Origin of the sequence: Caballeronia sp. LjRoot29 (assembly GCF_964252755.1) — a bacterium.
Classification (GTDB): domain Bacteria; phylum Pseudomonadota; class Gammaproteobacteria; order Burkholderiales; family Burkholderiaceae; genus Caballeronia.
In genome coordinates, this window is record NZ_CAXUPU020000031.1 from 56305 (window position 1) to 99073 (window position 42769).

43 protein-coding genes (1 of these 43 cut by a window edge) are annotated in these 42769 nt (G+C 59.4%); 14 read left to right on the forward strand and 29 right to left on the reverse strand.

Annotated features, from left to right (window positions below):
• Together leuC and ACSQ83_RS27225 are read right to left on the reverse strand one after the other, a co-directional pair.
• Nucleotides 1-669: the beginning of a 3-isopropylmalate dehydratase large subunit gene (gene leuC, locus ACSQ83_RS27220; protein ID WP_436230309.1), read on the reverse strand. Its footprint begins 759 nt before the window's first position; the window shows 669 of its 1428 coding nt (coding positions 1-669); its start codon is at nucleotides 667-669; its stop codon lies off the left edge, out of view.
• Between the two features lie 47 nt (nucleotides 670-716).
• The gene (locus ACSQ83_RS27225) at nucleotides 717-1190 is read right to left on the reverse strand and encodes an MFS transporter (protein ID WP_436230310.1); all 474 of its coding nucleotides are present in this window, start codon (nucleotides 1188-1190) and stop codon (nucleotides 717-719) included.
• Between the two features lie 7 nt (nucleotides 1191-1197).
• Between ACSQ83_RS27225 and ACSQ83_RS27230 the strand changes: the two genes are divergently transcribed.
• On the forward strand, nucleotides 1198-1461 hold the full coding sequence (locus ACSQ83_RS27230) for a hypothetical protein (protein ID WP_436230311.1): 264 nt from the start codon (nucleotides 1198-1200) through the stop codon (nucleotides 1459-1461).
• A gap of 40 nt (nucleotides 1462-1501) precedes the next feature.
• Here the strand turns inward: ACSQ83_RS27230 and ACSQ83_RS27235 are convergent, their stop codons facing one another.
• A complete protein-coding gene (locus ACSQ83_RS27235) occupies nucleotides 1502-2230 on the reverse strand; it encodes a FadR/GntR family transcriptional regulator (protein ID WP_436230312.1) in 729 nt (242 codons plus the stop codon).
• 411 nt (nucleotides 2231-2641) lie between these two features.
• Here ACSQ83_RS27235 and ACSQ83_RS27240 point away from each other — a divergent pair, with 411 nt between their 5' ends.
• The 4 genes from ACSQ83_RS27240 to ACSQ83_RS27255 all read left to right on the forward strand — a co-directional run bounded on the left by ACSQ83_RS27240 (nucleotide 2642) and on the right by ACSQ83_RS27255 (nucleotide 7476).
• A complete protein-coding gene (locus ACSQ83_RS27240) occupies nucleotides 2642-3769 on the forward strand; it encodes a sugar ABC transporter substrate-binding protein (protein WP_414967768.1) in 1128 nt (375 codons plus the stop codon).
• Nucleotides 3770-3953: 184 nt separating this feature from the next.
• Nucleotides 3954-5516: a sugar ABC transporter ATP-binding protein gene (locus tag ACSQ83_RS27245; RefSeq protein ID WP_436230313.1), complete on the forward strand. Its 1563-nt coding sequence runs from the start codon at nucleotides 3954-3956 to the stop codon at nucleotides 5514-5516.
• Entirely contained in the window at nucleotides 5513-6493 is a 981-nt protein-coding gene (locus ACSQ83_RS27250) for an ABC transporter permease (RefSeq protein ID WP_414952589.1), read from the forward strand. The genes ACSQ83_RS27245 and ACSQ83_RS27250 overlap by 4 nt, the downstream gene beginning before the upstream one ends.
• A complete protein-coding gene (locus ACSQ83_RS27255; protein ID WP_414952588.1) occupies nucleotides 6490-7476 on the forward strand; it encodes an ABC transporter permease in 987 nt (328 codons plus the stop codon). The genes ACSQ83_RS27250 and ACSQ83_RS27255 overlap by 4 nt, the downstream gene beginning before the upstream one ends.
• Nucleotides 7477-7485: 9 nt before the next feature.
• On the opposite strand, the gene ACSQ83_RS27260 is transcribed toward ACSQ83_RS27255, so the two are convergent.
• The 7 genes from ACSQ83_RS27260 to ACSQ83_RS27290 form a co-directional block, all read right to left on the reverse strand.
• Nucleotides 7486-8532 (reverse strand): ABC transporter substrate-binding protein, encoded by a 1047-nt coding sequence (locus tag ACSQ83_RS27260; protein WP_436230314.1) that lies wholly within the window; start codon nucleotides 8530-8532, stop codon nucleotides 7486-7488.
• Nucleotides 8533-8588: 56 nt separating this feature from the next.
• On the reverse strand, nucleotides 8589-9326 hold the full coding sequence (locus ACSQ83_RS27265) for an ABC transporter ATP-binding protein (protein WP_213766913.1): 738 nt from the start codon (nucleotides 9324-9326) through the stop codon (nucleotides 8589-8591).
• Nucleotides 9319-10158 (reverse strand): ABC transporter permease, encoded by an 840-nt coding sequence (locus ACSQ83_RS27270; protein WP_436230315.1) that lies wholly within the window; start codon nucleotides 10156-10158, stop codon nucleotides 9319-9321. Before ACSQ83_RS27270 ends, ACSQ83_RS27265 begins: the two co-directional genes overlap by 8 nt.
• A gap of 70 nt (nucleotides 10159-10228) precedes the next feature.
• Nucleotides 10229-11587: an LLM class flavin-dependent oxidoreductase gene (locus tag ACSQ83_RS27275; protein ID WP_436230316.1), complete on the reverse strand. Its 1359-nt coding sequence runs from the start codon at nucleotides 11585-11587 to the stop codon at nucleotides 10229-10231.
• A gap of 12 nt (nucleotides 11588-11599) precedes the next feature.
• Nucleotides 11600-13270: a rhodanese-like domain-containing protein gene (locus ACSQ83_RS27280; protein ID WP_436230317.1), complete on the reverse strand. Its 1671-nt coding sequence runs from the start codon at nucleotides 13268-13270 to the stop codon at nucleotides 11600-11602.
• 43 nt (nucleotides 13271-13313) lie between these two features.
• Complete coding sequence (locus tag ACSQ83_RS27285; protein ID WP_436230318.1) at nucleotides 13314-14531, reverse strand: acyl-CoA dehydrogenase; 1218 nt, start codon at nucleotides 14529-14531, stop codon at nucleotides 13314-13316.
• Nucleotides 14532-14568: 37 nt separating this feature from the next.
• On the reverse strand, nucleotides 14569-15726 hold the full coding sequence (locus ACSQ83_RS27290) for an LLM class flavin-dependent oxidoreductase (protein WP_436230319.1): 1158 nt from the start codon (nucleotides 15724-15726) through the stop codon (nucleotides 14569-14571).
• Nucleotides 15727-16116: 390 nt separating this feature from the next.
• On the opposite strand from ACSQ83_RS27290, the gene ACSQ83_RS27295 reads away from it, so the two are divergent.
• Complete coding sequence (locus ACSQ83_RS27295) at nucleotides 16117-16932, forward strand: IclR family transcriptional regulator (protein WP_436230320.1); 816 nt, start codon at nucleotides 16117-16119, stop codon at nucleotides 16930-16932.
• A 26-nt stretch (nucleotides 16933-16958) separates the two neighbouring features.
• Here the strand turns inward: ACSQ83_RS27295 and catC are convergent, their stop codons facing one another.
• The 3 genes from catC to ACSQ83_RS27310 form a co-directional block, all read right to left on the reverse strand.
• Nucleotides 16959-17237, reverse strand: coding sequence for a muconolactone Delta-isomerase (gene catC, locus ACSQ83_RS27300; RefSeq protein ID WP_414967759.1), 279 nt, complete (start codon nucleotides 17235-17237; stop codon nucleotides 16959-16961).
• 90 nt (nucleotides 17238-17327) lie between these two features.
• Nucleotides 17328-18455, reverse strand: a complete 1128-nt coding sequence (locus ACSQ83_RS27305) for a muconate/chloromuconate family cycloisomerase (RefSeq protein ID WP_414952579.1) — start codon at nucleotides 18453-18455, stop codon at nucleotides 17328-17330.
• A gap of 105 nt (nucleotides 18456-18560) precedes the next feature.
• Entirely contained in the window at nucleotides 18561-19484 is a 924-nt protein-coding gene (locus tag ACSQ83_RS27310; RefSeq protein ID WP_436230321.1) for a LysR family transcriptional regulator, read from the reverse strand.
• 176 nt (nucleotides 19485-19660) lie between these two features.
• On the opposite strand from ACSQ83_RS27310, the gene catA reads away from it, so the two are divergent.
• The 5 genes from catA (at nucleotide 19661) to benD (ending at nucleotide 24378) form a co-directional block, all read left to right on the forward strand.
• On the forward strand, nucleotides 19661-20593 hold the full coding sequence (catA, locus tag ACSQ83_RS27315; RefSeq protein ID WP_436230322.1) for a catechol 1,2-dioxygenase: 933 nt from the start codon (nucleotides 19661-19663) through the stop codon (nucleotides 20591-20593).
• Nucleotides 20594-20699: 106 nt separating this feature from the next.
• Nucleotides 20700-22058 carry a Rieske 2Fe-2S domain-containing protein gene (locus ACSQ83_RS27320; RefSeq protein WP_414952576.1) on the forward strand — a complete coding sequence of 453 codons (1359 nt, stop codon included), beginning with the start codon at nucleotides 20700-20702 and terminating at the stop codon, nucleotides 22056-22058.
• A complete protein-coding gene (benB, locus tag ACSQ83_RS27325) occupies nucleotides 22055-22543 on the forward strand; it encodes a benzoate 1,2-dioxygenase small subunit (protein WP_414967756.1) in 489 nt (162 codons plus the stop codon). Before ACSQ83_RS27320 ends, benB begins: the two co-directional genes overlap by 4 nt.
• Nucleotides 22544-22582: 39 nt before the next feature.
• A complete protein-coding gene (gene benC, locus ACSQ83_RS27330) occupies nucleotides 22583-23605 on the forward strand; it encodes a benzoate 1,2-dioxygenase electron transfer component BenC (RefSeq protein ID WP_414967755.1) in 1023 nt (340 codons plus the stop codon).
• Complete coding sequence (gene benD, locus ACSQ83_RS27335) at nucleotides 23602-24378, forward strand: benzoate diol dehydrogenase BenD (protein WP_436230323.1); 777 nt, start codon at nucleotides 23602-23604, stop codon at nucleotides 24376-24378. The genes benC and benD overlap by 4 nt, the downstream gene beginning before the upstream one ends.
• A 149-nt stretch (nucleotides 24379-24527) precedes the next feature.
• Here benD and ACSQ83_RS27340 read toward each other — a convergent pair whose 3' ends face one another.
• The 14 genes from ACSQ83_RS27340 to ACSQ83_RS27405 all read right to left on the reverse strand — a co-directional run bounded on the left by ACSQ83_RS27340 (nucleotide 24528) and on the right by ACSQ83_RS27405 (nucleotide 37554).
• On the reverse strand, nucleotides 24528-25145 hold the full coding sequence (locus tag ACSQ83_RS27340) for a hypothetical protein (protein WP_436230324.1): 618 nt from the start codon (nucleotides 25143-25145) through the stop codon (nucleotides 24528-24530).
• A gap of 205 nt (nucleotides 25146-25350) precedes the next feature.
• Complete coding sequence (locus tag ACSQ83_RS27345) at nucleotides 25351-25863, reverse strand: hypothetical protein (RefSeq protein WP_414952571.1); 513 nt, start codon at nucleotides 25861-25863, stop codon at nucleotides 25351-25353.
• A 157-nt stretch (nucleotides 25864-26020) separates the two neighbouring features.
• Nucleotides 26021-26785, reverse strand: coding sequence for a hypothetical protein (locus tag ACSQ83_RS27350; protein ID WP_414952570.1), 765 nt, complete (start codon nucleotides 26783-26785; stop codon nucleotides 26021-26023).
• Nucleotides 26786-28817: 2032 nt separating this feature from the next.
• Entirely contained in the window at nucleotides 28818-29600 is a 783-nt protein-coding gene (locus ACSQ83_RS27355) for a hydroxypyruvate isomerase family protein (RefSeq protein WP_436230325.1), read from the reverse strand.
• Nucleotides 29601-29629: 29 nt separating this feature from the next.
• Nucleotides 29630-30382 carry an amino acid ABC transporter ATP-binding protein gene (locus ACSQ83_RS27360; protein WP_436230326.1) on the reverse strand — a complete coding sequence of 251 codons (753 nt, stop codon included), beginning with the start codon at nucleotides 30380-30382 and terminating at the stop codon, nucleotides 29630-29632.
• 14 nt (nucleotides 30383-30396) lie between these two features.
• Nucleotides 30397-31044 carry an amino acid ABC transporter permease gene (locus ACSQ83_RS27365; protein ID WP_436230327.1) on the reverse strand — a complete coding sequence of 216 codons (648 nt, stop codon included), beginning with the start codon at nucleotides 31042-31044 and terminating at the stop codon, nucleotides 30397-30399.
• A gap of 6 nt (nucleotides 31045-31050) precedes the next feature.
• Nucleotides 31051-31734, reverse strand: coding sequence for an amino acid ABC transporter permease (locus ACSQ83_RS27370; protein ID WP_414952566.1), 684 nt, complete (start codon nucleotides 31732-31734; stop codon nucleotides 31051-31053).
• A 54-nt stretch (nucleotides 31735-31788) separates the two neighbouring features.
• Nucleotides 31789-32502 (reverse strand): substrate-binding domain-containing protein, encoded by a 714-nt coding sequence (locus ACSQ83_RS27375; RefSeq protein WP_436230328.1) that lies wholly within the window; start codon nucleotides 32500-32502, stop codon nucleotides 31789-31791.
• 210 nt (nucleotides 32503-32712) lie between these two features.
• Nucleotides 32713-33558, reverse strand: a complete 846-nt coding sequence (locus ACSQ83_RS27380; protein ID WP_436230329.1) for a GntR family transcriptional regulator — start codon at nucleotides 33556-33558, stop codon at nucleotides 32713-32715.
• Between the two features lie 281 nt (nucleotides 33559-33839).
• Entirely contained in the window at nucleotides 33840-34271 is a 432-nt protein-coding gene (locus ACSQ83_RS27385; RefSeq protein WP_414967752.1) for a RidA family protein, read from the reverse strand.
• Nucleotides 34272-34322: 51 nt separating this feature from the next.
• A complete protein-coding gene (locus tag ACSQ83_RS27390) occupies nucleotides 34323-35129 on the reverse strand; it encodes a transporter substrate-binding domain-containing protein (protein ID WP_436230330.1) in 807 nt (268 codons plus the stop codon).
• A 360-nt stretch (nucleotides 35130-35489) separates the two neighbouring features.
• The gene (locus ACSQ83_RS27395) at nucleotides 35490-36164 is read right to left on the reverse strand and encodes an aspartate/glutamate racemase family protein (protein ID WP_414954522.1); all 675 of its coding nucleotides are present in this window, start codon (nucleotides 36162-36164) and stop codon (nucleotides 35490-35492) included.
• Nucleotides 36165-36166: 2 nt separating this feature from the next.
• Nucleotides 36167-37093: a glutamate cyclase domain-containing protein gene (locus tag ACSQ83_RS27400; protein ID WP_436230331.1), complete on the reverse strand. Its 927-nt coding sequence runs from the start codon at nucleotides 37091-37093 to the stop codon at nucleotides 36167-36169.
• A gap of 128 nt (nucleotides 37094-37221) precedes the next feature.
• On the reverse strand, nucleotides 37222-37554 hold the full coding sequence (locus ACSQ83_RS27405; RefSeq protein WP_414954520.1) for a LysR family transcriptional regulator: 333 nt from the start codon (nucleotides 37552-37554) through the stop codon (nucleotides 37222-37224).
• Nucleotides 37555-38037: 483 nt separating this feature from the next.
• On the opposite strand from ACSQ83_RS27405, the gene ACSQ83_RS27410 reads away from it, so the two are divergent.
• Nucleotides 38038-40044 (forward strand): thiamine pyrophosphate-dependent enzyme, encoded by a 2007-nt coding sequence (locus ACSQ83_RS27410; protein ID WP_436230332.1) that lies wholly within the window; start codon nucleotides 38038-38040, stop codon nucleotides 40042-40044.
• A gap of 346 nt (nucleotides 40045-40390) precedes the next feature.
• Nucleotides 40391-40624, forward strand: coding sequence for a hypothetical protein (locus ACSQ83_RS27415; RefSeq protein ID WP_414954518.1), 234 nt, complete (start codon nucleotides 40391-40393; stop codon nucleotides 40622-40624).
• An 85-nt stretch (nucleotides 40625-40709) separates the two neighbouring features.
• Here ACSQ83_RS27415 and ACSQ83_RS27420 read toward each other — a convergent pair whose 3' ends face one another.
• Nucleotides 40710-41054, reverse strand: coding sequence for a DoxX family protein (locus ACSQ83_RS27420; protein ID WP_436230333.1), 345 nt, complete (start codon nucleotides 41052-41054; stop codon nucleotides 40710-40712).
• A 2-nt stretch (nucleotides 41055-41056) separates the two neighbouring features.
• Nucleotides 41057-41980 carry an NAD-dependent epimerase/dehydratase family protein gene (locus tag ACSQ83_RS27425; RefSeq protein WP_436230334.1) on the reverse strand — a complete coding sequence of 308 codons (924 nt, stop codon included), beginning with the start codon at nucleotides 41978-41980 and terminating at the stop codon, nucleotides 41057-41059.
• 130 nt (nucleotides 41981-42110) lie between these two features.
• On the opposite strand from ACSQ83_RS27425, the gene ACSQ83_RS27430 reads away from it, so the two are divergent.
• Nucleotides 42111-42716, forward strand: a complete 606-nt coding sequence (locus tag ACSQ83_RS27430; protein ID WP_414954515.1) for a TetR/AcrR family transcriptional regulator — start codon at nucleotides 42111-42113, stop codon at nucleotides 42714-42716.
• Nucleotides 42717-42769 lie beyond the last annotated feature (53 nt).

The following is a 42769-nucleotide window of genomic DNA, read 5'->3' on the forward strand; positions in this document are numbered from 1 at the left end:
CGACATATTGCAGAGTGTCATGCGCCCTTCCATTGACAAGTCGCGCACGGCCGCGCCGCCGTACTCGATCGCATGGCCCGTCGCGCCGGCCGTGCCAATACGACCAATCACCGCGAGCGCGAGATCTTTCGCGCTGCAGCCTGCTGGTAGACGACCCTCGATTGTCACGCGCAGATTCTTGCTGCGCCGGACCAGCAGCGTTTGTGTACTGAGGACGTGCTGTATCTCCGAAGTCCCTATTCCAAACGCGAGTGCGCCGAGCGCGCCATGGGTGCTGGTATGCGGATCACCACACACGATCGTCATGCCCGGCAAGGTGATGCCCAATTCGGGCCCAACGACATGGACGATGCCCTGTCGTTCGTTATCCATACCAAGATGCACGATCTCATTCGCCGCGCAGTTCGCGCGCAATGCATCAACCTGGATTCGCGAAATTTCGTCGGTGATGCCTTCGTCGCGGCGGGTGGTTGGCACGTTGTGATCGGCGACCGCGAAGTTCCCTCGCGGACGCCACACCATGCGCCGTTCAAGTCGCAACGACTCGAATGCCTGCGGGCTTGTCACCTCGTTGATCAGATGCCGGTCGATGTAAAGCAGGCACATGCCGTCCGCCTGCGCGCGGATCGTGTGGGCCTCGAAGATCTTGTCGTAGAGAGTACGGCCCATCAACTTCCCTTCTGGGTCAATTAGAAAAAGCCGTTACCGGCAGGCGCTCACGATGGCTTGACTAAGTGCTCGACCCGTTCGGACGAAGCGGCACCCGCGGCGTGATCAGCGCCGAACCGGGCGCGATACAACGTTGCCAGCACGGCCGAAAAAACCGCGACGATGACGAACGGAACCGCTGCCGCGTAGAACAGGTCCGATACCGGCAGATGCATGGAGAGCAGCATTCCCCCGATGACCGGCCCCGACACCGACCCGATCTTGCCGATCGAAATTGCACTTCCGACACCCGCTGAACGAAACGACGTGGGATAGATCATCCCGGCCACCGCATAGAGTCCGTACTGCGCGCCGACCACGCAGAAGCCCGTGAAAAACACGGCGACAGTGAGCCATGTCTCCGACATCCCCGTGCCCAGCAGCGCGACAATCGGGCAGCCGATGGCCGGCAGCGCGATCACGGCCAACACGCCATGACGATCGACATAGCGGCAAAGACTGATCGAGGCGACGCTTGCCAAGGAAGAGGTGACCTCTGGAAAGCGCATCGTGGTCGCTCATATGCAGACTGCCATCGCCATGGCGCACGCGGGGCTCGGCGTCGCCGTCATGCCCTCGTTCTGCGAACATATTTGTCAGCACTATCAAGTGCGCGTCGACCAGATGCATCCCGCCGTCGAGTTCTCGTTCTATCGCATCACGCGCGCCGGCCGCGGTGAGCTCGTCGTACTCGATCAATTCAGCGATATGTTCGCTCAAGCCGCGCAAAAACGCCCCGTCGGTCTCGCTTGAAAGCTTAACCAGGCCAGAATTTCGAATAGCCAAAGCTGAGCTAACGCCAGGCCTTCGTGAATTCGCCGATCACGCGCGCGAGATGCGACTGCATCGCCGAGCGCGCAGCGGCCGAGTCGCGTGCCACGATGGCTGAAAAGATGCGCTGGTGGTCTTCCTGTGAAGCCGACCGCAACGCCGGCGTATGAAAGTGCTCCTCAATCTTTTTCCACAACGGGTCGGCCCGGGAGTTGTCCCACATCGCGCTCACCACGAGCCAGAGCATTTCGTTCCCCGTCGCCCGCGCAATCGCCAGATGGAACTCGCGGTCAGCAGCCTCATTCGCGGCCTTGTCATCCATGTTTTCGCGCATTGCGCGCAACGCAGCGAAGAGCAGGTCGAGGTCAGAATCCTTGCGTTCGGTCGCAGCGAGCGCCGCGATTCCGCTTTCGATCACGCCCCGCGCGCGCAGCGTCTCGATCGGGCCTGGCCCGCGCAGCAGTTCGAACGTGACCGAGCGCGCCTCGGGCGCTTCGGCCACATAGATGCCCGACCCTACACGCACCTCGACCACGCCTTGCATTTCCAACGCGATGATCGCCTCCCTCACCAGCGTGCGGCTTACGCCGAAACGCTCGGCTAAAGTTCGCTCGGAAGGCAGTCGGGCACGGGGCCCGACGTCGCCAGCCGTGATCAGTTCGTATATCTGTTTCGCCAGCCCGACATAGGTACGGTCGGCCGCGTCCGCATCGGCGGCCCGGCCGGTTGACGTGTGCGAAAGATCGGCCATCCAGGATTCTCGAAATCGTTGAAGCCGCCCGGCGGCGGTTGAAGTTCGCGGAAATGGTACACCAATTTTGCGCAGCACCGCGCCTGCTTGCCGCAGGACTGTATTCGCCCATCAAGCAAGGGAATGGCGGGGTTTCAGCCCTATCGCGCAGTGCCCCTTTCTCACTGGTAAACCACTATCGCGGGCGGATTGGTATGCCAGTACTGTCAGGCCGGGAGGCGTCCGCGTATGCCCCCTGTTTCGCTTCGAAGGGGCATCTTTGAAGGGGCCAAGCCGCTGGTTCGGCAAGTCCGATTCGGTCCCGCTGCAGCATCCGCAAGATTGCCTGCGTTACGCACGCCGAGCCGGTCAGTCACGTCAAGCAATGTGCGCCGGCAACCGGTAAGTTCAATCCAAAAAACAGGAGACAACATGCTTTCAGGAATCCAGGTGCTTCGAGCGGCGGCGACCGCGACATTGGCGCTGTGTGCAAGCACGGCTTTCGCGCAGGCATCGATCGTTTCCGGGCCGCCCAGCGATCCCACGTGCATGGTCCCATGGAAGAGCGACACGAAATTCGTTAAGTATCCGAAGAAAAGCGGGCCCTACCGCATCGCGCTCGTGAATGGCTATATCGCGAACACCTGGCGGATCCAGATGATCAAGACCGCCAAGGCCTATACGGCGCAACCGGCCGTCGCCGCCAAGCTCAAGGAATTCAAGGTTGTCTCAACGGGCGAGGACGTCCCGGCGCAGATCTCGGCGGTCAACAATTTCATCGATGCCGGCTATGACGCGATCATCGTTGACGCGCAGAATCCCGCTTCATTCGGACCCGCGATCCGCCGCGCGAAGAAAGCGGGCGTCGTGCTGATCGCGTTCGACAACACGCTAGACAGCGAAGATGCGATCAACGTCGATGTCGACCAGTACGGGCTCGGCGTGCTGTGGGCCAAGTGGCTCGCTGGCCACTTGCCGAACGGAGGCAAGGTGCTCGAGATCCGCGGGGTAGCGGGCACGTCGGTCGACACTGACCGGCACAATGGTTTCCAGAATACGTTGAACGCGACCGGCAAGAAGTGGGACAACGTCCAGGTTTATGGCAAGTGGGACGACGGGGTCGCGCAGAAGGCCGTCGCCGACGCGATTGCCGTGCAGGGCCATTTCGATGGAATGTCGGCGCAGGGTGGCGACACGGGTGTCGTGCGCGCGATGATCGACGCGAAACATCCTTTCGTGCCGTTCGGTGGCGAAACGGAGAACGGCTTTCGCAAGCTCTGTGCACAGTATGGGAGCCAGGGCCTGAAATGCACGTCAGCGGGCAGCGGACCCGGGCAGGTGGCCGTGGCGATCAAGACGGCGCTCGCTGCGCTGGACGGCCAGACAATCCCGGTCGCGATCAAGCTGCCGCTCGACGTCACCGACGATTCGCAGCTTAAGGCGGGCGTCAACTATTTCCCGAGTGAGTCCGACAACTTCTTTGTCGGCAACTCGTTTCCGACGTGCGGCATCAATTTCTCCGCGCAGGAAATCATGAAGCAGGACCAGGGCAATCAGTGATCGGGTTGACCGGCGGCGTAATGGTAGTTGCATGGGACCGGAGCAGGCGCTGAAGCGCTAACTCCGATCGAACGCAACTGCATGGGATCGGAGCAGGCGCTGAAGCGCTAACTCCGATCGAACGCAACTGCATGGGATCGGAGTAGGCGCTGAAGCGCTAACTCCGATCGACAGGAGACGAAGCATGCGGCAGGGCGAAGAGCAGTCGTTCTTTCAGATGTCCGGCGTGTCGAAGAGCTACGGCGGCGCCATCGCGCTGGATCATGCGGAACTGACAGTGCGCAGCGGTCGCATCCACGCGATCCTCGGCGAGAACGGCGCGGGAAAGTCCACGCTGCTGAAGGTGATGTCCGGCGTCGTGCAGCCGGATGAGGGAACGATGCACCTCGATGGTCATCAAGTCTCGTTCGCGTCGCCCGCCGAAGCGAACGCGGCCGGCATCGTCTGCGTGTATCAGGAGCTGTCGCTGATCCCTGACTTGAGCGTGGCGGACAACATCTTTGCTTCGAACCCACCGCGACGCTTCGGCATGATCGACCGCCGGGCCCAGCGCCGCCAGGCCGAAGCCGCGCTTGCACGAGCAGGCGCGGGCGACATCAATCCGCTAGCAAAAGTCCGGGACTTGCCGCTGTCGCGCCAGCAGATGGTCGAGCTCGCGAAGGGGCTTGCGCGCGAGCCGCGCATCCTGATCCTCGACGAGGCTACGTCCGCGTTGACCGCGGCCGACGTGGCGCGCGTCATCGAGGTGCTCAAACGCCTGCGCGAAGAGGGGCTCGCGCTGCTCTTCATCTCGCACCGGATGCACGAGGTGAAAGCGCTCGCGGACGAATGCACGGTCTACCGCAATGGTCGTCATGTGATGAGCTTCGATGCGGGCACGCGCTCCGACAACGAGGTTGTCGAAATGATGATCGGCCGCAAGTACCAGCACGTATTCCCGGACAAACCCGCAGACAAGCCCGAGCGCCGCCTCGCCGCTCAGCCGGTTCTCGCCTGCCGTGATCTCGCCTGGAACGACACGCTGCAGGGCATCAGCTTTTCGTTGAAGCCCGGTGAAATCCTCGGACTAGGCGGCCTCGACGGGCAAGGCCAACGCGAACTGCTCCTCGCGTTGTTCGGCGTGTTGCGCGGTTGCGCGGGGAAGATCGAGATCAACGGCAAGGCCGTGTCGATCGCGAGCCCCGTGGTCGCACGCGCCAACGAAATCGGTATGGCGCTGATTCCGGAGGACCGCAAGACCGAAGGCCTGATGCTGCCGATGTCGGTGCGCGAGAACCTGTCGTTTGCCGCGCTCGATCGCATGTCCACCGCAGGCGTGATCGATCGCGACCGCCAGCAATCGTTTGTCGACCGGATGATGGAACTCCTCGCAATCAAGTCGTTCAGCGTCGACGCGCCCGTGAGTTCGCTCTCGGGCGGCAACCAGCAGAAGGTGGTCATTGCGAAGTGGCTGATCCGCCAGCCGAGAATCCTGCTCCTCAGCGACCCGACGCGCGGCATCGACGTCGGCACCAAGCAGGAGATCTATCAGTTGCTCAGGCGCCTCGCGGACAAAGGCGCCGCGATCGTTTTCTATTCCACCGACTATGACGAGCTGATCGGCTGCTGCGACCGCGTGCTCGTGCTGTATGAAGGCCGGATCAAGAAGGAACTTGCCGGGCCGGAGATTACCGAGCAAAACCTGATTGCAAGTGCACTGGATCTGCCCGTCGGACAGGTCTCTCCTTCCCTGGGAGTCACGCTATGAGCGGGCTGCGTTACTGGTACGCTGAAAATCGCGGGACGACGTTCGCGTTCGGTCTGTTCGTCCTGATGTTCGCGATCTACCTCTGCAACTATCCGTCGACCTTGTCGGCGAACGTGTTCCAGACGGCAGCGAACAAGGCGGTTCTGCTCGCGCTGGTATCGATGGGCCAGGCGCTCGTCGTGCTGACAGCCGGCATCGACCTGTCGATCGGCATGACGCTCGTGCTGACGAATTGCGTTGGATCGTGGATCGTGACGGGCGACGCGCTGCATAGCACGCTCGGCATCGTTGGCGTGCTCGCGACCGGCGCACTGTGCGGCGCGCTCAACGGCATCATCATCATTTACGGCCGCCTTCAACCGATCGTGACGACGATCGCGACGGGCGCTGTCTATTACGGCTTGGCGCTGCTGCTGCGCCCGGTTCCCGGCGGATCGATCAACGAGGACCTGGCCGACGCGCTGACCGGCAAGGTCGCGGGCGGCGTGCCGGCCAGCTTGCTGATCCTGCTCGCGACTGTGGTAATCGTCTGGATTCCTTTCAAACGTTCGGTGGTCGGGCGCGCGGCGTACGCGACCGGCTCGTCTGAACCCGCAGCGTTCCTGTCCGGCATGCCAATCCGCCGCGCGAAGTTCGCGAGCTATACGCTGGCCGGCCTGCTCGCCGCGATTGGCGGCCTCTTTCTAACGTTCTTTACCGACACCGGCGAGGCGAGCCTCGGCAGCGCCAACTCGTATACGCTGTTTTCGATTGCCGCCGTGGTCATCGGCGGCGTGTCGCTGCTCGGCGGCAAGGGCAGCGCGATCGGCGCAATCTTCGGCGCATTTGCGTTCCGTTCTATTGGCGACTTGCTGTTCGTGTTCAACGTCGACGCACTGTGGCAGCCGCTGTTCCAGGGCGTGATTCTTCTGCTCGCTGTTTCGATCGGCGCGTGCGGGTTGTTCAGGGTCCGCAACCGTCTGGAGTGGTTCCAATGAGCGACGTTTCCGGAACCAGCCGGACCACGTTCGTGTCGCGGCTCAAGCGCAAGATCGACCCGCCGATCGTTATCGCGTTCGGGTGCATCGTCGCGCTGCTGCTCGTGGGCGGGATGTTTTCGCGCAACTTCATGTCGCCGGAGTACATCCTGCTGCAGCTCAAGGTCGGCGCGTTCCTCGGCATCATCGCGACCGGCCTGATGATGGTGATCCTGCTCGGACACATCGACTTGTCGCTGCCGTGGACGATCACAGTCGGCGCGATGATGGCGTGCGCCGTCGCGGGGCACGGCCAACTCGGCTACGTCCTCGCGATTCCGGTCGGGATCGGTTGCGGCGTGCTGATCGGCATCGTCAACGGTATCCTCGTCGCACTCCTGCGCATTCCTTCGATGATCGCCACGCTCGCAACCAATGCGGTCGCGCAGGGCATCATGATCGTCTACACGGGAGGATCGTCGCCGCAGGACTCCGCGCCACTCGTGATGCGATGGCTCGCCTCGGGCTGGCTCGTACCGGGCGTACCGAATGCCGTCGCGCTGTGGGTGCTGATCGGCGGCGCCACGATGTTCCTGCTGGCGCGCACGACCTTCGGCCGCACGCTGTACGCGATCGGCAACACAGAGCGCGCGGCGTATCTTTCCGGCATCAATACGCGGCTCGTGACGGTGGCCGCGTTCGCAGTGTGCAGCGGATTCGCGGCGCTCGGCGGCGTGTTACTCGCGGGTTATGCGTCGAAAGCGGCGCAGTCGATGGGCGATGCCTACCTGTTGCCGGCGATCGCTGCAGTCGTGCTCGGCGGCACGTCGATTCTGGGCGGCCGGGGTTCGTACCTCGGTACAGTTGCCGGCGCGATCCTCATCACGCTGCTGCAGTCGATCCTCTCGGTTGCGCAGATGCCGGAGGCGGGGCGCCAGATTATCTATGGCGTGGTGATCGCGGCGATGCTGCTGCTGTATGGGCGCAGCAAGCGCGAGGCGTAGAAAGAACAATCAATCCTTGGATTTGATCGGCCAGACCGCCTTCTGCGCGGCGTTGAATTGCGGATCGTATTCGACATCGACCCTGACCTTCTTCTTGATTGCGTGGCCGTCGTACAGGATGTCGGCGATCTTCTGCTCTTGAGCGATCAGACCTTTGTCGAACTTGACGAAGCTGCCGCTGCGCACTTGATATTCGAACGCCGCGCGCTCGTCGGAGATTTTCAGCGTGTCCTTCAGAATGCCAATCACCTCGTCGCGGTGCGCGTCATGCCACGCCCAATAACCCGAAAGACGCGAGAAAAAATCCTGAAGCGCAGCCGTCTTCGCCGGATCCTTCAGCACCGCCGACGTCGTGGTCCATACGTTGAGCGCCGGGATCTGCGTGTCGCGGTCGCGCAGCAGAATAGTGCCCGCGCCCGACTTGATGGTCGGCAGTACGGGACCGAGCGCGCCTGAATACACGTCGACTTCGCCCGCATTGAAGCCTGCCGCGGACGTCGCGCCATCGGCGAACTTGATGGCATCGATGTCCTTATCCGTCACGCCGGCCTTGACCAGCGTCGCGAGGTATTGCGAATGGTTGTAGCCGCCATAGTTGTAGCCGACCTTGTGACCTTTGATCTCCTGCACGTTCTTGATGTTCGCGCTCGAACGAACCGCCGTGATGACCGGCGGATAATCCTTCGAATAGGCGTTGCGCCACGCGGCGACAATATGCAGCGGAGTCGAATCCTGCGTCCAGTCGGTGCGCGCGTTGGCCTGTTCGATCGTGAGCGACGTGTCGCCCATATGCCCCAGGTCGATGCGGTTTGCATACAGCGCGGACAGATTGGCGGCGGGTCCAGTCAGCAGTACCCATTCGATCTGGTATGGCGTCCCGTTGACCACGCCGGACTTGCGGATCATCGCGGGGAACGCCGGGTCTTGATACGCAATCACGAGCTTGGTGCTTTTCAAGTCCGGCGCATTCTGGGCGCCGGCCGTGCCGGAAAGCGTCAGCGCGGTAACGGCGAAGAGACCCGTCAGGCCGGCGAGCAAAGATTTCATCAGCGACATAAATACCTTGGTTGAGCTGTGGAAAATGAGCTATGGAGAAAATCGATTGAAAAACGTCACGAGAGACTGAGCGAAAACTGTCTGAGCAGGTCGCGTTTAAGTGAATTGAACTCTGGCGATGTCACGTCGCGCTCGCGCGCCAGATCGACGTGCGTCTCGTGACAGATCCGCCCTTTCGACAGGATCACGATGCGGTCGGCAAGCAGCAGCGCCTCATCAAGATCGTGCGTGACGATCACAACGCCGAAGCGGTATTTCGCCCATAGCTTCAGCACGAGACTCTGGATGCTGCGGCGGGTGAACGCGTCGAGCGCGCTGAACGGTTCGTCAAGCAGCATGAGATCGGGACGGCGATACAGCGCCCGCGCAACCGCCACGCGCTGCGCCTGTCCGCCCGAAAGACTCACGGGCCAGCTTTCCAGCTTGTCTTCGAGGCCGACGTCCTGCAGCGCGGTGAGCGCCCGTTCGCGAGCATCGGGCTTGAGCGAATCGTCGAGAAGGACGTTCTTCCATACGCGCAGCGCCTGAATCAGACGCGGCTCCTGAAACACAACCGACGTGTTGCCCGTCACTTCGGTCCTGCCGCCCGACGCCGATTCGAGCCCGGCGAGCAGGCGCAGCACCGTGGTCTTGCCCGTACCCGACGGCCCGACCAGCGCGACGACCTCCCCTTTTCGAACGGTGATATCGACGTTATCGAGCACCGTGTTCTCACCATAGCGCTTGCGCACGCCGGACAGTCTCGCAACGACGGGCGCGGCCTCATGCTCCGTTTGATAAGCGAGTTCAGACATGAGCCGCCCTCCAGACCAGAACCTTGCGTTCAATGAAACGCAGCAATGCATCCACGCCGATCCCGAGAACCGCGTAGACCAGAATGCCCGCGATGATGATGTCCGTGCGCTGGAATTGATTCGCGTTATTCAGGATGTAGCCAATGCCCGCGTTCGCGTTGATCTGTTCGGCCGCGACCAGCGCCAGCAGCGCAATGGCTGCCGAATAGCGCACGCCCACGAGAATGCCGGGTAACGCCGTCGGCAGGATGATGAGCCGGATCTGATGCGCGCGCGACAGGCGAAACGTGCGCCCGAGCTCCAGCAACTTCGGGTCGATGCCGCGTATGGCGTGATAAGTGCTGAGATACATCGGCGAGATGGCCGCGCCCACGATCAGCGCGATCTTGGACACTTCGCCAATGCCGAACCACACCACGAAAATAGGGACGAGCGCGATGAAGGGAATAGTCCGAACCATCTGCAGGACGGTATCGAAGCCGCGTTCGGCGGACTTGCTCAGACCCGCCGCCACGCCGAGCAGCAAGCCCGCACCGCCACCGATCAGCAAACCCACGGCCGCTCGCGCCAGCGATATCTTCAACGCATCCTGGAGATCGCCGGACTGCCACAACTCGCGATAAGCCGCGAGCACCGACGCGGGCGCAGGCAGCACGAACTCGCTGGCCAGTCCCAGGGACGAAACGAGTTGCCACACGACGATCAACAGCACCGGTACGACGGCCCGCAAGAGCGGCTCGCGCAATATCACGTGACGCGGCGCCGGCGCCAACGCCGGTGGAGCAATATCCGGTGCGGCAGTCGCCTTCAAAGTGGATTCTCTGCTAGACATAAGCACCTTTGAAATGAAATAAAGGAAATGAGTGACGGATACGAAGACGAGGCATGGCGCTCAATAGCGTTCACGAGAGCGCTTCGGGCGTGTGCTCGACCAGGCGTGCATCGGGATCGGCGTAGCGGCTTGCCGGACGTGCAAGCCCATAGTGTTCGCGCAAGGTGGTGCCTTCGTAATCGCGGCGGAAGATGCCCTTGCGCTGCAATAGCGGCACCACGTGATCCACAAACGCCGCGAGCCCTGAAGGGAACACGTCCGCGTTGAGGTTGAAGCCGTCGGCGGCACGGCCGGTGAACCAGCGTTCAATATCGTCGGCGATCGTCTCGGGCGTGCCCACGATCATCCGATGCGCGCCGGGATTACGGTCCAGCAGATCGCGCACCGTCAGGTTGTCGCTGCGTGCGAGCAGGACGGTCGCGCGGATGAATCCGTTGGAGACATCGGCGCGGTTGCCTTTGTCGATTAATGCGTAGGGCAACGGTGCGTCCAGTTGCAGATCGTCAATGTCGATACCCAGCGCGCGCGCGAACTTGGCTAGCTCGGCGCGGCGATCGAGCAACGCGTCCATGTCGGCCTTGCGCCGGCGCGCTTCGGCCAGCGTCCCGCCAATGACGGGATACAGCCCCGGCAGCACGAGCAGATGATCGGCATGACGTCCCTGTGCCACGGCACGCGCCTTGACGTCGCCATAAAATTCCTGCGCACTCTCGAACGTGGTCTGCGCGGTAAAGACCGCATCGGCGTAACGGGCGGCGAGCGCGACGCCTGCCTCCGATCCGCCAGCCTGCACGAGCACGGGCCGTCCCTGCGGACTGCGCGGAAGATTAAGCGGCCCGCGCACTTGAAAGTGATGGCCCGCGTGTTCGATTGCATGCACGCGAGCCGGATCGGCGTAGCGTCCGCTCGCGCGGTCGGCGATCAGCGCGTCGTCTTCCCAGCTATCCCACAGCTTCAGCACGACATCGACGAATTCCTCGGCGCGCGCATAACGCGCCGCTTTGTCCAGCGCGCCCGACATGCTGAAGTTCGCCGCCGCGTTCGGGTCGTAGGTCGTCACGGCGTTCCAGGCAACCCGGCCTGCGCTCAAATGATCCACCGACGCAAAACGCCGCGCGAGGTTGTATGGATCGTTGAACGTAGTCGACGCCGTGCCGATCAGGCCGACGTGTTGCGTGACGCCCGCGAGCGCGGTTAGGAGTACGGTGGGTTCGAGCGACTGGGCCGGTCCGTGCGCGTGCCCGCTTAACGCAACGGCATCGGAGAGAAACACGGCGTCGAGCTTGCCGCGCTCCGCGGTCTGCGCGATCTCGGTGAAAAACTGGAGATCGATGATCGACTTCGCGTTGTCGAGCGTACGCCAGCCGGCCGGATGGCGGCCCGTGCCGGTGATGTTGGTGTTCAGATGCAGAGTTCGTGGCGCACGCATGGTTTTATCGCTTTACAAGAGGTTGGGCGAGCCTTGCAGCGCCGCGAGGCGCTGCTCGCTGCGAGCGTGCGTAGGCGTGTCGAAATCGATCACGTCGATCGACGCAATGCCGTCACGTTCGAGCTGCCCGACCAGTTGCAATTCCCACGCGAGATAAATCTGCATCTGTTTCGCCGCCTGATCCGGGGCGTGGTGATACGGGCTGTACCACGCGTCGTCGTCGCCGGTGAGGTTGCCTTCGTCGCCGGCGGTATGAGGCAGACCGAGCGACAGCCAGCGCTGCGTGCCGCCCAGAAGCGCCGCCACCCCGTCGATACGTCCGCGCAACTGGCCGGCCAGCAGCCCGGCGAGGACGCCGTCGGAGGACGTGAGGACAAGCTGTCGCGACGGGTCGAGCCTCTCCAGCCAGTCTTCCAGCGCGCTCGCCACGACGAAACGCGCCCCGGCAATGTGCGCGGTGCGAAACGCGAGGCTGCTGTCCACGTCCACGACCTGCGCGCCGCCAGCGTCTAGTGCGAGCGCAAGCTGGTCGGCGTTGATCCAGCGCGTACGCTCGGGCGTACCGAATATCGACACGGGTTCGAGGCCGCTTTCGAGCGCCCGGTATGCGTCGTCTTCGGCCAGCACGAACACGTTGAGATAGCCCAGTTGCACGAGCCACGACGCCGTCATGCGTGCGCGCACGCCGTCGTCGTCGGTGAGAACGACGCGGGCGTGGAGCGTGCCGACGTATTCATCGGTGGCCTGAACGAGCTGGCCGCCGGGCGCCGAACGCCAGCCCGCGCGATGACCCGCAACGTACTCCAGCGGATCACGGACATCGAACCGGTACAGCGTCTGCACGTTCGCTTCGGCTTCGAAGCGCGTCAGCGTGGCGCGATCGATCTCGACCACACCAGCTCGCGTGGCGGCGCGTTTGGCCAGCGTGCGCGCCTGGTCGAGCGCAGCGCCCTCGGCACGAGGCGCCGTGCGAATCTGGCCGTGTTCGAGGTCGAGGCCTGACAACAGCCACGACATCGATCCCCCGGAGAGCGCGGCGACCGGATTCGGAATGCCCGCGTTCACGAGCGATTGCGCGCCCAGAATGCTGCGCGTTCGCCCGGCGCAATTCACCACGATCAGCGTCTCGGGCGACGGCGCCGCCGCGAGCGCGCGATAGACCAGTTCAGCGCCCGCGCATTCGACGCCGCCCGGAATGTTCATCGTCTTGAATTCGGGGAATGGACGGCTGTCGAGCACGACGAGATCCTCGCCCGCGTCCTGCAAGCGCTTGAGCGTCAATGCATCGATGTTCGGCGTTTTCAGCCGATGCTCGATCACCTCGCCGAACGCCTTGCCCGGCACGTTGGTCCCGCTGAACACTTCGAATCCAGCCGCTTCCCAGCCGCTCACGCCGCCGGCCAGTATCGAGACATCCGTATAACCGAAGCCTGCCAGCAAGGCCGCCGCGCGCGACGTATATTCGCCCGCTTCATCGACCAGGACGATGGGCGTGGCAAAGCGCGGCACCAGTTGCGCGACAAGCAGGCCCAGGCGTCCAACCGGCGCGATGGACGAATAGAACAGGCGGCGGCGTGCCGTGACACCTTCCTCGCGGACATCGAGAATGGCAAGTTCGCGGCGTTCGGCCAGCGCGGCGCGCAATGCAGCGGGAGTGATCGATGGCGTGTTCGTTTGACTCATCGTAAGGAAGCCTTGTTTGATTTGGCGATAGGAAGATGACGGCTCAGAAGAACGCTGCGGAAGGCAATGGCACGCCGTTGACCGCATGGTTGCCAATGGCGCGCGCCTTGTAGAGACCTGGGTTGTGCGAGGCGATCGTGCGGATGTTGCGCCAGTGGCGATCCAGTTGCGCCGCCTGGCGCGCGGCGGACGCGCCGCCGACATCGAATAGCCGGGTCGCCGACTGGAGCGCCAGTTGATCGATCACGACCTTCGCCTTCGCGCTGCGCAGCGCGGCTTCAACGAACAACGCTTCGTCGGGCTTGCCCGCCAGCACGCTGTCGAACGCCGCGGCAAGCGCGCTTGCCGCGTTCAGCACCGCGGCCTCGGCCACGAACGCCGCGCTCTGCAGCTCGCCAACGGCTTCCTGCAACAGCGGATCGTCGGCGGGTCGCGCGGCCACCGCGTGGTAATAGTTGCGTTCGCGCTTCTGCACGAGCGTCACGGCGTCCTTCGCAATGCGCCGCAGGATGCCGGCGACGATCGTCGTGAGATAAAGCTGCGCGAAGGTAGCCTGATGCGCGATCTTCGTATCGTCCGCGAGAACCAGCACATCCTCCGCTGCGACATCGACATTCGTGAACACCGTCGTGCCGCTCGCCGTGTTGCGCTGGCCGATGCCATCCCAGTCATCCCGCACATCGACGCCCGGTTGCCCGACCGACACGCGCGCGCCGACGAACTTCCCGTTCGGCGTCTTGGCATTCACGATGATGTGATCGAAGTAAAGATTCCCCGTGCTGTAGTACTTCGTCCCCGTCAGCCGATAACCGTTTTCTGCAGGCTCGAGGCGCGTGTTGCCATCGCCGTCGCCGATATGCTGCGTACCGAGTTCGCTCGCACCGAGACCGAAGAGGCCGCCGTCCTGCACGAGATGGTTCCATCGCTGGTATTGCGGTAGATGGCGCGCGCGCAACGCCTTTTCGATAAACGCGAAGTGATTGCGCAGGATGTGCGGAATGTTTGAATCGGCCTCGGCCAGATCCAGCACCAGTTCGTACAACTGCGGCAGCGTGGCGCCTGCCCCGCCCTCCTCTTTGGGCAAACGGAACACGCCCAGACGCGCCGCGCGCACGAGTGCGATGGGCTCGCGCGCGTCGGCCTCGCCACGCTCGCGCGCTTCGGCGCCCGCCGCGATGGCAACCACCAGTTCGCGCAGCGCGGGCGAGCCGGGCTGCACGGCGCTGTCACGCAATGCTTCCGTCAATGTCGAATCGGTCATTCCCATCTGCAGGATTCCTTAACGAATGATATGGTGTTCACGCAGCCGATTGCACGCGCACTCGAAGTCCGGCCTGTTCCATCAGCGGCAAGACAGCCTCGCCGAAATATTTCAGATCCGGCTCGAAATCGAAGAAAGTCAGCTGGACGCCGTCGATACCCGCCGCCTTCAACCGCAGCAAGTCATCCACCACGTGCTCCGGCGAACCGATGATCTGGATGTTGCCTCCCAGCACGCGCTGCTCGCGTTGATGGTTTTTCCAGGCTTTTGCGTCGCTGCGGCGGCCCGTAAAACCATCGACCGCGCCGAAATCCGCGTGCGACGCGATTGCATCGAGATAGACGTGCGCCTCGCGCTCCGTCGGGCGGCAGACGATCGTCGGATTGATGAGCGTGCGGACCTCGCGGCCGTTCGCGCGCGCCGCCGCCTGAACCTGCGCGGTGTGCGCGGGCAGCACGTCCAGCGCCGCGTCGATCTGCGCGCCGGCGGAACTCGTAATAAAAATCAGGTCCGAATGCTTCGCGGCGTAGTCGATCCCGGCAGCGGAACTCGTCGCGTTCACGAGCACCGGGCGCCCAAAGCGCGGCTTCGGCGAAACGAAAGCGTTGCGCGTGCTATACCACTTGCCGTCGAAGGTCAGGTTGTCGTCGAGCGACCAGAGTTTCTGCATCAGGTCCACGAACTCGGCGGCCATCTCGTAGCGCGTGTCGTGCTCGAAGTGACCGTCGCGGCCGAACATCTCGGCTTCATCGATCGAATGCCCCGTGACCATGTTCAGGCCCCACCGGCCGCCGGAGATATGGTCGAGCGTGGCGCCGAATTTCGCGAGATGCAGCGGATGCCAGTTGCCATAGAGAATGTGCAGCGTCGATATCAGCAGGATGCGCTCGGTGATTGACGCGAGTGACGCGATCGTCATGAACGAGTCGAGCGATTCGCGGCGGTAGCGCATGTCGCCGCCATGACCGTCCTTGCCCAGCCATTGCGCGAGACCGAACACCAGGTCGAAGCCGAGCGCCTCGGCATGGCGCGTGAGACGCGCGTTGTACTCGAAGGTCCAGTCGGTCGTGCGCGGCAGGGTCGACATGGACCAGCCGCCGCTCTGGATCGGCAGGAAGAGGCCCAGCATCAGCGGCTGGGCGAGCGCACGGGACAGCGGGCTATCAGGGAAACTGGCGGGAGACGGAATCGACATGACACACCGGATAGAAAGGTGAAGCGTGAGTAGGCATATGAAGCGCTAATGGGCGTCAGGCTTCGCGCAGAAGCGCGAGTGACGAACAGGCACCCATCTGCTTAGGCATACTTAGTAGACGTCACTCGTCCGCTGCCCATTCACATGGCGCTCACCACCCCGCGGGGGACGCGTATGCACTGTTTCAGCGAATTAGCAGGCGTTGTACGCTGTCGGAAAGAACACTAGGCTGTACAATATTTCGGAATGTTTTTTCCGTTTTTTGAATTCTATGGGGCTTTCTCCAGCTCACCAACCAAGCAATTCATATATGCAATTCTGCTCAATCGGCTTCGGCGCGTACCTGCAAGACTGCCGGCTTATCCCTTGTTCAGCCGGAGTTTGCTAGACATGGCGGACGTTATCCGGGACGAAGGCGTCACCGAGCGACGCGATACCGACAGCGGCGCGCTTGCCCGCGGGTTGAACATCCTTTCGCGGCTGCACGAGGCGGCCCGGCCGCTGAGCCTTCAGGAGATCGCGGACAGCGTGGCCTTGCCCGCGAGCACTTGTCACCGGCTGCTTCAGTCGCTCGATCTCGCCGGTTATGTCTACCGGGAAGGTCCGCTGTATTGCCCGACACCCCGCGCGGCGTGCCCGCTGCCGCTTGAGCATCCGTTGAGCCGCTTGCGCCGGGACACGACGCCACTCATGCGTGACTTGCAGGAGCGCCATGGTCCGTCCGTGCTGTTGATCGTGTTCTTTGGCAATCTGCGGGCGACACTGGAATGCGTCGCGGGCAACTACAGCGTCGCGCCGTATTTCGACACAACGGTTAGCGCGCCGCTCCATGCGTCGGTTTCAGGAAAGATTCTGCTGAGTCATCGGACACCCGAGCAACGTGACGCGCTGATCGGACCGGAGCCCTACGCGGCGCGCACGGAACGCACCGTCACGGACCGGACCACGCTTTTTGCGGAGCTGGACTTGGTACGGGGCCGGGGCTGGGCGACTAACGACAACGAGAACGTCGCCGGTATCAGCGCAGTGGGAACGGCGCTGACCGCGCCGTCCGGCCGCGCGCTGGGCGCTATCGTCGTGACCGGTCCGAACCGGTTTTTTCACGATGGCGACGCCGCGATGCGACAAGACCTGATGAAAGCATCGGGCCTGCTGAATTCAACGTCGAATGCAGTACGGGCGATGGCGCAGATGCTGGGAATTTAGGCAAACCAGCGCCATCACGCGCAACGTCAGCGGATGGACGATGGATGATGTGCGAGTGCAGTCACGTTCATCTTCATATAAGGAAACAGCGGCAGACCTGACAGAATCGTATGCAGCTCGTCATGAGATTCGACGTCGAAAATGCTGTAGTTCGCGTACTCACCCACCACACGATGAAGCTGTTGCCATTTCCCCTGGTGTTGAAGCGCCTGCGAGTAGGCCTTTTCTCGTGCCCTGATTTCGTCGGATTGAGCCGTCGGCATATCGAGCGGCAGGTGTACATCCATTCTTACGAGATACAGCATAAACATCCCTCATTAAAGTGTGGGTCTCTCAGGTCCATAGGCTTGAAACTTGGATGGTTCTATACGGCTAAAACCGTCTTGACCATGTATTCAAATTTTCTTGTCACGACGATAAAACGCGAGCTTTTCTTCATCGATATGAAGGCCCAAACCCGGCCCCTCCGGTAAATGCAGGTCAAAGTCCAGGTATTGAGGCCGTGCGGTGACAATGTCATCTTTCAACAGAAGCGGCCCGAATAGTTCCGTGCCCCAGTCAAGCTGTGGAAGCGCGCTGAATCCGTGCGCCGACGCAATCGAGCCAATACTGCCTTCGAGCATCGTGCCACCGTACAAGGACACGCCGGCTGCATCGGCGATGGCGGCGGTACGCATCATTTCGTAGATGCCACCCGATTTGGCAATCTTCAGCGCGAACACGTCCGCGCATGCGCCACGCACGAGTTCAAGGGCGTCCTCAGGGCCCGTCACGCCCTCGTCGGCCATGATCGGCACGATGAACCGTGATGCAAGTCTGGCGAGCGCTCCTCGCTGCTCTCGTGGCGTGGGCTGCTCGATAAGGTCGATGCCCGCCGCTTCAAGCGCTGCGATTCCCAGCGCGGCGTCAGTTTCACTCCACGCCTGATTCACATCGACCGTGACCTTGGCCCGGTCGCCAAGCGCAGCCTTGATTGTCGAAACATGAGCAACGTCCTCGCGAACGCCACGACGCCCGATCTTCAATTTGAAAGTGTTGTGGCGGCGTTCCGCAAGTAACTTTTCAGCTTCATCGATATCGCGCTGGGTGTCTCCACTGGCAAGCGTCCACAGGACCGGAAGTGTCTTGCGAACGGCGCCGCCCAGTAAGGTCGATACCGGCACACCCAAGCGCTTGCCTTGCGCGTCCAACAGAGCTGTTTCGATGGCGCATTTCGCGAATCGGTTTCCACGAGCGACCTTGTTCAACTTCAGCATTGCACCGTTGATATTGGTCGCATCCAGGCCGATAAGCGCGGGCGCGAGGTACGTGTCGATGGTGAGCTTGATTCCCTCGGGACTCTCCTCGCCGTACGACAAACCGCCAATCGTGGTGGCTTCACCAAGACCTTCGATCTCGTCGCTCGTGCGCAGACGGACAATGACCAGGGTTTGTTGCTGCATCGTTGCCATGGCTAGCTGATGCGCGCGAATGGTCGGAAGATCAACCAGAATCGCTTCGACTGAGGTGATTTGGGCGTTCATACCTGAAATGAAGGAGTTATTGGGCTGCTGAAGTATTGCCCGCCCGAATAAGACCTGTCCAACACCGTCGACGTCTAGTGTCATACCCCTGCGGTATGACGAACTTCAACGCCCAAGGTCAGTACGCGGAACGTAGGGTATATGCTCCTCCTCGTACAGACGATAAATAAGCTCAAGTATTTCCCTGATGTCCTGCGACTCGTCGAGCAAGCGCGTGCTCATGATGATTGGAGACACGAGGGTAGGATCGTCCAGTTCTTTATAGCTCACGTCGCCGCGCTTGAGTCCGTGCACGCTGCTTGGCACGATAGAAATGCCTTCGCCCGCCGCAACAAGTCCCAACGCCACTTGCAACTCCCTCGTCTCGTAAATTCGCTGAGGCTTGAGAGCGCGGTCCTGGAACGCGGACAACACCTGGTCGGCATAACTCGGCCGCGGCGTCTTCGGAAAGATGATCAGCGTCTCGTTCACCAAGTCCCGAAGGGCAAGGGCCGGCTTGCTCAACGAAAGTGGATGCCCCTCTGGCAGGGCAACGATCATTTTTTCCTCGCGAAGCACCACGCGACGGATGTTGGCGTCTTCAAGTCGAATACGGCCGAAGCCGATGTCAATGCGCCCGTCTTTGAGCGCCCTGATTTGGTCCATCGTCGACATCTCGTGAAGGCTGAGTTCGACGGTGGTATTTTCATCGCGAAAGCGCCGGATAATCTTGGGCAGCATTCCGTACAAGGTTGAACCCACAAAGCCGACCGACAAACTTCGCTCGATATTGCCCACCCGCCTGGTCATTGATTCAAGCTCGGCCGTTTGAGCTAGCAGTTGAACGGCATGAGAATAGAAAAACTTGCCCGTTTCCGTCAGCTTCAGCGGGCGCGAGTTGCGCTCGAAGAGCTGTACCCCGAGTGTCTCCTCGAGCTGCTGAATCTGCCGGCTCAAAGGCGGTTGAGCCATATGGAGTCGCTGAGCGGCTCGCGTGAAATTGCGTTCCTCGGCGACCGCTACGAAATAGCGAAGATGCCGGAGTTCCATTTCAATACCCCCTAGATATAGCCCGATACTAAATCAGTGTTGGACGAGCCTTTCTGACGTCAATTATCCTGCTTTTACGCTCTGTTCAACGCCCGATTATACCTTTCGAGCATTTAGGGAATCACGTTGAAACAGGGGTTAACCCCCACAAAAGCACAAAGATTCTGGAGAAGACAATGACGAAAGTTTTCGATACGACGGAAGTGCAGGACTTGCTGAAGGCTGCGACAAACGTCGGTAGTCAGGACGGCAATACTCGAGCCAAACAAATCGTTAGTCGCCTGCTAGGTGATCTATTCAAAGCGATCGACGACCTCGATATGACGCCCGATGAAATCTGGGCCGGCGTCACTTATTTCAATAAGCTTGGCCAAGATGGCGAAGCGGCATTGCTCGCTGCTGGCCTCGGTTTAGAAAAGTACCTCGACATTCGCATGGATGCCGCGGACCAAGAAGCCGAAATCAATGGCGGCACGCCGCGGACCATCGAAGGTCCGTTGTATGTCGCCGGTGCGCCGGTACTTGATGGCGTCGCCAGGATTGACATCAATCCCGATCAGGACGCAGGGCCCCTGGTCATCCACGGCACCGTGACCGGCACGGACGGCAAACCCGTGGCGAATGCAATTGTGGAGTGCTGGCACGCCAACTCGAAGGGCTTTTATTCTCACTTCGACCCGACGGGGGCGCAGAGCGAATTCAATTTGCGCGGCGCGGTCAAGACCGGCGCCGACGGCAAGTACGAGTTCCGTACGCTTATGCCCGTTGGTTACGGCTGCCCGCCGCACGGCGCGACCCAGCAACTGCTGAACGTACTCGGTCGCCATGGCAACCGGCCGGCGCACGTGCACTTCTTCGTCAGCGGTGACAATCACCGCAAGCTGACCACGCAAATCAATATTGAAGGCGACCCGCTGATTTGGGACGACTTTGCCTACGCTACTCGCGAGGACTTGATACCGCATGTGGTCGAAAAGAGCGGCGGCGGCGCGCTCGGTTTGAAGGATGACGCGTACAAGGAGATCGAATTCAACTTCGTGTTGAGTCCGTTGGTTCAGGGCAAGGACAACCAGGTTGTTCAGCGCCCCCGCGTATCAGTCACGGCGTAATTGCCATAAGCGGCGGTTTGAATAGCGCCGCCGCTTATTTCTCCGCAGAAATCATTGTCGCCGATGCAAGGGCTCCCTGTTTGGAGCTCGCATAGGGAGAGCCCGCATGTCCGCAATTATTGAAAAGTCCAGGCAGTTGGATGAACTGCTTCATACCGCCGTCCAGGATGATAAGCAGACCGGTGTATTTCGTTGCCGCCGGGATATTTTCACCAACGCCGATTTGTATGAGCTGGAGATGAAACACATCTTCGAAAGCAACTGGGTATATCTGGCGCACGAAAGCCAAATTCCCAATAACAACGACTACTACACCACATGGATCGGCCGTCAGCCCATTGTTGTCACCCGCGATAAAAGCGGCGAATTGCATGCTGTTATTAACGCCTGCGCTCACAAGGGTGCGATGTTGTGCCGGCGCAAGCATGGCAACAAAGGCAGCTTCACCTGCCCGTTCCACGGCTGGACTTTCGCCAACACCGGCAAGCTGTTGAAGGTGAAGGATGAGAAGACCACGCAGTATCCGATTCAATTTAATTTAAACGGCTCGCACGACCTGAAAAAAGTCCCGCGTTTCCAAAGCTACCGGGGCTTCCTCTTCGGCAGCCTCAACGCCGACGCCATACCGCTTGAGGATTACCTTGGCGAAACCAAAGTCATCATCGACCAGATCGTTGACCAGGCGCCTGACGGGCTGGAAGTGTTGCGTGGCAATTCCTCGTATATCTACGATGGCAATTGGAAAATGCAGATGGAGAACGGCTGCGATGGCTACCACGTCAGCACCGTGCATTGGAATTACGCTGCGACGATGGGGCGTCGTAAAGACGATGGCACCAAGGCGGTCGATGCGAATGGCTGGAGCAAGTCCGTAGCCGGCGTGTATGGCTTCGACCACGGGCATATCCTGCTCTGGACCAATTCGATGAACCCGGAAGTGCGTCCGGTTTATCACCAACGCGAAGAAATCAAGGCGCGGGTCGGCGAAGCAAAAGCAGAGTTCATCGTCAATCAAACTCGCAATTTGTGCTTGTATCCGAACGTGTTTTTGATGGACCAATTTAGTACCCAGATTCGCGTGGTCCGCCCATTGAGCGTTAACCAGACTGAAGTCAGCATCTTCTGCTTCGCGCCGAAGGGCGAGAGCGCAGCCGACCGCGCCACCCGAATTCGCCAATACGAAGACTTCTTCAACGTCTCGGGAATGGGCACCGCTGATGACCTCGAGGAATTCCGCGCTTGCCAGGCTGGCTACGCCGGCACCACTGCGTTGTGGAACGACCTGTCTCGCGGCGCTCCATTGTGGGTCGAGGGTCCGGACAAGAACGCAAACAACATGGGTCTTACGCCCCTCATCTCGGGCGAGCGCAGTGAAGATGAAGGTCTCTTCGTCACCCAGCACGAGTACTGGGTAAAGGTGATGCGCGACGCCCTGAAGAAAGAACAAGGGGAGGCAGTGGCATGAGCTTCGACTATCACACGATATGCGCCGTGCTATATCGCGAGGCGCGCCTGCTCGATGACCGGGAGTGGGATGACTGGCTCGCTTGCTACACCGAGGACGTCACCTATTGGATGCCGGCGTGGGATGACGACGACCGGCTGACCGATGACCATGAGAGCCAGATTTCGCTGATGTATTACCCGGACCGTGGTGGCCTGGAAGACCGTGTGTTTCGCATCAAGACCGAACGCAGTGGCGCTTCGATGCCTGAACCCCGGACGAGTCACAACGTTACCAATGTAGAAGCGCTGGCCGAACGCGGCAACGAAGTTGACGTGCGTTACAACTTCAACACGCAAAGCCACCGCTACAAGATGACCGACTGTTTCTTCGGCACCACGTTCGTTACCTTGCGCCAGGTTGGAGACAACTTGCTGATTTCGAACAAGCGGATTGCGTTGAAGAACGACTATATCCGTCAGGTACTGGACGTGTACCACGTCTGATTTGCGCGTCGGCAAGCTATTAGCAGTAGAGGAGACACTATGTCGAGCTACAACATTGCACTGAACTTCGAGGACGGCGTTACCCGCTTCGTCGTATGCAAGCCGGGTGAGAAAGTACTTGATGCGGCCTTTCGCGCAAAAATCAACTTGCCGATGGATTGCTCCGATGGCGTGTGCGGTACGTGCAAGTGCCGCGCCGAGAGCGGCCGCTACGACCTTGGCGACGATTATATTGAAGACGCGCTAAGCGACGATGAAAAGAATAGCGGCCTCGTGCTCACGTGCCAGATGGTTCCGCAAAGCGACTGTGTCATTGCTGTGCCGGCATCTTCCGCTGTATGCAAGACCGAGAAAAGCAAGTTTGTCGCGACGGTAACCAAGGTCGAACCGCATAACGACGCGGCTGTCGTTCTCGAGCTGGACGTGGACACCGCGGCACCCGTGTTCCTGGCGGGCCAGTACGTCAGCATCGATGTTCCTGGCAGTGGCCAACATCGTTCGTATTCCTTCTCATCGGCGCCTGGCGAGACAAAAATCAGCTTTCTGATTAAGAAGATTCCCGGTGGTGTCATGACTACCTGGCTCGACTCTGCACAGCCTGGCGACAAGGCAGAGCTGACCGGTCCCCTTGGCAGCTTTTATCTGCGCGCCGTTGAGCGGCCGCTGTTATTGCTCGCTGGCGGTACGGGACTCGCACCGTTCTTGTCGATGCTGGAGGTGCTCGCGCGAGCTGACTCGAAACAGAGGATCCACCTAATTTATGGTGTGACCCGCGACCTCGACCTGGTACAAGTCGAAGCAGTCGATGCCTATACCAAGAAGCTGCCGAATTTCAGTTACGCCACCGTCGTAGCCGAGGCGAACTCGACCCATCCCCGCAAAGGCTGGGTGACGCAGCACATGCCGGCCGACGCGTTAAATGATGGGGACGTTGATGTTTATCTTTGCGGGCCGCCGCCCATGGTCGACGCGGTGCGTAAGTATTTCGACGACAACGGCGTGAAGCCTCATAGTTTCCACTATGAGAAGTTCACACCTAATGCAGAGCCGGAGACCGCATGAACACGCAACGATTCACGGGCAAGGTCATGGTCGTCACCGGCGCCGCCCAGGGCATCGGGCGCGGCGTGGCACTGCGTGCGGCCGCGGAAGGTGCCAGAGTGCTCTTCGTTGACCGGGCCGGCTTCGTCGCCGAGGTCGCCGCCGAGGCGAAAGGGGCAGAGACAGCAGGTTTCGTCGCAGACCTTGAGACATACGAAGGGGCGGCGTCAGCATTGGCGTTCGCAGCTCAGCAATTTGGGGGCATCGACATCCTGGTGAACGGCGTGGGCGGTGCAATTCGCATGCGTCCCTTTGCCGAGTTCGAGCCCGCGCAGATTGACGCCGAAATCCGCCGCTCATTGATGCCCACCTTGTATGCCTGCCATGCAGTGCTGCCGCATCTGCTCAGGCGCGGCGGCGGCACCATCGTCAACGTGTCCTCCAATGCCACGCGTGGCATTCGCCGCGTACCGTATTCGGCTGCCAAGGGCGGTGTCAACGCCATGACGCAGTCGTTAGCAATGGAATACGCTGAGCACAACATTCGCGTGGTTGCGACTGCCCCGGGCGGGACCGATGCCCCGCCGCGCCGTATCCCGCGTAACACCGCGGGCGACAGCGAGCAGGAAAAGGCCTGGATGAGCGAAGCGGTGAAGCAGGTCACCGAATCGACTTATCTCAAGCGCTACGGCAGCCTCGATGAACAGGTGGCGCCCATCCTGTTCCTGGCTTCAGACGAGGCTGGGTACATCACCGGTTCGGTGTTGCCGGTCGCCGGCGGCGACACAGGCTGAGCCCCGCCCTTTCACCTTGACGATTATCCGAATAGTGACGGCATATTCGCGCGGACCTACAGACGTAGGTGGAGATTAGACTTCAAGCCCGAAGGTGCGCGCGCTTCGAGCGTTGTATCACGGGCTGTGCGGCTCACCCAAATCGCGAATCACATGGGCGGTACGACGCCGTTTTTCTCGACGAGGATCCGTTGCGCCGTAAATTGGCCACCGGCGGCTGGGGCGGCCGTGGCAATGACCTTCTTGCCGACGGTGAGGTCGGAGCGATCCGCGGAAATGAATGACACGACCGGTACGTTGGCCGGTACGGTCACCGTGTTCGTGCCGCCCTTGTACGATAGTTGCAGGACATTTCCGCTCGTCGACTTCACCACGGAATCGACATTGGCGTTCGTCATCGTGCTGTTCGGACCCAGGTCGAACGCGCGGTGCCCCTCGCCGGTACCACGCGCGGATTCGTCGAACACGTGCACTTCCGTGGCCGTCATCTCGCCGTTCACGCCAGTCGTGGCCGCGGTGCCGATAAAGGAGCCGGGCTTGATGTCGGATAACTTGATCCTTTTCACGGCGCTAATCTGCACATCGGGGGGGAGCGTGATCGAGACCGTGTCGCCGCTGTTGCGATGGACAACCAGCGTATTGTCGTTTAGCGAGACGATGTCGCCCCGGATGCGGGTGATCTTCGGCGCAGGAGCCTGCGCCAGTGCGGCGGTGCTGGAGACCGCCATGACGATGATTGCGATGCCGATTGTCGAGCGAGTGAACATGTGCGTCCCGTGATATGCAATGAGTGACAGTGCGCGGCTCCCGTTGAGCGGCTGCACGCAGTGAGCGTACTCGTTTCAGCTTGCAATCACATGTCAGGGAGGCTTTGGGCTTCGTGATTTGCCAAGCTCATTCAAAAGCAGCCATCGGTGTCTTCTCGACACCGGCCTGACCTACGCAGCAGATCACCTCCGCTCGGCCGCGCGACTATTCAGGCCGGGTTGGAAGCGGGCCAAAAAATATCGACTTCAGCTTCTGACGGCCAATGACCCGTGCCAATTCCACGATCACGCAGTACATGAGGATGAGGGTAGCCAGCAAGATCTGGATCGCCCAGAAGCGCGGCCAGCTCAATTCAACCCACAAATTGTGATTCGCCGCCGCAATGCTCGGTGCTTCCTTCCAGTAATCGAAGAGACGCTCCAGGAAATGGACAACAAGTGCGACAAGTGTATAAATCAAAGTCTTCCATCCGACGTTCCATACAAGCGGTTTGTCAGGGAAGCGGTTGATAAAAGGAAGCATGTCAGCGACCAGCACGGACTTGCCGAGCACAAGAGATGCGATCAATACAGACGCTGATGCGGGAATCGAAACGCCCGTCCCTCTGATCATGAGGGCGCGTATGAGTGCAACAATGTGCAGAATGACGAAGAAGAAGATCGTCGGCGGGATCGCCTTTTTGAACTCGTCCTTGAGTCTGATTATCAGGGTAGTCACGACGCAGTCCTGTCAAGTAACCTGTCACATCGAAAGCCCGAGCCGTGCCAATCAACGCAGCGTGTAAGTGCGAAAATCCAAAGCAGCATGTTGCCTCCAATGGTGACCGGCGAAAGTCGGCATTCATCGCGGCGACCAGTAGGAGCGTGTTTAACTGCTACCCTTCCAGCGAATGAAGAAGCCTCGTAAGATCCTGCGCTTGAACGCGAATGATCCCTCCTCGCGGACTGTCGATATCCGCTATCAAAGCAAGCGATAACGCGACCGTGACGGGAAGAACGGTAATGAGCAGGCCCTTGCGCACATTTCCCTTGGCACCGTATCCCTGCACAGCGCAGCCAAATAGTGCAATCAAGATCATGAGAAACCATGCGCCGAGGGGAATATGGTTTATACGTGCTGCCTCGGAATAATCTTGAGAATTGAGCACGTCGTTCATCCCCGCGACAACAAGCGCTCCAATTGGCGTTGGCTTGTCTTGCGCTACCTGAGTGGCGAGGCGCCAAAGTTCCGTTTGAAGCGCTGCCGTATCTCGGCCAATGCTGGCGAGTTCCTGCGGGTTACGCGTCCCGAAGTCGGCTAGTCTGAGCTTCGTGTAGCTGATGAGATGGGCCTTCATCTTTGCGCTGACAATAGGGTCAGCTAAATCCGATCGCGCATATTCGGTTCCAATCGCGTTGGCCTCGCCTTCCTCCAACGTCTTGCGCAGATCGTAGCGGCCTACCGCCATTGACAGGCTAAATCCAACGAGGAGCGCGAGCAACGTCAACGTAGAGGTCTGGATAATGGTGAAATCCTCGCGGTCCTGTTCGGACAGCACGGCGATACGCCGTAGGACAAACGCACCAAACGCAACTGCGGAGACAAACAGTGCGAAAAGCACTATGAAAAGAACCGCTGGATGATCGACGAACGCTGCCATACGTTCCGTACCCTATGAAGCCTGAATAGCGAGCCGCCTGAGCATTGCGCCCACGATCAGCGTGTTGAATTTGACGTCATGGCGCGTGCTTGAATAGCAACACTCATTAGGCTAGCCACGACAAGTGTCATCGAGATCCGTAACGGCAGTTCAAGCTGGCTCAGGAGGCGCATACCAATTTTCATGAAGTATTCCTATGTAGTTCTCATTGCGCGAGGTAATGACGCCTTCAAATTGACCAGCGTGTCACATGCCTTGACACGTGGTCACGTCGCTTTAACGGTCGGCGATGACCAGAGGAGACCGCTGCCCCTGATTCCACAATCGATGAAATCAAGTAGAACGTCGCATAGGGCGCAGATAACTTTAAGCAGAAAGGTAACTAACCACATCACTGTGTTTCACCCGCGACGGTTCACTTGAAGGTACCAATAGTAGTTTCGCAGGCAATTTGCAACTGTTTTTCAACCGGTTTCAATGTAAAAAATTACCACGAGACGATAGATCTTTGCCCGAATCCGGAAATTTTAGCTTCATACAATTCGCGATGCTTTCCGTTTGCAAAACGGGGTTTCCTTGCTGATGTGATTGACTAACAGGCCGGTGAAATATCGGTCGTTGATGCGCTCAGATGCATTACGACGGATGCCGGGTTCGCACTTTTGAAACGCGGAACACGTTTTCGGGCCCTCCACGTTGCTCGCGGGTTCACGATATCGGGGTTACTCGTTGCTTCCTACCCCTCGACCCGCAAGTGTGCGCATACGCGTCAAGTTGTAGCCGACCTGCGTCAGCACGAAGAGCTGGTCTACGCGTTCAAGTCCTCGATACATCGCTTGTCGAATTCGTCCGCGAATCTATCGAGCCATGCGGCGCATATATCAGGCCCTTTATCGCTAAAAGCCACGAGCTCGAATTTGCTTACCATCGATAACCGATACCAGCCAAAATGACGTCAGTGTCACGGTCATACCGCGTGACCACACGATTCCACGTGAGTCTGGCAGACCAGTGTTTCGTGACCCGATATGCGCCTGAGATTGAAATCAACACTGAAAACTGATGTTCACCCGGCCCGCTTGCAACGTCTTTCATCAGTGCCTCATCGATAACGTCAACATGCATCATTTCCCCAATGACAGGAGACGTCTCACCGGATTCCGTGGTTGAACATGGACGATCCCCCACCCGGACTGTCAATGTCCGATATCAGTGCAAGCGAGAGCGCCACCGTCACTGGCAGCGCGGCAACAAGCAGCCCTCTCCGCAAGCTGCCTTTCGTACCCGGTCCCTGCACAAGGCGCAACCGAATAGCGCAATGAGGATCATGAGAAACGAAGCTCCTGGGCAAATGCGATAGGTCCGCGCTACCTGAGTCGCGGGACTCCACAATTCTGACATGAGTTCGCCGGTCTCCCGTCCGATGCGTTCACGCTCTTTCGGGCGTACAGATAGACAGACAGTGAATCAGGCGGCAGCGCAAACCAAACTCGTAATCGAGCATAAAACCGTGACCATTCGCCGACCAATAACTGTTCTCATCCAAAAATGAAACACCCCGAGCGCACATAATTCGAAAAAAATTTTAACCAAGGCGCTTTTTTCGCCAACGGATTTCCGCCTTCCAGCGCAGACGAGCGTGAACCAAACCGCGGGAGGCTATTTCCTTCGACTTGAACGAAGTGATAGACGGCGAGACCACGCTCTATCCGATGGGATACTGCGTGTGGAATCTGCGAAGCTTCCAATAAAAAGAGCCCAGCTGTTCCGCCTTGGCACGCTCGCTGTATCAGCTAAGTTGGCGACGTTGCCAACCGATCGGAGTCGCTATGCGGCCGATCGAGGTAAGCCTGGAGGGTGGGGAAACGAGTGAGACTGAAGCGACGATGGTTGCCGTGGAGGAACGAAAAGACCGGAACGTCACCGGCCTGAGACTTGCACCTGCCGAGGGTCACGCCTTGTTCGCTGAGGTTCAATCATAACTGGCGTCGGAGCAAACTACCGGCGACGAGGCTGGCCAAGCAAGTGACCGTTACACCGCGTAGCGATTGCGCCACTTCAAGCCGCTCTCGGTATCGCTCGCCGGACGGTATTCACAGCCTACCCAACCCTGATACCCCAGCTCGTCGATACGTCGAAACACGTAGTCCCACGCAATCTCGCCGGTTCCGGGTTCATTGCGTAGCGGCGCGTCCGCGATCTGCATATGCGCAATCAAGGGCATCACTGCTTCCATTCGACGCGTCACATCGCCTTGCGATATCTGGCAGTGGTAGACATCGAATTGCAAGCCGAGATACGGCGATCCAATCGCCGCGATAACAGCGGCTCCCTGCTCCTGCGTCTGGAGGAAGAAGCCCGGAGCGTCGTGCTGATTGACTGCCGCTAGCGACAACCGCACGTTCGCCTGTCCGGCGAGTTCGGCGGCCCACGCGATATTCGTCAAATAGACCGCGAACGCAGCGTCGCGGGACGTTCCAGCCAGCTGGATTCCGGCCATCACATGCACCAGGCCGCATTCGAGTCCGACCGCATAATCGAGCGCCTTTTTAACGGAGTCACGGAACTCCTGTTGACGTCCCGGAAGGCAGGCAAGTCCGGATCCCGCACCGCTTGCCGGATCGCCAGTCGGCGTATTGATCAGAACCTGTGTCAGGCCATACGCTTTAAGCAGCTCCCTGAGCCGGGGAACGGAATGCTCATACGGTGAGGCATATTCAACGGCCGTGAATCCCGCATTCGCGGCAGCGCTGAATCGCTCGAGAAACGGGCGCTCGGTAAATAGCCACTTCAGGTTCGCGCATAGACGCGGCATGGTCCACTCCAATGATGGTCCAGTTTCATTCAAAGACCGCTGCCCACAAACTGCTGCAACTCTTCGGTTCTCGGTTGCCGCAACATGTCGCCATTGCCTGTTTCCCAAACGATGCCTTGATTCATAAACACTAGCTGATCCGCAACTGAGCGGGCGAAGGCCATTTCATGCGTGACAATCACCATCGTCATGCCGTCCGCTGCGAGCTTCTCGATCACGCGCAGCACTTCGCCCGTCAGTTCAGGATCAAGGGCAGAGGTCACCTCATCGAACAGCATCAGGCGCGGCTCCATGGCAAGCGAGCGTGCGATCGCAACGCGCTGTTGCTGGCCGCCCGACAACTCCGATGGATAGGCATTCGCCTTCTCGAACAAGCCGACCTGATTCAGCACGCGCAACGCCAGATCCGTCGCCTCTTTCAACGGTAAACGCCGTACCTTTCTCGGCGCAAGCGTGATGTTTTGCAGTACGGTCAGATGCGGAAACAGGTTATAGCTTTGAAATACGATACCCACGTCCCGTCGCAGCGCGCGCAGGTCAATGTGGGCGTCATGCAGCGCGCGGCCGCATACATGCAGTCGCCCTTCGTTAATAGCCTCTAGACCATTGATGCACCGTAGCGCGGTGCTTTTGCCGGAGCCCGAGCGACCGATCAGCGATATCACCTCGCCGCGCGAGACATTCAGGGAAATGCCCTTGAGCACTTCGATTTCGCCGTAGAATTTCCTGACCTTCTCGAACCGAACCATCGAATCGGTTGCTTCGTTTTCTTCGTTTGCCATGACATCTCCTGAGTTCAAGCCTGCCTTACGATTCGCTCAAGCCTGAGGCTCAGGACCGACAAGGGATAGCACATCATGAAATAGAGTCCGGCTGCTATCGTGAAGATCACGAACGGCTGGAAGGTTGTGTTGTTGACCACTCGAGACGAGTACGTGAGCTCCGACATGCCAATGACGACCGCATACGAAGTGTTCTTGACCAGCGCCACCACAAATCCCACGGTGGGCGGGATGGAGATCCGCAACGCCTGCGGAAGAATCACGTATTGCATGCGTTGCACATAGCTCAATGCCAGAGACTCGCTCGCTTCCCATTGCGTCGACGGCACGGATTCGATCGATCCCCGCCATATCTCACCGAGATAGGCCGCCGCATTCACCGTCAACGCAAGTGCCGCAGCCACCAGAACAGGCACGGTATATCCGCCGATGCTGATGCCGAAATACACGACGAACATGGTGACCGGCAGAGGAATTGCCTGATTGATCTGCACATACAGACCTGAGGCGCGTTTGAGCCAGGTATGCCGCGACACGCGTGCAAGCGCGATTGGAATGCCCAGCAGCACACCTCCTGCAACACCCAGCATGGACAGCACAATCGTCCAGCCGGCGCCTCTGAAGATATAAAAAAACTGTTCAGGAGTCAGATTGAATAGCATGATGTCTCACAGCGGGGAGCGGAGCGCGCGAAGGCGCGGAAACAGCATGGCTGCGCTCGCCAGCATCACAAGGCGCATCAGTGAAACGATGATCAGGTAGATCACCGCGACCACGATATAAGCTTCAAAGCCGCGGAACGTGAACGACTGAATCAGGTCCGCCGCGCCCGTCAATTCGTCAGCGGAGATCTGGGACATGATCGAGGTCGCCAGCATCATCAAGACGAACTGGCTGACCAAGGCTGGATAGACGCGTTCCACCGCTTGGGGCAACTCGATATGCCAGATCATCTGGCGGCGGCTCATCGCCAGACAGGATGCTGCCTCGAGCTGGCCTTTAGGGATAGCCTCGAATCCGGCGCGCATGATCTCCGCGGTGTAAGCGCTCACATTGACAACCAGAGCGATGACCGCTGCCGCCAACGCGGAGATCCGAAAGTGCAAAGCCGATAAACCGAAAAATAGCCAGAAAACCTGAATGATCAGCGGCGTATTTCGAATCAGTTCCACATAGGTCTTGATGGCTCTGGCGAGATTGACCGGTCCGTAGATACGCCCGAGCGCGCACAGCGTACCCACGGCAAAACCCGGCAATATGGAGAGTAAGGTCATGCGTAGTGTCAGCCAGACACCGCGCAGTAGTTCGGGCCAATACTGCAGCAAGAAACTGAAATCAAACTTGTAGATCATGACTACCTCATCGGCTTATTATCAGGATTGCTATTTAAATAACTGATATTTAATCTAGAGAATCTCAAGACCGAACCGGCGATACTCGCGTTGCGCATCTTCCGAGACCAGCAGGGAGACCAGCTTGATCGCTGCCTGGTTGTCCAGAGCAGTGCAAAACAGCGCGACCGAGAAATCGGTGGTGTGCTGAATCTCCGCGGGCAACGGTCCGACCACATCAACACCAGCAACGGTTGCGAGTTCGCTCAACTGTTGCACGGCAATATCGGCGGTTCCTGTCAACAACGCCTCGGCTATCAGCCCCTTGTCGATAATTGTCGATCGCGAATTGATTTCGTCGGCAATGCCCAGCTTTTCGATGAGTGCCGCGAAGTAGATACCACTCGCACCTGTGCGCGAATAGGCAACGGAACGCGCATTGAGCAAAGACTGCGTGAAGCCCGACACCGTGGAGATGTCGGGCTTGGGCGCACCTGCGCGCACCGCTACACCCGCTCCGGTACGCACTAGCGGCACACGCCCCCGTTCGCTCACTATTCCCGCCTCAATGAGTTCGTCGATGTTCCTGTCGATTGCGACGATCACATCGCCGCGCTCGCCGCTCTTGATCCTCGTCATCAGAATCGATGTCGGATCGAACTTGACGATAAGCTTTATCTTCGTCGCGTCCGTATAGGCAGGCACGATGAACTCGTCCACGACACCCTGGATGACCAATGCACTCAAAAGTGAAACCGCGTTATTGCCAGACTTGGCGGGGGTTGACATGGTGCTCCCTAGTGACGTATCCGTGACATATACTGGCACGCGTCAAAATCGCGGTCAACACTTTAAGTGACGGAAATTGCTATGGTTTTTACGATTGAAAGATGACCTAGGTCAGCCTCCTTGTGGAAGCACAAGGAGGGCATGCGGACGCTTTGGACGGATTGAGAAAACGACCGGGCGGCGAATGCCGTGCCCGGTTAAGAGCGAGCTTTAGCTGTGCTCTTCCAGCGGCTGAAGCAGGATGGGAAATGGATCGACCGTCTTACCGGCAAGAATGTGGACGAACCGCTCTTGTGTCGCGCGCGCGTGCTCGGGAAGAAGCTCGACCAGTGCGGCGCGGTCTTTGTTTCTCACGATTTCGATAATGCGGTCGTGTTCGTCCAGGTTGCGCTTGAACTGTTCGTCTTGCTGGCCTGGTTCGGCCGCTGCTTCGAGCTTGTAAAGATGCACGAGAAGTCGCCGGACATGCCGATGCGTCGATTGAGCGAATTCATAAAAAAAACTGTTCCCAACTGATTGATTCATGCGCATATGAAACTGCTCGTTCAACGCCGTGATGTTCAGATACCGGCGATCCCGCACTTCCTTGCGATACCGCTCCTGGATAGCGGAAAGATCGTCGGCAAGCGTCGCCTCGAAACGCAACAATTGCCCTAGAATATTTTCTGCCAGTTGATGCGCGACGAGAATCTCACCTATCTCTTCGAAGTCGAGCTTGCGAACAAATGTGCCACCGCGGTTTGGCACAATATTGACGAAACCTTCCGCGACCAGCCTGTTGATCGCCTCGCGCGCCGGTGTTCGGCCGAGCAGGAAATTGTTGAGCAGAAGCGGCTCATCGATCCGGCTTCCCGGCGGAATTGTCAGATCGATGATACGGGACCGAATGGCATTGAGCGCTGCATCAGTCTGCGACATCCCGAGCTCGGGGCTGGCGGCCTCCTCTTCCACGTCTGCCTTCGCGCGTTTCGTGGCACGGACATCGGGGCTCGTCTTGGCAACCTCTTTAACGCGAGAGGGTTTGGTGCGGGATACAGCGGCTTTGCGTGTTGCCATAATTTCCTCTTCTGCGATCAGGCCTCGCTGCACTTCACCGTAGCGTAGATTTTTCACGCCGAACGTTACAAGTGGCTCCGCCGTCCCGATCTGTCGTCAGCACGCGATCTGTTGGACCGAGCATCCGCTCCAAGGGATTGAGGAAGCACTCGGCTCGCAGCGAAATCGTTTTAGCGATAACCATTTCCCCGGCATTTCACGGTGTGTTGCGGCTTGATCGGATCATACATTATGGCGTTATTGCCGGAAAAGTTAGTTGAACGAGATCGTTGCATAACCGATCAGCGTATGGCGGCAATCAACTCCACTTCAACGCAAGCGTCGTGGGGCAACTCCGCCACGCCAACGGCACTGCGCGCGTGCCGGCCGGCATCGCCGAGCAGTTCAATAAACGTTTCCGATGCTGCGTCGATTACATTAGGCTGGCCATTGAACCCTGGCGCGGATGCGACGAAGCCCGTGATTTTCAGAATCCGAACGATCCGGTCTCGTCCCCCCAACTCTCTTTCCAGCGCTGCAACACATGCCTCGGCGCAAAGCCGCGCGGCGGCGCGAGCCGAAGCCACGTCGACCTGAGCGCCAACCTTGCCTCGATACTCAATCTCTCCGTTCTTCCTCGGCAATTGTCCGCTAAGAAATCCAAGCCCATTGTGCACCGTCAAAGGTGTCACATAAGTGCTAGGCTGCGGCGCAGAAAATATGGAATTTTCCAATCTGGAATCCTAATTAGATAGATAAAAACGGATGACACAAGGCATGCCCGATCAGTTCATCACCGTCTTCGACAACGGCACACCAAAGTACTTTATATAGATGTCGTTGAGCTTGCCGTTCTTCAAATTCTTGCCCACCCAGTCATTAAGCCACGCCAGTAGTTGCGGATCGTCCTGACGCAAGCCAATGCCGAGCGGATCTTCACTCATTCTGAACTGCAATTCGAAATGCTGATTAGGACTAGCTTGCTTGACCGCAATGGCGTCGGCGAGCGATGCCGCAAAGATGCTTTGCTGCCCGGATGAAACCGCTGTTCTGGCTGTTGCTTCATCGAGGTATCGAACGATCTGCACGTCCTTGACATCTTTCTCTTTGATGACGTTAGTCAGGTCCAGGTCCGCCGTGTTGCCTCGCGCCACAGCAACCGACTTCCCGGCCAGATCAGCCGGCGTCTTGATGCTGTCCTTACCCGGCGCGAGAATCAGGATTGGCTCCGTTGCATATGGACGCGTGAACGAGATCACCTTCTTCCGATCATCGGTGATGGAGAACGACGCAATGACAATGTCCGCCTTGTTGGTCAGCAGGAACGGAATGCGGTTGGGACCGTTCACCGACAAGACCTGAAGCTTGACGCCAAGGTCACTGGCGATGAGCTTCGCGATATCGAAATCAGTGCCTGTTTGCTCGGCTTTCGTGTCGAGCATTCCATAGGGCGGATGCGTGAAATCGATCGCAACAACAATGGTGCCCCGGTCCTTGATCGCCTTCAGCGTATCCGCCGCGAGGGCCGCGCTGGCATTCATGACAAAGGTCGCACCTAATAGCATGCAGGCGGCTAATTTTCGAACGTTCATGGCTTTTCCTTTGAGGTTTGGCTGATTCGCCGCTTGTGCGGTATTGACGACCCATTGAAGGCCGACGATTAATTTATGGCTCACTGCCGGACCAACCCTCCATGCGTGAACAGCGAGGCCCATTCACGTATCCGTTACATATACTGTCATGGGTAAAAAAGCCGGTCAAGCGCGAGAGAGCGATCATTTGCGTAACTTCCATCGAGGCAAATACGGTGTAGAAACCTGCAGGCAGTCGATGGCGAAAACAAAAATTTTCCACAAGTAGCCGGTCAATACATCACGAAAAATGAGTTGGCTCCTTCAGAAAAATCTCTACTGCCAAAGTGCTGCACGACACAGTAATGCCCGCATATCGGATCAACAGTTAGCTCCAAGGTCGACAAGTTGCTGCAAACGCCGCACGGCCGTCGCCGGTGCGCTAAGCACTGGATTGCTAATGCGTTGCTGAACCAGGGTCGTCGCCCGCGATGTCGAGAAATGAGCGAGCAGGACCACATCGCAATGGGCAAGCTCGGGCGCTCGTTCGGCGATCAGCCGGTCGTGTGCCTGCTCCTCTCCTTTGCGCAGCAGATCGATGGCATCGTCGACCACGATGATTTCCAGTCTCGCCGATGACCCGCGTCGTGCGGCTTCCTCGGCGAACTCTGCTTCCATCGTGACCACTGCAGGGGCGAATGTCGCGAGCATGCCGATCTTGTTACCGTACTCAAACGCGGCGCGAAACATTGCTTCGTTGGGCTTGAGCACCGGGACCGGCAACTCCGACGCGGCTCTTTCGATCGCAGGCCCGAACGCGGAGCAAGTCGCGAGGATGCCGTCCGCGCCGGCCCTATGCGCGTAGTGCACGAGGTCAACGAAGCGTTCAACTAAACTCTGCGAGAGGTCATGCGTTTTCGCCCGTTCCGCGGTCAGGCCGTCGTCGAGCAGATTGACCAGTTCGGCCTCGCCCCATGCCTCTGAAAACGCGTGATGAATCGGCGGCATGGCGACGGGCGTAGCATGGATCAAAACAATTCGAGGCGATCGCTTCATGGTCATCGGGCCTCCGTTACCAACGCCGCGATCTCGTCGATCACCGCAATGTGGTTATCGAGCGGCAAGCGGTCGATGGTCATCTGCAATTGCCCCAGACGGTCCACCCTGCTGTCGTCGATTGCCTGGCCGACGTGCACCGCGGCATCGAGGATCGTGAATTCCATTTTGCCGTTGAAGTGCTTGAGCAACTTCGGCGCGAGATCGGGACGAAGATGTGCGGTCGCGCCAAGTAAGCCATACGCCCCCCAGTTGGAGACGCCCGCCACGATAAGGTAATCGGCTGGCGTGGTGGCGGCGATCAACGGCCCGTTGGGAATATCGGATTCCACCAGCGACTTTGGCAGCACGCCCATGCCGATCTCGTTGCCGCCATCGCCAACGCCGATGGTCGTCCATTTCGGCTCCCATCCTTCGTCCCTGAAAAGCAGGTCCAGTGGCGCGGTGTCGTTGGAGATATCCCAGCCATGCTCGCGATGCGGCTTGCCGTCCGATCCAGGCGCGCATCGCTCGATTGCGATGATATGCGTCAGTGGTTTTTCCGAGGTTTCGAGGTGCTCGCGAAGACGCCGGACCGACGCGGCGTTCACCGACACGATTTCCAGAGCCACCTTGCCGGGCAACACGTCGGTGACGGCCCACGCAGCTTTCCCGCACGGAGCGTCCGAGATCACCGTTACCGGAATTCCCGCCTCTACCAGTCCCGCGGCGAGTTGACCCATGCCATTGAGCCCGTCTGTTTCCGGTGAAGGCGGCTCGGCGTGCCGCACAAAAAACCCACATACGATTCCCACGTGCGGCGCCGGATGTTCAGCGATGGATCTCGCGGCCTTCTCAAGGTTACCCTTCGCGAACGCGACGAGACGGCTTATATCGCGACGCACGGTACGTCCGACAACTTCTTCAATGGCATCGATCACAAGAGGCATTTCAATTCTCCGGGGTTTTTCGACTGACAGTCCTGAACTGATGGGTTTTCGTAATTTATTTAGTAATCCGTATTTCTTGAAATGAGACAATTTTTTTTGAAGATCGCAAAGTGCTAGCGGTCTAGGTGTTATGGCCGGTGCATGAGTAAAAGGTCCAGCCGATTGCATTGCGGACCCGACGGAAAATCGGACTGGTGAATCCGATCTCCCTGGATAAGCTCCCGAGCGCACTCGAGCGCATCAACAACCTGCGCGGCAACATCGAGCAAGCGCACTCCGGCTTCCGTCAATTCGAGCGATGGACGCGACCGGTCGAAAAGCGGCGCGCCGACCCAATTTTCCAGGCCACTGATTCGTCTGCTTAATCCAGACGTCGACACGTGACAACGCTCGGCCGCCCGGCCGAAGTTCCTTACCTGGCATAAGACAACGAAGTTCTTGAGATTGAGCAAATCGACCATTCCGTCCTCCCGTCACGAAATATACGTCAGGTATTTCTATCAGAATAACTCGAAACAAAACCTGTTGCGTGCAAGTTCAAGCGTCCGCCGTTGCGGATTAAGCAACGGGAGCTTTTGGGACTCTCTGCGAGGAAACGCCTTGGACGGCGGTGCATGCGAGTAGCGGCGCTTACGGCTCCGACTTATTTCCTCTTGGCGAGAGAACTCGTCGCGCAGAAGTCGCCCTAAGCAGCAGCCGGGGTTGGTAAAACATATTGGGTCTTCGCCATTACGGTTCGAAATGACAAAGTGACGAACATCCGGGAGTACATCGACACGCTTGCACTGCTGCGGGCCTCCAAAATTTGAGGTTGCAGATGACAACCCATCTCTTAGCCGTTGCTCGACGCGTCCGGCAATACTGTGTTTGCCCTTAAATGCAAAAGAGAGCATCGGCGTCTTAGTCAACTTATTCGTTGTCTCGACCGTCTTCTCGATCCATAGATGCAGCAACGGCCAGTGAAGCGTCGGGATCACGGCTTGCTGATCCGTCGTCAGGTTGCTCTAGGCGACCCGTGCCTCGCCGATGCCAATACCAGTGCGCGAAGCGCGGACCGCGCAGATCTGGCTGCGTGTTATCGGGAGTACGTCGTGACTTCGACTCCACCATCCGACTCAAAATTTGACCGGACCACCGCCGACGAGGGACCGCAGTCCCCGCAACGCCGTGCGATGTTGCGTGCGGCTGCCGCCGGGGGTGCCGGCCTGCTCGCCGTCCGGACCGCTTCGGCGCAGACGGCGGCGTCGCCTTCAGGGCAGCCCGCGACGCTCGGGCGCCAGCCGTCGTTTCAGCCTGACAGCGACGCAACGACGGCCGACGTGATCGTCGAAACCTTGCTGGCCTGGGATGTCGATCATGTCTTCGGCATGGTCGGCGACGGCATCAATCCCATCATCGAAGCGCTGCGCAGGCGCCAGGACAAGATCCGCTTCATTGGCGTGCGGCACGAAGAAGCTGCGGCGTTCATGGCATCGGGATGGGCCAAGTCAACGGGACGTCTGGGTGTCTGCGTCGCAACAACCGGACCCGGCGCCGTGCACCTGATGAACGGTTTATACGACGCCCACTTCGACGGCGCACCGGTTCTCGCCATCACCGGCCTCACCTTCCACGACCTGATCGGAACGCGCTTTCAGCAGAGCGTCGACACCTCTGCACTGATGCAGGACGTCGCGCTCTATAACACCGTTGTGACGGGTCCCCGCCATGCGCTGACAGTCACCGACATCGCCTGCCGCACCGCGCTCGGCTCGCGCGGCGTCGCGCACCTGACGGTATCGAAAGACGTGCAGGGCATGCATTTCTCTGAAGACAAAGCGTCCTCCGAAAATCACGGCTTACGGACTTCAACCGCATGGAGCCGCCCCACTCCGACACCGGCACGCAATGAGTTGCAGGCCGCAGCCGACTTGATCAACGCCGGCAACCGGGTGGCGATCATGGCGGGCCAAGGCGCGCTCGGCGCAACAGCCGAACTGGAACAGGTCGCAAGCCGGCTCAATGCACCGGTCGCCAAAGCGCTGCTTGGGCGCACCGTGCTGCCCGACGACTCACCGTTCTCCACGGGCGGCATCGGGCACCTTGGCACGGTTCCGTCCGAGGAAACCATGCATCGGTGCGATACGGTACTCATTATCGGCACGACGATGCCATGGGTCGATTCGTATCCGAAGCCGGGCGCCGCGCGCGGTGTACAACTGGACATCAAGGCCGAACGCATAGGACTGCGTTTTCCGGTGGAAGTGGGCCTTGTCGGCGACACGAAGGAGACGCTGCGCGCGCTACTTCCCCTGCTGCGTCAGAAGGACGATGCCTTTCTGCGCGACATCCAGGGAAGCGTCGTGCAGTGGAATGCGCTGCTTGATCGAGTAGCCGCGACCGAACGCACTCCACTGAGGCCGCAAAGCGTCATCCGCGCTGTCAGCGATGCATTGGCGCCAGACGCAATCGTGTGTCTGGATTGTGGGGCGAACACGCATTTCTCTGCGCGTTTCCTGACCTTGCGTCGTAACCAGCAACTTGTCGCCACCGGCATGCTCGCCACGATGGCGCCCGGCCTGCCATTTGCAATCTCGGCTCAGCTTGCCAACCCGGCGCGTCAAGTGGTGGCGATTGTCGGCGATGGTGGATTTGCGATGCTCATGGCGGAAATGTCGACGGCCGTGAAGAACGGCCTGCCGGTCAAAGTGGTTCTTCTCCGCAACGACATGCTGGCGGAAGTGGTCTTCGAACAAAAGGAGTTGGGCAACCCTGCCTATGGATGTGAACTCGGTGCTATCGACTACGCGCAGATAGCGACTGCATGCGGCGCGGAAGGTCTGCGCTGTACGAGTCCTGCAGGGCTGAAACCTGCCATCGATGCGCTGTTGCGTTCACCGCGCACAGCGCTGCTTGAGGTTCATGTTGATCCGGCAGAGCCTATTACGATGCCGGGCCATCTGTCGGTGTGACGCTGCGCGCGAAGCATAGGCGTTCGTAGTCGATAGCAAACGTCCCTGCCTCGAAGGCAACGGGCGATACAGAGGAGTACGCAGGCCAAAGTGTGTTGCCGGCGCGCAAATGAGTTGCCGAGCGTCTCGCTTACTCAATCCGGCGCTGACCATTGCTAGGCGCGGCAATCGAACCGCGACGACACGCGAAGACGTTTGCTTGAATCGACTATGACCCCCAAATAGTTGAGGTGCCGATATTCACGCGATTGCGGTGCCATTGCCATTGCCTTGCACGACGCTCTATCGTTGAACCAGGTCTCGAGCGCCCTGGAGAAGATACACAAAGCCGACAGGTGATTCGCCCTTGCACGCGTTACTGCGCACGCAACCGCATGTTGCCTATAAGGTAAGCGGCCTCGCAGCGGCGATTGAAAATCATACGGTCATTCTTGGGCCGTACGAACCCATCGACGACTACCGTGTTGCGGTCATCGACAACGCCGGCGTGCCGGTTGAGTTTATTGAAACGACGCTGTCAGACGACGTCATCTGGCATCGCGCCACGACAGGGCACAAGGCCACCCTGTATAAAGGATGAGCTGCGAGTCGTCGGTCATTGCGTTAGCTGATCCCCACGCGTTCTCTGCAATTTCGCTAAGCAAAACGGATTACCCGGGCAAGCTTCAAATACGAAGCGCCACCGTCACAACAACAAGAGCCGAGAAGATCAGCGCCGGAGCGAGATGCTTGAACGGCTCCCGGTTCCGCAGCAATGTGAAGAGCGCGCCAATCATGATCGCACCGGTCAAGGTCAGGCCTAAAACTCTGGTCTGTTGTCCAAGAAGAAGTGCCGCACTGAGCAACTCGAGAGCGCCACAGAGCAACCGGAACCATGCCGGATAACCCCAGCGTTCGAAGTCGCGCTTCACCGCGCCACGTCCCGCGAGATTGACTACCCCGGCAATCGCGAACAGAACCGCTACGATCATCGTGAGAATCGATTCGAAGGATTGAATGTCTAACGCCATCGTCATGCTCCTTTGCCCGGTTGAAAGTGCTTCTGCACAGAGAGGTCCGCGATCAGGCCGGGGCCATGGGGCTTCCACCCGAGAACTTCCCGGGCGCGCTGGCCACTTACAGTCTGATCGAGCGCCAGTGCGTCAGCGAATGGTCCAAGTGATTTACGAGCATCGTCGAGTGGCCAGGGTTCGACGCGATCGGCGCCGACCGAGGCCCGAATCGCTTCACCCATTTCGGCGACAGCAACCGCATCTTCGGCGACCACGTTGAATATCTGTCCCGCGACTCGACCGTCCCCGCTTGCCGCCCGCTCCACCGCGCTCAGGTAGGCCGTGGCGAGATCATCGACGTGAACGGCAGGCCAGTGGTTGCGACCATCACCAATGACCCTCACCGTGCCGGTCTGACGGACCATGCCGGCATGCATGCCGAAGACGCCGCCGCCGTAGCCGTGCACCATCGCCGGCCTGAGGACCACTGCGCCAATCGAGCGGCGTGTTGCCAGCGCCAGCACCTGTTGCTCCACTGCGGGCCGCCAGGCGACAAGCGGCGTCGGGTTCAGCGCCGATGCTTCAGTTGCGGGCTCACCTTCCGTATTCCCGTAGACCCATGTGCCCGACGTATAGACAAACGCCGCGCCCGGATGCAAATGCGACAGCATCGCTACGGCCGCGGCCTCATCAGCAGCCGCGGCGGAAGCGTCGTTGGTCGACGCCATGTGCACCACGCCATCGGCGGCACCGGCAGCGGCTGCGAACGACTGCGGCTCACGCAAGTCGCCAACATGCAGTTTCACGCCGAGACTTGCCAGCGAACCCGCGGCCGCCGACTTGTTGTCGCGCACGAGCGCTGTCACTTGATGGCCGAGACTAATTGCCTTGCGCGCGACCGCTTGCCCGATAAAGCCCGTACCACCCGTAATAAATAGTTCCATAGCATTCCCTCGATCTCTGGCTGAAAAATCAATAATTTCGCACGAACGAGACTAACCGGTCTCGTTTCGTCAAATCTAAACGAGACTGACCAGTCTTGTCAACTACTCGATGATCTGTTATTTATCTGACATGAACACGTCCACTCTCCCCGACCTGAGCCCGCTGCAACGCCGTAAGCGGTCCGCCATCCTCGACGGCGCCAAAGCCGTCTTTTTAAGCCAGGGTTTCGGCTTGGCAACGATGGACGATGTCGCCGCAGCCGCGGGCGTTGGCAAACAGACGGTCTACCGGCACTTCAAGTCGAAGGAGGCGCTCTTCGTGGGTCTGGTCAGCGAGATGTGCGCTCACGTGGGTGGATTTCTTGCCAGCGCTCAGGACGAGCAATCCGATGGATCACCTGAAGTCCAGTTGCGCGAGTTGGGATGGTTACTGGCACGAAGCCTTATTACGCTGGACAATCTTCGGCTTTACCGCGCCATCGTTGCCGAGGCCGAGCGTCTTCCTGAACTCGGCCAGGTGTTTTACGAGAATGGCGCAAAGGTCGTGCGTGCCTTCGCCGCAAAAATTCTGCGACAGCGATTGGACGAATCGACTGCGGCAATACGGGCAGCGACATTCGTTCAATTGGTGCTAGGCGACGCCTATCTGGAACTGTCGATTGGCTTCACGGTGCCCAATGTTGAAGCGCGCTTTGCGGTGCAGATTGACGAGGCGATAGCGGCTGCGCTTCGCTGAAGAGCACAGCCGCGCACCGGTTTCCGTACGATCCAGGCGCGTTTATAGAATTG

Coding starts and splice junctions, on each gene's coding strand:
- ACSQ83_RS27270 (WP_436230315.1), bottom strand. CDS start 10,158: ATGTCTAGCAGAGAATCCACTTTGAAGGCGACTGCCGCACCGGATATT.
- catA (WP_436230322.1), top strand. CDS start 19,661: ATGACGAAAGTTTTCGATACGACGGAAGTGCAGGACTTGCTGAAGGCT.
- ACSQ83_RS27280 (WP_436230317.1), bottom strand. CDS start 13,270: ATGAGTCAAACGAACACGCCATCGATCACTCCCGCTGCATTGCGCGCC.
- ACSQ83_RS27255 (WP_414952588.1), top strand. CDS start 6,490: ATGAGCGACGTTTCCGGAACCAGCCGGACCACGTTCGTGTCGCGGCTC.
- ACSQ83_RS27235 (WP_436230312.1), bottom strand. CDS start 2,230: ATGGCCGATCTTTCGCACACGTCAACCGGCCGGGCCGCCGATGCGGAC.
- ACSQ83_RS27350 (WP_414952570.1), bottom strand. CDS start 26,785: ATGGCAGCGTTCGTCGATCATCCAGCGGTTCTTTTCATAGTGCTTTTC.
- benB (WP_414967756.1), top strand. CDS start 22,055: ATGAGCTTCGACTATCACACGATATGCGCCGTGCTATATCGCGAGGCG.
- ACSQ83_RS27260 (WP_436230314.1), bottom strand. CDS start 8,532: ATGTCGCTGATGAAATCTTTGCTCGCCGGCCTGACGGGTCTCTTCGCC.
- ACSQ83_RS27355 (WP_436230325.1), bottom strand. CDS start 29,600: ATGCCGCGTCTATGCGCGAACCTGAAGTGGCTATTTACCGAGCGCCCG.
- ACSQ83_RS27365 (WP_436230327.1), bottom strand. CDS start 31,044: ATGCTATTCAATCTGACTCCTGAACAGTTTTTTTATATCTTCAGAGGC.
- ACSQ83_RS27360 (WP_436230326.1), bottom strand. CDS start 30,382: ATGGCAAACGAAGAAAACGAAGCAACCGATTCGATGGTTCGGTTCGAG.
- ACSQ83_RS27425 (WP_436230334.1), bottom strand. CDS start 41,980: ATGGAACTATTTATTACGGGTGGTACGGGCTTTATCGGGCAAGCGGTC.
- ACSQ83_RS27290 (WP_436230319.1), bottom strand. CDS start 15,726: ATGTCGATTCCGTCTCCCGCCAGTTTCCCTGATAGCCCGCTGTCCCGT.
- ACSQ83_RS27340 (WP_436230324.1), bottom strand. CDS start 25,145: ATGTTCACTCGCTCGACAATCGGCATCGCAATCATCGTCATGGCGGTC.
- ACSQ83_RS27390 (WP_436230330.1), bottom strand. CDS start 35,129: ATGAACGTTCGAAAATTAGCCGCCTGCATGCTATTAGGTGCGACCTTT.
- ACSQ83_RS27380 (WP_436230329.1), bottom strand. CDS start 33,558: ATGGCAACACGCAAAGCCGCTGTATCCCGCACCAAACCCTCTCGCGTT.
- ACSQ83_RS27420 (WP_436230333.1), bottom strand. CDS start 41,054: ATGGCGTTAGACATTCAATCCTTCGAATCGATTCTCACGATGATCGTA.
- ACSQ83_RS27400 (WP_436230331.1), bottom strand. CDS start 37,093: ATGCCTCTTGTGATCGATGCCATTGAAGAAGTTGTCGGACGTACCGTG.
- ACSQ83_RS27395 (WP_414954522.1), bottom strand. CDS start 36,164: ATGAAGCGATCGCCTCGAATTGTTTTGATCCATGCTACGCCCGTCGCC.
- ACSQ83_RS27375 (WP_436230328.1), bottom strand. CDS start 32,502: ATGTCAACCCCCGCCAAGTCTGGCAATAACGCGGTTTCACTTTTGAGT.
- ACSQ83_RS27320 (WP_414952576.1), top strand. CDS start 20,700: ATGTCCGCAATTATTGAAAAGTCCAGGCAGTTGGATGAACTGCTTCAT.
- ACSQ83_RS27285 (WP_436230318.1), bottom strand. CDS start 14,531: ATGACCGATTCGACATTGACGGAAGCATTGCGTGACAGCGCCGTGCAG.
- ACSQ83_RS27405 (WP_414954520.1), bottom strand. CDS start 37,554: ATGGTCGATTTGCTCAATCTCAAGAACTTCGTTGTCTTATGCCAGGTA.
- ACSQ83_RS27250 (WP_414952589.1), top strand. CDS start 5,513: ATGAGCGGGCTGCGTTACTGGTACGCTGAAAATCGCGGGACGACGTTC.
- ACSQ83_RS27245 (WP_436230313.1), top strand. CDS start 3,954: ATGCGGCAGGGCGAAGAGCAGTCGTTCTTTCAGATGTCCGGCGTGTCG.
- benC (WP_414967755.1), top strand. CDS start 22,583: ATGTCGAGCTACAACATTGCACTGAACTTCGAGGACGGCGTTACCCGC.
- benD (WP_436230323.1), top strand. CDS start 23,602: ATGAACACGCAACGATTCACGGGCAAGGTCATGGTCGTCACCGGCGCC.
- ACSQ83_RS27275 (WP_436230316.1), bottom strand. CDS start 11,587: ATGCGTGCGCCACGAACTCTGCATCTGAACACCAACATCACCGGCACG.
- ACSQ83_RS27305 (WP_414952579.1), bottom strand. CDS start 18,455: ATGAACGCCCAAATCACCTCAGTCGAAGCGATTCTGGTTGATCTTCCG.
- catC (WP_414967759.1), bottom strand. CDS start 17,237: ATGCTGTATCTCGTAAGAATGGATGTACACCTGCCGCTCGATATGCCG.
- ACSQ83_RS27310 (WP_436230321.1), bottom strand. CDS start 19,484: ATGGAACTCCGGCATCTTCGCTATTTCGTAGCGGTCGCCGAGGAACGC.
- ACSQ83_RS27240 (WP_414967768.1), top strand. CDS start 2,642: ATGCTTTCAGGAATCCAGGTGCTTCGAGCGGCGGCGACCGCGACATTG.
- ACSQ83_RS27410 (WP_436230332.1), top strand. CDS start 38,038: ATGCAGCAACGGCCAGTGAAGCGTCGGGATCACGGCTTGCTGATCCGT.
- ACSQ83_RS27370 (WP_414952566.1), bottom strand. CDS start 31,734: ATGATCTACAAGTTTGATTTCAGTTTCTTGCTGCAGTATTGGCCCGAA.
- ACSQ83_RS27430 (WP_414954515.1), top strand. CDS start 42,111: ATGAACACGTCCACTCTCCCCGACCTGAGCCCGCTGCAACGCCGTAAG.
- ACSQ83_RS27265 (WP_213766913.1), bottom strand. CDS start 9,326: ATGTCTGAACTCGCTTATCAAACGGAGCATGAGGCCGCGCCCGTCGTT.
- ACSQ83_RS27295 (WP_436230320.1), top strand. CDS start 16,117: ATGGCGGACGTTATCCGGGACGAAGGCGTCACCGAGCGACGCGATACC.